General features: G+C 72.0%; 43 protein-coding genes, 1 other RNA gene and 2 pseudogenes (1 of these 46 running past the window's edge). 27 read left to right on the forward strand and 19 right to left on the reverse strand.

What is annotated here, in order from left to right; translation table 11 throughout:
* Positions 1-200 precede the first annotated feature (200 nt).
* Together AB0910_RS21525 and AB0910_RS21530 are read right to left on the reverse strand one after the other, a co-directional pair.
* Positions 201-531, reverse strand: a pseudogene (locus AB0910_RS21525) (DUF58 domain-containing protein); the annotation flags it as partial.
* A 187-nt stretch (positions 532-718) separates the two neighbouring features.
* Positions 719-1,972 carry a glycerophosphoryl diester phosphodiesterase membrane domain-containing protein gene (locus AB0910_RS21530; protein ID WP_366746220.1) on the reverse strand — a complete coding sequence of 418 codons (1,254 nt, stop codon included), beginning with the start codon at positions 1,970-1,972 and terminating at the stop codon, positions 719-721.
* A gap of 194 nt (positions 1,973-2,166) precedes the next feature.
* Here AB0910_RS21530 and mtnA point away from each other — a divergent pair, with 194 nt between their 5' ends.
* The 7 genes from mtnA (at position 2,167) to AB0910_RS21565 (ending at position 11,095) form a co-directional block, all read left to right on the forward strand.
* Complete coding sequence (gene mtnA / locus AB0910_RS21535; protein WP_366746221.1) at positions 2,167-3,309, forward strand: S-methyl-5-thioribose-1-phosphate isomerase; 1,143 nt, start codon at positions 2,167-2,169, stop codon at positions 3,307-3,309.
* Between the two features lie 15 nt (positions 3,310-3,324).
* Positions 3,325-4,002, forward strand: coding sequence for a two-component system response regulator MtrA (mtrA, locus tag AB0910_RS21540; RefSeq protein ID WP_366746222.1), 678 nt, complete (start codon positions 3,325-3,327; stop codon positions 4,000-4,002).
* Position 4,003: 1 nt separating this feature from the next.
* The gene (gene mtrB, locus AB0910_RS21545) at positions 4,004-6,433 is read left to right on the forward strand and encodes an MtrAB system histidine kinase MtrB (RefSeq protein ID WP_366746223.1); all 2,430 of its coding nucleotides are present in this window, start codon (positions 4,004-4,006) and stop codon (positions 6,431-6,433) included.
* Positions 6,434-6,446: 13 nt separating this feature from the next.
* Positions 6,447-8,258 (forward strand): LpqB family beta-propeller domain-containing protein, encoded by a 1,812-nt coding sequence (locus AB0910_RS21550; RefSeq protein WP_366746224.1) that lies wholly within the window; start codon positions 6,447-6,449, stop codon positions 8,256-8,258.
* A gap of 154 nt (positions 8,259-8,412) precedes the next feature.
* Positions 8,413-9,129, forward strand: coding sequence for a ComF family protein (locus tag AB0910_RS21555; protein ID WP_366746225.1), 717 nt, complete (start codon positions 8,413-8,415; stop codon positions 9,127-9,129).
* Between the two features lie 313 nt (positions 9,130-9,442).
* Positions 9,443-10,135, forward strand: coding sequence for a ribosome-associated translation inhibitor RaiA (gene raiA, locus AB0910_RS21560; RefSeq protein ID WP_366746226.1), 693 nt, complete (start codon positions 9,443-9,445; stop codon positions 10,133-10,135).
* Between the two features lie 198 nt (positions 10,136-10,333).
* The gene (locus tag AB0910_RS21565) at positions 10,334-11,095 is read left to right on the forward strand and encodes a response regulator transcription factor (RefSeq protein WP_366746227.1); all 762 of its coding nucleotides are present in this window, start codon (positions 10,334-10,336) and stop codon (positions 11,093-11,095) included.
* Between the two features lie 63 nt (positions 11,096-11,158).
* Here AB0910_RS21565 and AB0910_RS21570 read toward each other — a convergent pair whose 3' ends face one another.
* Complete coding sequence (locus AB0910_RS21570; protein WP_366746228.1) at positions 11,159-12,361, reverse strand: crosslink repair DNA glycosylase YcaQ family protein; 1,203 nt, start codon at positions 12,359-12,361, stop codon at positions 11,159-11,161.
* An 83-nt stretch (positions 12,362-12,444) separates the two neighbouring features.
* Positions 12,445-13,020, reverse strand: a complete 576-nt coding sequence (locus AB0910_RS21575; RefSeq protein ID WP_366746229.1) for a GNAT family protein — start codon at positions 13,018-13,020, stop codon at positions 12,445-12,447.
* A 237-nt stretch (positions 13,021-13,257) separates the two neighbouring features.
* Between AB0910_RS21575 and secA the strand changes: the two genes are divergently transcribed.
* A complete protein-coding gene (gene secA, locus AB0910_RS21580) occupies positions 13,258-16,101 on the forward strand; it encodes a preprotein translocase subunit SecA (RefSeq protein WP_366746230.1) in 2,844 nt (947 codons plus the stop codon).
* A 114-nt stretch (positions 16,102-16,215) separates the two neighbouring features.
* On the opposite strand, the gene AB0910_RS21585 is transcribed toward secA, so the two are convergent.
* Positions 16,216-16,731, reverse strand: coding sequence for an Rv3235 family protein (locus AB0910_RS21585; RefSeq protein WP_366746231.1), 516 nt, complete (start codon positions 16,729-16,731; stop codon positions 16,216-16,218).
* Between the two features lie 311 nt (positions 16,732-17,042).
* On the opposite strand from AB0910_RS21585, the gene AB0910_RS21590 reads away from it, so the two are divergent.
* From AB0910_RS21590 to AB0910_RS21600, 3 genes are all read left to right on the forward strand, one after another.
* Positions 17,043-17,549, forward strand: a complete 507-nt coding sequence (locus tag AB0910_RS21590) for a hypothetical protein (protein WP_366746232.1) — start codon at positions 17,043-17,045, stop codon at positions 17,547-17,549.
* A 114-nt stretch (positions 17,550-17,663) separates the two neighbouring features.
* Positions 17,664-18,335, forward strand: a complete 672-nt coding sequence (locus AB0910_RS21595; RefSeq protein ID WP_366746233.1) for an HAD hydrolase-like protein — start codon at positions 17,664-17,666, stop codon at positions 18,333-18,335.
* A 417-nt stretch (positions 18,336-18,752) separates the two neighbouring features.
* Complete coding sequence (locus tag AB0910_RS21600; RefSeq protein WP_366746234.1) at positions 18,753-23,729, forward strand: NAD-glutamate dehydrogenase; 4,977 nt, start codon at positions 18,753-18,755, stop codon at positions 23,727-23,729.
* 90 nt (positions 23,730-23,819) lie between these two features.
* Here AB0910_RS21600 and AB0910_RS21605 read toward each other — a convergent pair whose 3' ends face one another.
* On the reverse strand, positions 23,820-24,623 hold the full coding sequence (locus tag AB0910_RS21605; RefSeq protein WP_366746235.1) for an ABC transporter ATP-binding protein: 804 nt from the start codon (positions 24,621-24,623) through the stop codon (positions 23,820-23,822).
* The gene (locus AB0910_RS21610) at positions 24,616-25,539 is read right to left on the reverse strand and encodes an ABC transporter permease (RefSeq protein ID WP_366746236.1); all 924 of its coding nucleotides are present in this window, start codon (positions 25,537-25,539) and stop codon (positions 24,616-24,618) included. Before AB0910_RS21610 ends, AB0910_RS21605 begins: the two co-directional genes overlap by 8 nt.
* Before the next feature lie 142 nt (positions 25,540-25,681).
* Here AB0910_RS21610 and AB0910_RS21615 point away from each other — a divergent pair, with 142 nt between their 5' ends.
* On the forward strand, positions 25,682-26,290 hold the full coding sequence (locus tag AB0910_RS21615) for a TetR/AcrR family transcriptional regulator (protein ID WP_366746237.1): 609 nt from the start codon (positions 25,682-25,684) through the stop codon (positions 26,288-26,290).
* 50 nt (positions 26,291-26,340) lie between these two features.
* Here the strand turns inward: AB0910_RS21615 and AB0910_RS21620 are convergent, their stop codons facing one another.
* The 4 genes from AB0910_RS21620 to AB0910_RS21635 form a co-directional block, all read right to left on the reverse strand.
* A complete protein-coding gene (locus AB0910_RS21620) occupies positions 26,341-27,291 on the reverse strand; it encodes a carbohydrate ABC transporter permease (protein WP_366746238.1) in 951 nt (316 codons plus the stop codon).
* A complete protein-coding gene (locus tag AB0910_RS21625; protein WP_366746239.1) occupies positions 27,288-28,637 on the reverse strand; it encodes a sugar ABC transporter permease in 1,350 nt (449 codons plus the stop codon). The genes AB0910_RS21620 and AB0910_RS21625 overlap by 4 nt, the downstream gene beginning before the upstream one ends.
* A 4-nt stretch (positions 28,638-28,641) precedes the next feature.
* Positions 28,642-30,036: a carbohydrate ABC transporter substrate-binding protein gene (locus AB0910_RS21630; RefSeq protein WP_366746240.1), complete on the reverse strand. Its 1,395-nt coding sequence runs from the start codon at positions 30,034-30,036 to the stop codon at positions 28,642-28,644.
* 206 nt (positions 30,037-30,242) lie between these two features.
* Positions 30,243-33,362, reverse strand: coding sequence for an FtsK/SpoIIIE domain-containing protein (locus tag AB0910_RS21635; RefSeq protein ID WP_366746300.1), 3,120 nt, complete (start codon positions 33,360-33,362; stop codon positions 30,243-30,245).
* Between the two features lie 484 nt (positions 33,363-33,846).
* Here AB0910_RS21635 and AB0910_RS21640 point away from each other — a divergent pair, with 484 nt between their 5' ends.
* The 4 genes from AB0910_RS21640 to AB0910_RS21655 all read left to right on the forward strand — a co-directional run bounded on the left by AB0910_RS21640 (position 33,847) and on the right by AB0910_RS21655 (position 39,352).
* On the forward strand, positions 33,847-35,514 hold the full coding sequence (locus tag AB0910_RS21640) for a protein kinase (RefSeq protein WP_366746241.1): 1,668 nt from the start codon (positions 33,847-33,849) through the stop codon (positions 35,512-35,514).
* A gap of 203 nt (positions 35,515-35,717) precedes the next feature.
* On the forward strand, positions 35,718-36,965 hold the full coding sequence (locus AB0910_RS21645) for a serine/threonine-protein kinase (protein WP_366746242.1): 1,248 nt from the start codon (positions 35,718-35,720) through the stop codon (positions 36,963-36,965).
* 72 nt (positions 36,966-37,037) lie between these two features.
* A complete protein-coding gene (gene prfB / locus AB0910_RS21650) occupies positions 37,038-38,144 on the forward strand; it encodes a peptide chain release factor 2 (RefSeq protein WP_366746243.1) in 1,107 nt (368 codons plus the stop codon).
* A gap of 275 nt (positions 38,145-38,419) precedes the next feature.
* Positions 38,420-39,352 carry a hypothetical protein gene (locus AB0910_RS21655; RefSeq protein WP_366746244.1) on the forward strand — a complete coding sequence of 311 codons (933 nt, stop codon included), beginning with the start codon at positions 38,420-38,422 and terminating at the stop codon, positions 39,350-39,352.
* Positions 39,353-39,482: 130 nt separating this feature from the next.
* Here the strand turns inward: AB0910_RS21655 and AB0910_RS21660 are convergent, their stop codons facing one another.
* Positions 39,483-39,677 carry a hypothetical protein gene (locus tag AB0910_RS21660; RefSeq protein ID WP_345654688.1) on the reverse strand — a complete coding sequence of 65 codons (195 nt, stop codon included), beginning with the start codon at positions 39,675-39,677 and terminating at the stop codon, positions 39,483-39,485.
* A gap of 271 nt (positions 39,678-39,948) precedes the next feature.
* Here AB0910_RS21660 and ftsE point away from each other — a divergent pair, with 271 nt between their 5' ends.
* The 5 genes from ftsE (at position 39,949) to ssrA (ending at position 43,966) form a co-directional block, all read left to right on the forward strand.
* Complete coding sequence (gene ftsE / locus AB0910_RS21665) at positions 39,949-40,638, forward strand: cell division ATP-binding protein FtsE (RefSeq protein ID WP_345654685.1); 690 nt, start codon at positions 39,949-39,951, stop codon at positions 40,636-40,638.
* 73 nt (positions 40,639-40,711) lie between these two features.
* On the forward strand, positions 40,712-41,629 hold the full coding sequence (gene ftsX, locus AB0910_RS21670; RefSeq protein ID WP_366746245.1) for a permease-like cell division protein FtsX: 918 nt from the start codon (positions 40,712-40,714) through the stop codon (positions 41,627-41,629).
* Positions 41,630-41,698: 69 nt separating this feature from the next.
* Positions 41,699-42,895, forward strand: coding sequence for a S41 family peptidase (locus AB0910_RS21675; protein ID WP_366746246.1), 1,197 nt, complete (start codon positions 41,699-41,701; stop codon positions 42,893-42,895).
* 82 nt (positions 42,896-42,977) lie between these two features.
* On the forward strand, positions 42,978-43,457 hold the full coding sequence (smpB, locus tag AB0910_RS21680) for an SsrA-binding protein SmpB (RefSeq protein ID WP_366746247.1): 480 nt from the start codon (positions 42,978-42,980) through the stop codon (positions 43,455-43,457).
* Positions 43,458-43,578: 121 nt separating this feature from the next.
* Positions 43,579-43,966: a transfer-messenger RNA gene (ssrA, locus tag AB0910_RS21685) on the forward strand.
* Positions 43,967-44,311: 345 nt separating this feature from the next.
* Here the strand turns inward: ssrA and AB0910_RS21690 are convergent.
* The 4 genes from AB0910_RS21690 to AB0910_RS21705 form a co-directional block, all read right to left on the reverse strand.
* A protein-coding gene (locus AB0910_RS21690) for an IS5 family transposase (RefSeq protein WP_366746301.1) occupies positions 44,312-45,083 on the reverse strand; the annotation gives its coding sequence in 2 pieces (ribosomal slippage) (positions 44,312-44,801 and positions 44,800-45,083; 774 coding nt in all).
* 39 nt (positions 45,084-45,122) lie between these two features.
* Complete coding sequence (locus tag AB0910_RS21695) at positions 45,123-45,386, reverse strand: helix-turn-helix transcriptional regulator (protein WP_366746248.1); 264 nt, start codon at positions 45,384-45,386, stop codon at positions 45,123-45,125.
* The gene (locus AB0910_RS21700; protein ID WP_366746249.1) at positions 45,386-45,793 is read right to left on the reverse strand and encodes an ATP-binding protein; all 408 of its coding nucleotides are present in this window, start codon (positions 45,791-45,793) and stop codon (positions 45,386-45,388) included. Before AB0910_RS21700 ends, AB0910_RS21695 begins: the two co-directional genes overlap by 1 nt.
* Complete coding sequence (locus AB0910_RS21705) at positions 45,783-46,187, reverse strand: hypothetical protein (protein ID WP_366746250.1); 405 nt, start codon at positions 46,185-46,187, stop codon at positions 45,783-45,785. The genes AB0910_RS21700 and AB0910_RS21705 overlap by 11 nt, the downstream gene beginning before the upstream one ends.
* 181 nt (positions 46,188-46,368) lie before the next feature.
* Here AB0910_RS21705 and AB0910_RS21710 point away from each other — a divergent pair, with 181 nt between their 5' ends.
* The gene (locus AB0910_RS21710; protein WP_366746251.1) at positions 46,369-47,988 is read left to right on the forward strand and encodes a helix-turn-helix domain-containing protein; all 1,620 of its coding nucleotides are present in this window, start codon (positions 46,369-46,371) and stop codon (positions 47,986-47,988) included.
* Here AB0910_RS21710 and AB0910_RS21715 read toward each other — a convergent pair.
* Positions 47,985-48,797: an alpha/beta fold hydrolase gene (locus tag AB0910_RS21715; RefSeq protein ID WP_366746252.1), complete on the reverse strand. Its 813-nt coding sequence runs from the start codon at positions 48,795-48,797 to the stop codon at positions 47,985-47,987. The two genes, AB0910_RS21710 and AB0910_RS21715, sit on opposite strands and share 4 nt — an antisense overlap.
* Positions 48,798-49,411: 614 nt before the next feature.
* Between AB0910_RS21715 and AB0910_RS21720 the strand changes: the two genes are divergently transcribed.
* Positions 49,412-50,608: a hypothetical protein gene (locus AB0910_RS21720; RefSeq protein WP_366746253.1), complete on the forward strand. Its 1,197-nt coding sequence runs from the start codon at positions 49,412-49,414 to the stop codon at positions 50,606-50,608.
* A 57-nt stretch (positions 50,609-50,665) separates the two neighbouring features.
* Here AB0910_RS21720 and AB0910_RS21725 read toward each other — a convergent pair whose 3' ends face one another.
* Positions 50,666-51,550, reverse strand: a complete 885-nt coding sequence (locus tag AB0910_RS21725) for a hypothetical protein (protein WP_366746254.1) — start codon at positions 51,548-51,550, stop codon at positions 50,666-50,668.
* A gap of 71 nt (positions 51,551-51,621) precedes the next feature.
* Positions 51,622-51,897 (reverse strand): hypothetical protein, encoded by a 276-nt coding sequence (locus AB0910_RS21730; RefSeq protein WP_366746255.1) that lies wholly within the window; start codon positions 51,895-51,897, stop codon positions 51,622-51,624.
* Between the two features lie 855 nt (positions 51,898-52,752).
* Here AB0910_RS21730 and AB0910_RS21735 point away from each other — a divergent pair.
* The 4 genes and pseudogenes from AB0910_RS21735 to AB0910_RS21750 all read left to right on the forward strand — a co-directional run.
* The gene (locus AB0910_RS21735) at positions 52,753-53,550 is read left to right on the forward strand and encodes a hypothetical protein (protein ID WP_366746256.1); all 798 of its coding nucleotides are present in this window, start codon (positions 52,753-52,755) and stop codon (positions 53,548-53,550) included.
* Between the two features lie 3 nt (positions 53,551-53,553).
* Positions 53,554-55,755, forward strand: a complete 2,202-nt coding sequence (locus tag AB0910_RS21740; protein WP_366746257.1) for a bifunctional polysaccharide deacetylase/glycosyltransferase family 2 protein — start codon at positions 53,554-53,556, stop codon at positions 55,753-55,755.
* A complete protein-coding gene (locus AB0910_RS21745) occupies positions 55,752-56,987 on the forward strand; it encodes an acyltransferase (RefSeq protein ID WP_366746258.1) in 1,236 nt (411 codons plus the stop codon). Before AB0910_RS21740 ends, AB0910_RS21745 begins: the two co-directional genes overlap by 4 nt.
* A gap of 116 nt (positions 56,988-57,103) precedes the next feature.
* Positions 57,104-57,671 (forward strand): annotated as a pseudogene (locus AB0910_RS21750) (uroporphyrinogen-III synthase) (its annotated part continues 251 nt past the right edge of the window); the annotation flags it as partial.

Raw genomic sequence — 57,671 nt, forward strand, 5'->3', positions numbered from 1 at the left:
AGCTAAGCCTTATTGCGCCGATGGTACTGCAAGGGGGACCTTGTGGGAGAGTAGGTCGCCGCCGAACAATCATTGAATAAAGAGGGAGGGCCCGCACCGGGTGGTGCGGGCCCTTTCTGCGTTTATGGCGTCTTCTGCGTTCAGCCAGGTCCATTTCTGCCCGTCCCGCCCCCCGGCCCCGTCAGAGCCGGCCCGTCGACTTCCACCGGCGCGCTGTCGAGGCTCGTGAGCAGGACGACCAGTGCCCCGGGTGCGGCCTGATGGAGCACCTCAGCTGTTGGGCCCCTCGCGTCCGTCTCGACCAGTTACGGGGGGCGGCGGGGCGGGCCGCGTCCATGGCGGCGTCCAGGCGCGGGATGTCCCCGACCCGTCCTGCCGACGTACGGCCGGTGTCGAGGACCACGAGGATCTGGCGGTCGGTTCGGGGCGCCAGGTGCGGACCGTCATCTCCGTCTGGCGCGCGGTGGCCCGTCAGTCGATGGAGCGTGTGTCGTCGCCCGGCACGTACGCGCGGAGGCTGTCGAACTCCGTTCGTCGAAGAGTGCTCCGCCGGTCTTTCCGGCGGCCGCGCAGCGCGGCAGGCCGAGCCGCCACCAGAGCGCGTCGAGCAGCACGATCACGAGGACGGCGGTCACGACGACCCCGGTGCGGCCGCCGGGGCCATGCCGGAGGCCGAATCGAAGTGGTCGCCGGCACTCACCCCGCGGCGGTCACCCTCTCAGCTGCCGGGGTGGCCGCCGCCGGGCGGCTGGGCTCCGTAGCCGGTGATGCCGGCGGCGCGGGTGAGCTTCAGGTCGAGGGCCTCGCGCCGGATGCGCCGGTCCACGTAGAGCAGGACGGTGACGCCCGCCGAGATCGGCAGGGTGACGGCGGACGCGATGACCGAGCCGATGGCGGTGATGACGACGTATGCCCAGCCGAAGTGCGGGGTGCCGCCCGCGAGCACGCTGTCGATCCCGGAACCGCCGTCGGCGACGGTCGCGACGAGGCTGAACGGCACGGCGACGATCAGGGAGACCAGGAGGGTGAGCACCCCGGTGAGGAGCAGGACGCCGAAGGTCCGCCACCAGGCGCCGCGCACCAGCTTCGCGGAGCGCCGCATGGACGCGGTCACGCCCTGGCGCTCCAGCATCAGCGCGGGGGAGGCCAGGCTGAAGCGGATCATCAGCCAGACGGCGACGGGGAGTGCGGCGAAACAGAGGAGCGTGGTCGTCGCGAGGCCCGCGTCGGTGTGGCTGGCGAGGCCGGGTACGAGGGCGACCGCCACGATCGCCGCGCCGATCAGCGGCAGCAGCAGCGTGAGCCCCAGCAGCTGGGGCAGGCGGGGCCGTGCCTCGCGCCAGGCGTCCTGGAAGGCCACGGGGCGGCCGAGGACGGAGCGGCTGACCACGACGGTGAGGACGGCCGTGGTGAAGAGGGTGCCGATCAGGGTGATGGCGATCGAGATCAGCGAGGTGACGAGCGTCGACTGGATGGCGTCGCCGAGCTGGTCGAGGGCCTCGGTGGGGGAGGCGGAGGGGTCGATCTCGGCCGGTGCGGAGGCCAGGAGGCGTTCGAGGAGGATGTCGCAGGTCCTGGTGACCACGGCGACCCCGACGGTCAGGCCGAGGACCGTGCGCCAGTGGCGGCGCAGGACGGACACGGAGCCGTCGAGGATCTCGCCGAGGCCGAGGGGGCGCAGCGGGATCACCCCGGGCTGCGCCGCCGGCGGCGGGCCGCCCCAGCCCGCGCCGCCGCCCCAGCCGGGGCCGCCGGCCGGACCGGGGCCGCCCCGGGCCTGGGCGCGCGGGGGCCCTGCCTGGGCGGGCACGGACGGCGGGGCGCCGGGCGGCGACCACTGGCCAGGCGGCGGCTGCTCGGCGGACCACTTGCCGGAGGATGCGCCCGGCTGGTCCGCGGGGGGTGGCGTGCCGTTCTCCTGGCCGTCGGACGGGGCAGATCCGGGCGAGGTCCAGCCCGGAGTGTCGTTCACGGTCGTCCACCTCGTGGCAGTGTCGTCGGTTGGGCACGGCGGTCCGGTGCTCTGGTGCGGCCCGTTGCTGCCGGTGACCGTCGGGTTGGTGGCCATCGTGCCACGCGGTACCCGGGGCCGGGCCAGAGGGCGGGCGCCCCGATGCGATCTCTTCGCGGCTTCATTGTCCCCGCCCGACCAGGCAGACTGGGCGAATGGCTGATCCGTACGCACCTGTCGCCGCCGACGCACCGTCCTCGCAGGTTCCGGCGCTCCGCTGGGACGAGCCGCCCGAGGGGCCGGTGCTCGTGCTGCTCGACCAGACGAGACTCCCCGCCGAGGAGGTCGAGCTCGTCTGCACCGACGTGCCGGCGCTGGTGGGGGCGATCCGCACGCTCGCCGTGCGGGGTGCGCCGCTGCTCGGCATCGCGGGGGCGTACGGGGTGGCGCTCGCGGCGGCCCGGGGCTTCGACGTGGAGGACGCGGCGCAGGCGCTGGCGCACGCGCGCCCCACCGCGGTCAATCTCGCCTACGGGGTGCGCCGGGCGCTCGCGGTGTACCGGAGCGCGCTGGCCGGCGGCGGGGACCTCGGCGCCGCGGCCGGAGCGGCGCTCGCCGAGGCGGAGCTGCTGCACCGGCAGGACGCGCAGAGCAGCGCGCGGATGGCCTCCGCGGGCCTCGCCCTGCTCGACGAGTTGCTTCCCGGCGGAAACCACCGGATCCTGACCCACTGCAACACCGGGGCGCTCGTCTCCGGTGGCGAGGGCACCGCGTTCGCGGTGGCGCTTGCGGCGCACCGGGCCGGGCGGCTCCAGCGGCTGTGGGTGGACGAGACCCGTCCGCTGCTCCAGGGGGCCAGGCTCACCGCCTACGAGGCGGCCCGCAGCGGGATGGCGTACACGCTGCTGACGGACAACGCGGCCGGGTCGCTGTTCGCGGCGGGCGAGGTGGACGCGGTGCTGATCGGCGCGGACCGGATCGCGGCGGACGGCTCCGTGGCGAACAAGGTGGGCAGCTATCCGCTCGCCGTGCTCGCCAGGTACCACCATGTGCCGTTCGTGGTGGTCGCGCCGACGACGACGATCGACCCTGACACCGCGGAGGGGGCGTCGATCGAGGTGGAGCAGCGTGCGGGGCAGGAGGTGACCGAGTTCGCGGTGCCTCCGGCCGCGGGCTCGGAGCCGGGGGCCGGGGTGCCGGTGGCCCCGCTCGGGACGCAGGCGTACAACCCGGCGTTCGACGTCACTCCGCCCGAGCTGGTGACGGCGCTCGTCACGGAGGACGGGGCGCTCTCCCCGGTGACCGGCAGTGGAATCGCTGACCTGTGTGCCAGGTCACGACAGGCAACGATGGGCTGATGGGATGATGTCGATATGAAGGGACGCGTCCTTGTCGTCGACGACGACACCGCACTCGCCGAGATGCTGGGCATTGTGCTGCGTGGTGAAGGGTTCGAACCGTCGTTCGTGGCGGACGGGGACAAGGCGCTTGCCGCGTTCCGCGAGACCAAGCCCGACCTGGTGCTGCTCGACCTGATGCTGCCCGGCAGGGACGGCATCGAGGTGTGCCGCCAGATCCGGGCGGAGTCCGGGGTCCCGGTGGTCATGCTCACGGCGAAGAGTGACACGGTCGACGTGGTCGTCGGCCTGGAGTCGGGGGCGGACGACTACATCGTCAAGCCCTTCAAGCCCAAGGAGCTCGTGGCCCGGATAAGGGCCCGCCTGCGCAGGTCGGAGGAGCCGGCGCCGGAGCAGCTGACCATCGGCGACCTGGTGATCGACGTGGCGGGCCACTCGGTGAAGCGCGAGGGCCAGTCCATCGCGCTCACCCCGCTGGAGTTCGACCTGCTGGTGGCGCTCGCCCGCAAGCCGTGGCAGGTCTTCACCCGCGAGGTGCTGCTCGAACAGGTCTGGGGCTACCGCCACGCCGCCGACACCCGCCTGGTGAACGTGCACGTCCAGCGGCTGCGCTCGAAGGTCGAGAAGGACCCGGAGCGGCCGGAGATCGTCGTGACCGTCCGCGGGGTCGGGTACAAGGCAGGACCGAACTGACATGACCGGCGGCAGCACCGCGCCGAAGGCCGGGCGTCCTGGGCGCGGCCGCCGCTTCCAGGGCGGCCGGCTCCTTCAGGACGCACCGGCGGGCGGCCCGGTGCTGCGGCTGGTCGTCCGGCTGCTGCGGCGCCCGCTGCTGCCGGTGATGCGGCTGTGGCGGCGCAACATCCAGCTCAGGGTCGTCGCCGCCACGCTGCTGATGTCGCTCGGCGTGGTGCTGCTGCTCGGCTTCGTGGTCATCGGGCAGGTGCGCAACGGCCTGGTGGAGGCGAAGGAGAAGGCCGCGCAGAGCCAGGCGGACGGCGGGTTCTCCGTCGCCCAGGAGAAGGCGGACGCCCCCTCGCCCGGCGGCAGGAGCGACGACGGCACGGGCTCCACGGTCGCGGGCACGAACTCCTGGCGCACGGACCTCGTGGAGCAGCTGGCGAGCGGCGGCCCCGGGGCGTTCAATGTGGTGGCGCTCAGCGCCGACCCGCTGCCCAAGCGGGCGCCGCGCACCTCCGGCGGCGTCGACCTGTCGTCCATCCCCGACGACCTGCGGCGGGCGGTCGCCGGGGGCACCGGCGAGTTCAAGACGTACGCGCAGATCAAGTACACGGACGCGTCGGCCGACCGGCAGCCGGAGCCGGCGCTGATCATCGGCAAGCGGCTCAACGACGTGGACCGCCACCCGTACGAGCTGTACTACCTGTTCCCGCTGACGCAGGAGGAGCAGTCGCTCAACCTCGTGAAGCGGACGCTGGCCACGGCGGGCCTCTTCGTGGTGGCGCTGCTCGGCGCGATCGCGTGGCTCGTGGTGCGGCAGGTGGTCACGCCGGTGCGGATGGCGGCGGGGATCGCCGAACGGCTGTCGACGGGGCTGCTGCACGAGCGGATGAAGGTCACAGGCGAGGACGACATCGCCCGGCTCGGCGAGGCGTTCAACAAGATGGCGCAGAACCTCCAGCTGAAGATCCAGCAGCTGGAGGAGTTGTCGAGGATGCAGCGGCGCTTCGTCTCGGACGTGTCGCACGAGCTGCGTACCCCGTTGACGACGGTGCGGATGGCCGCCGACATCATCCACGAGTCGCGCGGCGACTTCGACCCGGCGACGTCGCGCTCGGCGGAGCTGCTGGTGGGGCAGATCGACCGGTTCGAGTCGCTGCTCGCGGACCTGCTGGAGATCAGCAGGTTCGACGCGGGGGCGGCGGCGCTGGAGGCCGAGCCGATAGACCTGCGGGAAGTGGTGCGGCGGGTGATCGACGCGGCGGCGCCGCTGGCGGAGCGCAAGGGCTCCACGGTGCGGGTCCTCGGCGACGGGCAGCCCGTGGTCGCCGAGGCGGACGCCAGGCGGGTCGAGCGGGTGCTGCGCAACCTCGTGGTCAACGCCGTCGAGCACGGCGACGGCCGGGACGTCGTCGTACGGCTCGGCGCGGCGGGCGGGGCCGTCGCGGTCGCGGTGCGCGACTACGGCGTGGGGCTCAAGCCGGGCGAGGCGACGCGGGTCTTCAACCGGTTCTGGCGGGCCGACCCGGCGCGGGCCCGTACGACGGGCGGTACGGGCCTCGGCCTGTCGATCGCGGTGGAGGATGCGCGCCTGCACGGCGGCTGGCTCCAGGCGTGGGGCGAGCCCGGCGGCGGCTCGCAGTTCCGGCTCACGCTGCCGCGCACGGCGGACGAGCCGCTGCGGGGCTCCCCAATACCGCTGGAGCCCGAGGACTCCCGGGGCAACCGCGAGCGGGCCGCGGCCGTGGCGGACAAGAGCGTGCGGCGGGTCGCGAACACGGCGTTCCCGGTGCCGGGCGGCGGTGGCGCGCTGCCCGCACCGCCGGGCCAGGGCCGGCGCCCGACCGCCGTGGTGGACCCGGCGGCCCTGCCGGGCAGCGGCTCCCGCGTGGTCCCGAGGGCCACCGCGGACCGCCCCAGGGACGGCGGGGACGCCACAGACGCCGGGTCGCCGCCCCGCCGCCCCGACGGCGGCGCGGCCGGCCCCCCGGCGAGCAGCGGCACGACCGGCGCCGGCCGCTCGGCGCAGGACCCCTCTGTGCAGGGGGCTCCGGACGGCGAGGGCACGGACGGCGGCGGTCCTGCCGCGGAGGCTTCGGACGGCGGCGGCCCGGTCGTGCCCCCGTCGGGTGGCGGTGCTTCGGCGCAAGGACTTCCGGGGCCCGGGGACGCGGGCGCCGGTGATGCGGACGGTGACGACGGCGGGCCCGCCGTGACCGGGGGCGGCGGAGCCGGGGACCGGCACGGTGCCGTTGCCGGGGGGAGCGGGGAGCCGCGTGAGCGGGGTCCGGACGGGGCCGCGGGGGACGGCGGTCAGGACCGCAGGGCGGCGGCCGAGGGCGGGCGCGGCTCGGGCGCGGGGGGCGTGGACGGCGGCGGTTCCGTCGCGGGCGGTCGGACGGGTGGCGTGTCGGGTCGGGAAGGGGCGGGGCGTGGGCGGTGATCGCGTGCGACGCGTGCGGGTGCCGGCAGTGCTCGTGGTGCTGGTGATGGCGCTCGCGGGGTGCGCGTCCATCCCCGACAAGGGGGACGTGGAGCCGGTGAAGGCGTCCCCGCAGGACGAGTCCCAGGTGCGGGTGTACGCGGTGCCGCCCCCGCCGAACGCGTCGGCGGGGGACATCGTCGACGGGTTCCTCGAGGCGATGACCAGTGATGACCCCGGGTTCGCCATGGCCAGGAGGTATCTCGCCAAGGACGAGGCGCACGACTGGCAGCCGCAGAAGGTCACGACGGTGCTCGGCGAGGCGCCCGACCTGGAGGGGCCGGCCAAGCCGCCGTCCGCGGACCAGCCGGGACTGACGTACCAGATGCACGGGGAGCAGATCGCGACGGTCGACGAGGGGCACGTGTACCGGCCGTTGAAGCCCGCCGCGTACCAGCAGGCCCTGCACCTCATCCAGGAGAAGGTGGGCGACCACAAGGAGTGGCGCATCGACGCCCTGCCGCAGGGCCTCGTCCTCGGGGCGTCCGACTTCCAGCGCAACTACCGCCCCGTGGACACGTACTTCTTCGCGCGGGGGGACGGCTGGCTGGTGGCCGACCCCGTCTTCATCAGGCAGCGGATAGACCCGCTGACCCGGATGGATCCGATCACCCAGGCCGTGAACACGCTGCTGTCCGGGCCGACGGGCTGGCTGGAGCCGTCCGTCACGTCGTCATTCCCCGCGGGGACGCGGCTGGCCAAGGGCACCAGGACGCTCCAGTTCGACGACAGCAACGCGCTGACCGTGCCGCTGAGCGCCGCCGCGAAGAAGGCGTCGCCCGACGTGTGCAAGAAGATGGCCGCGCAGCTGTACTTCACGCTGCGGGACCTCACCTCGACCCGGGTCGGCCAGATCGCCCTGCGGGCCGGCGGCAGCGCGCTGTGCTCCGTGACCGGTGACGAGGCGCTGGCGTACGCGCCGGGGAACGCCTCTGGCCGGTCCGACGACGCGTTCTACGTCGACTCGGACGGCCGGCTCGCCCGCCTGCGGCCCGACGACAGGCACGGCAGCGACAAGGACAACCTCGTCCAAGGGCCGTTCGGCGACGGGGCGGTGAAGCTGGACGCGGTCGCCGTCGCCCGCGACGAGCGGACCGCGGCGGGCGTCGCGCAGGACGGCAAGTCGCTGTACGTCGCGTCGATCACGGGCAGTGGGGACGCCGGCGACCCGCTGGCCACCAGCGCGGGCAAGAAGGCGTCCGACCGGCTGTCGGCGCCGAGCTGGGACAGCCGCGGGGACCTGTGGGTCGCGGACAGGGACCCGGACCACGCGCGGCTGCTGCAGTTCGAGAACGGCGCGTCCTCGCCGGTCGAGGTGCGCGTGGACGGTCTCGGCGGGCGCAGGATCGAGGCCGTACGGCTCTCCTCGGACGGGGTGCGCATCGCGCTGCTGTTGACGCGGGGCGACCGGACGAGCCTGGAGATCGGGCGGGTCGACCGGACGGGCACCGGCGCCGACAGGACCCTGGCGGTGGAGGACCTGAAGTCGTTGACGCCGCAGATGGAGACCGTCACCGCGGTCTCCTGGGCGGGGCCGAGCCGCCTGGTGATCGTCGGCAAGGAGGCGGGCGGTGTGCAGCAGGTGCGGTTCGTCCAGGCCGACGGGTCGACCTCGGACGCGAGTGTGCTGCCAGGGCTGAACCAGGTGACGGCGATCGCCGCGGGCGACACCGACGCGAAGGCGCTGGTCGCCGACTCCGAGGACGCGGGCATCGTGCAGCTGCCCTCGGGCGGCAACTGGCAGGCCGTCGTGGACCACGGGGCGTCGCCGGTCTATCCGGGCTGACGCGCGGGCGTCCGCGGCGGGCCGCGGCCGACACCCGCGGTCACCGGCGCTGTCGCGTGTGTCGCGTGCGGCGCGGGTGCCCACGGCCCGGTTGTCCACAGGCGGTTGTCCACAGGGGTGGCCGGGGCGGCGCGGCAGCGGCACAGTGGTTGCCATGCGGGGCTGGTGGCGGGAAATCGGCGGCCTGGTGCTGCCGGTCGCGTGTGCGGGGTGCGGCAGTCCGAGGACGTCGCTGTGCGGGGAGTGCCGCCGGGAGCTGTACGGGGCGTGGCCGTGCCGGGTGCGGCCGTCGCCCGAGCCGCCGGGGCTGCCCCCGGTCTGCGCGGCGGCGCCGTACGAGGACGCCGTGCGTGCCGTGCTGCTCGCGCACAAGGAGCGGGGGGCGCTGGGGCTCGCCCAGCGGCTCGGACGGGCGCTGGCGGGCGCGGTGGACGCCGTGGCGCCCCCGGGGACGGGCACGGGGCCGCTGCTGCTCGTGCCCGTGCCGTCGACCTCGCGCGCGGTGGCGGCGCGCGGGCACGACGGCGTGCGCAGGGTCGCGGCCGCCGCCGCGGGCGAGCTGCGGCGCGCCGGGCGGGCCGCGCGGGTGCTGCCCGTGCTGCGGCAGCGGCGCGCGGTGGCCGACCAGGCGGGCCTCGCCGCGCACCAGCGGCTGGCGAATCTGGCGGGCGCGCTGGAGGTCGCGGGCGGCGGGGCACGGCTGCTGGGGGCGGGCCGGGTCGTGGTCGTCGACGACCTGGTGACGACGGGCGCCTCGCTCGCCGAGGCCGCCCGCGCGGTGCGTGCCGCGCGGGACGCGGAGGCCGGGGCGCCGCTGGCCGCCGCAGTGGTGGCCGCCTCTTCGGTCTCTTTCGAAATAAACCGGAACTGACCGGTTACTTACGCGATCGAAGGTAATGCCGGGGGAAAGTTGCCTGAAGGGGGGTACCTGCCGGTACCAGGTGCCGCGACCCCGTCCGGAGAGCTATGTTCGGTTGTGAGGAATGGCGCAAGCCGTGACTCGATGAATGCGCTGTTGCGCTCCGGCGTTTTCGGGGATCCTCCGGCGGGCACGGGTGGAAAACACACCGCCGGGGAGGAGGAGGTGGAAGTCGCCAAGTCCGAGGCTCCGGCGGCTGCCGGGGTCTGGTGCAACAAGGGGCGCCGCCGCAGCGAGGCGAGGCGCTCCGGGAACGGAGTTCTGCGTGGACATCGTCGTCAAGGGCCGCAAGACAGAGGTGCCGGAGCGGTTCCGGAAGCACGTGGCCGAGAAGCTGAAGCCGGAGAAGATCCAGAAGCTCGACGGCAAGGTCATCAGCCTCGACGTCGAGGTGTCCAAGGAGCACAACCCGCGCCAGGCGGACCGTTGCGACCGGGTGGAGATCACGCTCCGCTCGAAGGGGCCGGTGATCCGCGCCGAGGCGTGCGCGGGCGATCCGTACGCGGCGCTCGACCTCGCCACGGGCAAGCTGGAGGCGCGGCTGCGCAAGCAGCACGAGAAGCGCTACAACCGCCGCGGCACGGGCAGGCTCTCCGCCGCCGAGGTCGCGGACCGGGTCCCGGGTGTCGCGGAGTACAGCATGAACGGTGCCGCGTCGGCGGAGCCGGACGGCGGAGCGGCCGTGCAGACCAAGCGCATCGGCTCGCTCGAGGTGCAGGGCGACGGCCCGCTCGTCGTCCGGGAGAAGTACCACGCCGCAGCGCCGATGACGCTCGACCAGGCGCTTGAGGAGATGGAACTGGTCGGCCACGACTTCTACCTGTTCGTGGACTTCGACACGAAGGAGCCCAGCGTCGTCTACCGGCGCCACGCCTACGACTACGGCGTGATCCACCTCAGTACCGATCCCCTCGCGGCCCCCGAGACCGGTGGCGCCGGGGGCGCGCTCGGCGGCTGAGTCCGCAGTGACAGGAGCGGTGACAGGAGTGGTGCCCCCGAGGACCCGACGGGTCCTCGGGGGCACGCCCGTGCCGGACGGTGGCCCCGCCGCGAGGCCCGGGCATGGAATCATGGGTACGCAGGCCAACGGGCGGTCAGTGCAGTGAGGTTGGCCGCGTCAGCAAACTTGGGGCCACGGCCTTCAGGGGGAGGAACGATGGCGGACGGCTTCGGACCGGTGCTCGGGGCGCAGGGCCACGGGACGCCGGTCGACGGTGCCGAGCCCGACGAGCGCGACGCGTACGGCGCGTCCGGGAAGGAGCCCATCCGGGTCCTCGTCGTGGACGACCACGCCCTCTTCCGCCGCGGCCTCGAGATCGTCCTCGCGCAGGAGGAGGACATCCAGGTCGTGGGCGAGGCCGGGGACGGCGCAGAGGCCGTCGAGAAGGCGGCGGACCTGCTGCCCGACATCGTGCTGATGGATGTGCGCATGCCCAGGCGCGGCGGGATCGAGGCGTGCACCTCCATCAAGGAGGTCGCGCCGAGCGCGAAGATCATCATGCTGACGATCAGCGACGAGGAGGCCGACCTCTACGACGCCATCAAGGCGGGCGCCACCGGCTACCTCCTCAAGGAGATCTCCACCGACGAGGTCTCCACCGCGATCCGCGCCGTGGCCGACGGGCAGTCCCAGATCAGCCCCTCCATGGCGGCGAAGCTGCTCACCGAGTTCAAGTCGATGATCCAGCGCACCGACGAGCGCAGGCTGGTGCCGGCACCGCGCCTGACGGACCGCGAGCTCGAAGTGCTCAAGCTCGTCGCCACCGGGATGAACAACAGGGACATCGCGAAAGAGCTGTTCATCTCCGAGAACACCGTGAAGAACCACGTGCGCAACATCCTGGAGAAGCTGCAGCTGCACTCCCGGATGGAGGCCGTCGTCTACGCGATGCGCGAGAAGATCCTCGAAATCCGCTAGGGCGTGTCTGACAATTCCCGTCGTCGCGCGGCAGACGGGAATTGTCAGACAGGCCCCAGAGGCTCAGGCGACCGCGCGGGTCAGGTCGGCGGCGAGGCCGGGGGCGTCGACGCGCTCGATCCGCACCGCGTCGCAGCCGACCCACTCGGCGGCCTCCCGCAGGGCCTGCGCCATCGGCGCGACCGCCTTCGGACCGGCCAGCGAGACCTGCCGGGCGACGAGCGTGGTGCCGGAACGCGCCGGATCCACCCTGCCGACCAGCCTGCCGCCCGAGAGCAGGGGCATCGCGAAGTAGCCGTGGACGCGCTTGGGCTTGGGCACGTACGCCTCAAGGCGGTGGGCGAAGCCGAAGATCCGCTCCGTACGGGCGCGCTCCCACACGAGGGAGTCGAAGGGGGAGAGCAGCGTCGTCCTGTGCCGCCCGCGCGGGGGCGCGGCGAGCGCCTCGGGGTCGGCCCACGCCTGCCTGCCCCATCCCTGGACCGTCACCGGGACCAGGCCGGAGTCCGCGATCACCGCGTCGACCTGCTCGCCCTTGAGCCGGTGGTAGTCGGCGATGTCCGCGCGGGTGCCGACGCCGAGCGCCCTGCCCGCGAGGCGGACCAGCGGGCGCAGGCACTCCGCGTCGCTCAGGCCGTCGTGCAGCAGGGCCGCGGGGACCGCGCGCTCCGCGAGGTCGTAGACCCGCTTCCAGCCGCGCCTGCCCGTGCAGACCACCTCGCCGTACATCAGGGCGCGCTCGACGGCGATCTTCGCGTCCGACCAGTCCCACCACGGGCCGCCGTTCTTCGCGCCGCCCAGCTCCGTGGCGGTCAGCGGGCCCGCGTCGCGCAGCTGCTTGACCACCGTGTCGTACGCGCCGTCCGACAGATCGTGGTTCCAGTGCGGGCGGGCGCGGTACGCGCGGCGGCGGAACGCGAACAGCGGCCACTCCTCGATGGGCAGCACGCACGCCGCGTGCGACCAGTACTCGAAGGCGTGCGGCTCGGGGGAGGGGCCGCCGGGCGGCGCAGGCGTCCAGTACGCCCGCTCGACGGCCTCGCGGCCGACGGCGCCGAGGCGCGCGTAGGGCACCAGCTCGTGCGAGCGGGCGAGCACCGAGATCGTGTCCAGCTGGACGGCGCCGAGGGCGCGCAGCACGCCGCGCACGCCGCCGCGGCGGTCGGGCGCGCCGAGGAACCCCTGCGCGCGCAGGGCGATCCTGCGGGCCTCGTCGGCGGACAGCTCCACGGCGGACGGCCCGGTGGCGGGCGAGGCGGTCGTCATGCTCGGCAGCCTAGGGCGCCCCACTGACAATCGGGCCTGACCTGCGCGGCAGCCGGTCCGCGGGGTGCCGCCCGCGCCCGGCCTCAGGCGTGGGCGCGCTGCGCGGGCAGATAGGCGTGCGCCCCGGCCAGCCCCAGGTCGGAGGGGAGCAGTGAGCCGATCCACACGTCCCGCAGCACGCCGCGGCAAAGGAGCGCGGCCCGCAGGGTGCCCTCCACCACGAAGCCCGCCCGCTCGGCGACCGCGCGTGACGCGGTGTTGCCGGTCTCCGCACGCCATTCGAGGCGCTCGACGCCCTGCCCGAAGGCCCAGCGGGTCAGGGCGCCGACCGCCTCCGCCGTGTATCCGCTGCCCCGGTGCTCCGGCACGGCCCAGTACCCGACCTCCCAGGTGCCGCCCTGCCGGTGCAGGTCGACCGCGCCCAGGAGCGGGCCGCCGCCGCGCGGGAAGAAGCCGAAGGTGTAGGCCGTGTCCGTGCGCCAACCCTCCGTGGCGAGCTGCTCCACGAAGTACTCCGCGTGCTGCCGCTCGTAGGGGGAGGGCACGGCGACCCACCGCTGGATCTCCGGGTCCTGGCAGGCCGCGTGGACGGCGTCGACGTCGGCGCCGCTCAGGGCGCGCAGGATGAGGCGGTCCGAGCGGAGGCAGAGCGGGTCCATGAACGGATTATCGCCACGGCCCCGGCGGGCCGGGGAAGTCTTTTCCCGGTGGACCGGCACCTTGGGCAGCCCCCGGGCGTTCTTGTTGACGGGTGACGGTGGTCCCGCATCGCAGCGGCCCTCCCGGCGCGGGCCGGTCCTCGCTTACGATGGCCGATGCGGTGGGGCACGCCTGCCGTGCCCGCGCCCGTACACGACCCCCAGTGCCAGGCCCGACCGGCAAGGAGACCAGCCTCAGTGTCCGTCTTCAACAAGCTCATGCGTGCAGGCGAAGGCAAGATCCTGCGCAAACTGCACCGCATCGCGGACCAGGTCAACTCCATCGAAGAGGACTTCGTCAACCTCTCCGACGCCGAGTTGCGCGCGCTCACGGACGAGTACAAGGAGCGCATCGCCGAGGGGGAGAGCCTCGACGACATCCTGCCCGAGGCGTTCGCCACCGTGCGCGAGGCCGCCAAGCGGGTGCTCGGGCAGCGCCACTACGACGTGCAGCTGATGGGCGGTGCCGCCCTGCACCTCGGGTTCGTGTCCGAGATGAAGACCGGTGAGGGCAAGACGCTGGTCGGTACGCTCCCCGCGTATCTGAACGCGCTGTCCGGCAAGGGCGTGCACCTGATCACGGTCAACGACTACCTGGCCGAGCGCGACTCCGAGATGATGGGCCGCGTCCACAAGTTCCTCGGCCTGAGCGTCGGCTGCATCCTGGCGAACATGACGCCGGCGCAGCGCCGCGAGCAGTACGCCTGCGACATCACGTACGGCACGAACAACGAGTTCGGCTTCGACTACCTCCGCGACAACATGGCGTGGTCGCAGGACGAGCTGGTGCAGCGCGGCCACAACTACGCGATCGTCGACGAGGTCGACTCGATCCTGGTGGACGAGGCCCGTACGCCGCTGATCATCTCCGGCCCCGCCGACCAGGCCACGAAGTGGTACGGCGACTTCGCGAAGCTCGTGCTCAGGCTCACCAGGGGCGAGGCGGGCAACCAGCTCAAGGGCATCGAGGAGACCGGCGACTACGAGGTCGACGAGAAGAAGCGCACGGTCGCGATCCACGAGTCCGGGGTCACCAAGGTCGAGGACTGGCTGGGCATCGACAATCTCTACGAGTCGGTGAACACGCCCCTGGTCGGCTACCTGAACAACGCGATCAAGGCCAAGGAACTCTTCAAGAAGGACAAGGACTACGTCGTCATCGACGGCGAGGTCATGATCGTCGACGAGCACACCGGCCGCATCCTGGCCGGCCGCCGCTACAACGAGGGCATGCACCAGGCGATCGAGGCGAAGGAAGGGGTGGACATCAAGGACGAGAACCAGACACTCGCCACGATCACCCTCCAGAACTTCTTCCGCCTGTACGACAAGTTGTCCGGCATGACCGGTACGGCCATGACCGAGGCGGCCGAGTTCCACCAGATCTACAAGCTCGGCGTCGTGCCCATCCCGACGAACAAGCCGATGGTCCGCGCCGACCAGTCCGACCTGATCTACCGCACCGAGGTCGCGAAGTTCGCCGCCGTCGTCGACGACATCGAGGAGAAGCACGAGAAGGGGCAGCCGATCCTCGTCGGCACCACCTCGGTCGAGAAGTCCGAGTACCTCTCGCAGCAGCTCAACAAGCGCGGCATCCAGCACGAGGTGCTCAACGCGAAGCAGCACGACCGCGAGGCCACGATCGTCGCGCAGGCCGGCCGCAAGGGCGCCGTCACGGTCGCCACGAACATGGCGGGCCGCGGTACGGACATCAAGCTCGGCGGCAACCCCGACGACCTCGCGGAGGCCGAGCTGCGCCAGCGCGGCCTCGACCCCGTCGAGCACGTCGAGGAGTGGGCCGCGGCCCTCCCCGCGGCACTGGAGAAGGCCGAGCAGGCCGTGCGCGCGGAGTTCGAGGAGGTCAAGAGCCTCGGCGGGCTCTACGTGCTGGGCACGGAGCGCCACGAGTCGCGCCGCATCGACAACCAGCTGCGCGGCCGCTCGGGCCGTCAGGGCGACCCCGGCGAGTCCCGCTTCTACCTGTCGCTCGGCGACGACCTGATGCGGCTGTTCAAGGCGCAGATGGTCGAGCGCGTGATGTCCATGGCGAACGTCCCTGACGACGTCCCCATCGAGAACAAGATGGTGACGCGGGCCATCGCGTCCGCCCAGTCGCAGGTCGAGCAGCAGAACTTCGAGACCCGCAAGAACGTCCTCAAGTACGACGAGGTCCTCAACCGCCAGCGCGAGGTCATCTACGGCGAGCGCCGCCGCGTCCTGGAGGGCGAGGACCTCCAGGACCAGGTCAAGCACTTCATGGACGACACCATCGACGCCTACATCCAGGCGGAGACGGTGGAGGGCTTCGCAGAGGAGTGGGACCTCGACCGGCTGTGGGGCGCGTTCCGGCAGCTCTACCCGGTCAAGGTCACCGTGGAGGAGCTGGAGGACGAGATCGGGGACCGCGCGGGCCTCACCGCCGAGTTCATCGCCGAGTCGATCAAGGACGACATCCACGAGCAGTACGAGCAGCGCGAGGGACAGCTCGGCTCGGACATCATGCGGGAGCTGGAGCGCCGCGTGGTGCTCTCGGTCCTCGACCGCAAGTGGCGCGAGCACCTCTACGAGATGGACTACCTCCAGGAGGGCATCGGCCTGCGGGCCATGGCGCAGAAGGACCCGCTGGTCGAGTACCAGCGCGAGGGCTTCGACATGTTCAACGCCATGATGGAGGGCATCAAGGAGGAGTCCGTCGGCTACCTGTTCAACCTGGAGGTCCAGGTCGAGCAGCAGGTCGAGGAGGTCGAGCTGCCCGCGCAGGACGCCGCCCCCGCGGACGCCGAGCCGACGTCGCTGGTCAAGGAGGACGCGGTGCCCGCCGGCGCCCGCCCGGAGATCCGCGCCAAGGGCCTCGACAGCCCGCAGCGCCCCGACCGGCTGCACTTCTCCGCGCCGTCCGTGGACGGCGAGGGCGGTGTGGTCGAGGGCGAGTTCGAGCACGAGCCCGTGGGCGGTCCCACGCGCTCGACGGCGGACGGCATGACCCGCGCGGAGCGCCGCAAGGCGCAGCGCGGTGGCGGCGGCCGCCGCCGCAAGAAGTAGTCGGCGGGCCGCGCGAGCGGCTCCACGCCTCGGGCCGGACCGCGCCGCCACAGCGCGCGTCCGGCCCGGGGCGTGTGCGGCCCCCCGCGCCGTCCGGGCCCGCCGCCGCGCCCCTCAGGTCTCCGTGCGCGGCGGGCGCGGGCCGTCGATCTCGACCGCCGCGCAGCGCCAGCGCCGGTCGGGGGCGCGTTCCAGGCGGAAGGCCATCGCGCGCACACGGTCGCCCGAGGCGAGGGTCGCGAACGCCTCCACCGCGTCGGGTCCTGGGCGGAAGGCGCGGCAGCGGCGCACCACAGGCGTCGGCTGCCCGGGGCGCGGCCGCAGCGGGGTGGCAGGGGCGAGCCGTACGAGCTGTTCGTACGCCTCGCCCACGGTCCAGCCGAGCATCCAGTGCACAGGCCGCTCGCCGCTGAGCACCGCGAGCAGGCGCTCGGCGAACAGGCTGTGTGGCGGACGGAGCGGTGCCCTGCGCCCGGCGGGCCCCGCCCCGGGGCCGCGCGGGTCGCGCCGGGACGGCGGGCGCCGTGCGCTGATGACGCGCGCGGCGGACGCGTCGGACGTGCGCGCGATGTGCGTACGCCCCGGCACCGGCGTACGCCCCGGCATCGGCACGGTCTTCGTGGTGGTCATGCGAACGCCCCCGTTCTGCCACCGACCGGTCTACCGGTCGGTAACTTTGTGTTGCGCATCTTCTACGGGCAGTGACGAGGGGTGCGCAAGGTCCCCGGCACCGCGCGGCGGCGGCGCGCCGCGTCACCCGGGTGAGTGAACGCGGGGAGCGCGGGCACCGGAACCGCACGGTGCGCCGCGTCCCCGGCGCGACGCGCGATGGACGCGGGCGCCGCGCAGGCGTCACTCCGAGGGAGGACACCCGCACGTATCCTGGACACCGCCTCGACCAGCACAGAACCCCGCCGGCCCACACGAAAGCGGTCCCGCCCATGCGCGTCTACGTCCCCCTGACCCTCCCCGGGCTCGCCGAGGCGCACCGGACGGGCGAACTGGGCCCCGGCCCCCTCACGGCGTACGCGGTGACGCCGGGGCTGCGCGAGTGGTACGTCTCCGACGACATCGAGGAGCTGGAGTACGCGGCGCTCAACCGGGCGGCGGCGGCCTCGCTGCGCGCGCTCGCCACGGACCCGTCCGTGCAGCGGCGCCGGGTGGTGGTCGCCGCCGACGTGCCCGACAAGGACGCCCTCGCGGACCCGGACCGCGGCTTCGACGGCGGCTCGGTCGGCGAGGTGCGGATCGCCGCCGCCGTGCCGCTGGCCAAGGCGGCGGCCGTCCATGTCGACGCGGACGACGCGCACGACGACGTGTCGGCGGCGGCCGCCGCGCTCGGGGCCGCCGACCAGGGCGACGACGACGCGCAGTTCGTCGTGGACGGCGCCGAGGACCACGAGCTGCTCTGGTACGGCGTGCAGGAGATCCCCGGCCTCGTCGGCTGACTCGGCTGACCGTGCGGGAGGCCGTGGCCGGGCCCGGCCTCGGCCCGGCCGGAAGAGGCCGTGGCGCGGGGCCGCCGCGGCCCGTTGTCGTACCCCGTGGGTACGGTTTCGGGCATGGGGAATCACAGCGCGCATCTCGTCTGGGACTGGAACGGCACGCTTTTCGACGACATCGAGGCGGTCCTCGCCGCCACGAACGCGTCGTTCGCGGAGATCGGCATCGAGCCGCTCACCCTGGAGCGGTACCGCGAGCTGTACTGCGTACCGGTGCCGGTCTTCTACGAGCGGCTGGTCGGCAGGCGGCCGACCGAGGCCGAGTGGCTCGTGATGGACGCCGCCTTCCACCGCCACTACACGGCCCGCAGGTCCGCGTGCGGCCTCGCCGACGGCGCGGCCGAGCTGCTGGCCGCATGGTCGCTCGCGGGCCGCTCCCAGTCGCTGTGCAGCCTGTTCGCGCACGAGGAGCTGCTTTTGGTGGTCGGCGGCTTCGGCATCGACCGGCACTTCGTGCGGGTGGACGGCCGTACGGGCCCCTCGGGTGGCGGCAAGGCCGAGCAGATGGCCCGGCACGTGGCCGCGCTCGCCGCCTCCGGCGCGGTCTCCGTCGAGCACACGGTCGTGATCGGGGACGCCCTGGACGACGCCGTCGCGGCCCGGCACGTCGGGGCGCGCGCCGTGCTGTACACCGGCGGCTCCCACAGCAGGGCCGGCCTCGCGGCGGCCGGGGTGCCCGTCGTGGACACCCTCAAGGAGGCGGTCGAGACGGCGTACACGCTGGTGGGGTGAGGTGCGGCGAGGCGGGGGAAGCGCGCGGGGGCGGGCGGGGTGCCGGTGCGGGGGAGAGGGGCGCGGGGCCGTGCCGCTGTCCAGACCGGCAAAGTCCGCGCCCGCTTTTGTACACCTGTGGCGCGTGACGGCGTACCCGTTGCGGGAGATAGGGTCGGCCTGTGATCAGCGCGATATGCGGAGCGGGCACGGCCCCCTGCACGCGCCCGGAGCGCCGCGGCGGCCGGGCGGTCGCTGACATATCCGAGGCGGTCGGTGTACCCCCGGAGCCGGACGCGCGGCCCGATGTGGCCGAATTCGTCGCGGACATCTCTCATCGCGGCATAACGTCGACCCCGACCGGAAACACCGCGTCGTGGCGTTGTGTCGGTTCGTTCACCTACGTCACGCAACGGCGCGCGACAGGAGCCAGAGGACATGCAGACCAACCTGGACGAAGCCAAGACCGAGCTGCTCGCTCGGGCGGCACGGGTCGCTGACGGCCCGATGGGGCAGACCGCGGGCCCGGGCGGCCGGCGGCCGGACCGCGACCCCGTCGAGCCCGGCAGCGGCGGCAGGCAGGACCAGGACACGCTCCTCGGCTACCTCAGGCGCTACTACCTGCACACGGCCCCCGAGGATCTGGCGGGACGGGATCCGGTCGACGTCTACGGGGCGGCCGTCTCCCACTACCGGCTGGCCGAGAACCGGCCGCAGGGCACGGCGAACGTGCGGGTGCACACGCCGACCGTCGAGGAGAACGGCTGGACCTCGACGCACTCGGTGGTCGAGGTCGTCACGGACGACATGCCCTTCCTCGTCGACTCCGTCACCAACGAGCTGACCAGGGGCGGGCGGGGCATCCACCTTGTCATCCACCCGCAGATCGCCGTGCGCCGCGACGTGGCGGGCAGGCTGATCGAGATCCTGCCCGAGGGCACGGCGGCGCCCGAGGGCGCCCACGACACGCACAACGAGTCGTGGATCCACGTCGAGTTCGACCGGGAGACCGACCGCGAGGACCTCAACCAGATCACGGCGGGCCTGCTGCGCGTCCTGTCCGACGTGCGCGAGTCCGTCGAGGACTGGGAGAAGATGCGGGGCGCCGCGCTCCGCATCGCCGACGAACTGCCGGGCGAGCCCACCCCCGCCGACCTCGCGGAGGGCGAGGTCGAGGAGGCCAGGGAGCTGCTGCGCTGGCTCGCGGCCGACCACTTCACGTTCCTCGGCTACCGCGAGTACCGCCTCACCGACCCCGACGCGCTGGTCGCGGAGCCCGGCACCGGCCTCGGCGTCCTGCGCTCCGACCCGCGCCACCACGACGCGGAGGACCACCCGGCGAGCCCGTCGTTCAGCAGGCTGCCCGCGGGCGCCCGCGCCAAGGCGCGCGAGCACCGGCTGCTCATCCTCACCAAGGCCAACAGCCGCGCCACGGTGCACCGGCCCAGCTACCTCGACTACGTCGGCGTGAAGAAGTTCGACGCCGAGGGCAACGTGGTCGGCGAGCGCCGCTTCCTCGGCCTGTTCTCGTCCGCCGCGTACACCGAGTCGGTGCGCCGGGTGCCGGTGGTGCGGCGCAAGGTCGCCGAGGTCCTTCGGGGCGCGGGCTTCACGCCCAACAGCCACGACGGCCGCGACCTCATGCAGATCATGGAGACCTACCCGCGCGACGAGCTGTTCCAGACGCCCGTCGACGAGCTGCGCTCCATCACCACGAGCGTGCTGTACCTCCAGGAGCGCCGCAGGCTCCGGCTCTTCCTGCGCAAGGACGAGTACGGCCGCTACTACTCCGCGCTCGTCTACCTGCCGCGCGACCGCTACACGACAGGCGTGCGGCTGCGGCTGATCGACATCCTCAAGGAGGAACTCGGCGGCAGCAGCGTCGACTTCACCGCCTGGAACACCGAGTCCGTCCTCTCCAGGCTGCACTTCGTGGTCCGGGTCGAGCCGGGCACCGAGCTGAGCGAGCTGACGGACGCCGACGCCGAGCGGATCGAGACGCGCCTCGTGGAGGCCGCGCGCTCCTGGGCCGACGCCTTCGGCGAGGCGCTCAACGCCGAGTGCGGCGAGGAGCGCGCGGCCGAGCTGCTGCGCCGCTGGGGCGCGTCCTTCCCCGAGGGCTACAAGGCGGACCACACGCCGCGCGCCGCCGTCGCCGACCTGGTCCACCTGGAGGCGCTCGACACGGGCGAGCGCGACTTCGCGCTGTCGCTGTACGAACCGGTCGGCGCGGGGCCCGACGAGCGCCGCTTCAAGATCTACAGGACCGGCGACCAGGTCTCGCTGACCGCGGTCCTGCCGGTGCTCCAGCACCTCGGCGTCGAGGTCGTCGACGAGCGCCCCTACGAGCTGCGCTGCGCCGACCGCACCCGCGCGTGGATCTACGACTTCGGCCTCAGGATGCCCGTCGCGCCGGCCGGCGGCGGCTACCCGGCCGACGACGTGCGCACCCGCTTCCAGGAGGCGTTCGCCGCGGTCTGGACGGGCGCCGCGGAGAACGACGGGTTCAACTCGCTGGTGCTCGCCGCGGGGCTCACCTGGCGCCAGGCGATGGTGCTGCGCGCGTACGCCAAGTACCTGCGGCAGTCCGCCGCCACCTTCAGCCAGGACTACATGGAGGACACGCTCCGCCACAACGTCCACACCGCACGGCTGTTGGTCTCCCTCTTCGAGGCGCGCATGAAGCCGGAGCGGCAGAGCGCGGGCATCGAGCTGACCGAGGCGCTGACCGAGGAGCTCGACGCGGCGCTCGACCAGGTCGCGAGCCTCGACGAGGACCGCATCCTGCGCTCCTTCCTCAGCCTGGTCGACGCCACGCTGCGGACGAACTTCTTCCAGCGCACGGCCGACGGCACCCACCACGACTACGTGTCGATGAAGTTCGACCCGCAGGCCATCCCCGACCTGCCGGCGCCGCGGCCCGCCTTCGAGATCTGGGTGTACTCGCCGCGCGTCGAGGGCGTCCACCTGCGGTTCGGCAAGGTCGCCCGCGGCGGCCTGCGCTGGTCCGACCGGCGTGAGGACTTCCGCACGGAGATCCTCGGCCTGGTCAAGGCGCAGATGGTGAAGAACACCGTCATCGTGCCCGTCGGCGCGAAGGGCGGCTTCGTCGCCAAGCAGCTGCCCGATCCGGCGGCGGACCGCGACGCGTGGCTCGCCGAGGGCATCGCCTCGTACAAGGTCTTCATCTCGGCGCTGCTCGACATCACCGACAACCTGGTCGGCGGGGCCGTGGTGCCGCCGAAGGACGTGGTGCGGCACGACGGCGACGACACCTATCTGGTGGTCGCGGCCGACAAGGGCACGGCCAGCTTCTCCGACATCGCCAACGAGGTCGCCGTCTCGTACGACTTCTGGCTCGGCGACGCGTTCGCCTCGGGCGGCAGCGCGGGCTACGACCACAAGGGCATGGGCATCACGGCGCGCGGCGCCTGGGAGTCCGTGAAGCGGCACTTCCGCGAGCTCGGCCACGACGTGCAGAGCGAGGACTTCACGGTCGTCGGCGTCGGCGACATGTCGGGCGACGTCTTCGGCAACGGCATGCTGCTCTCCGAGCACATCAGGCTGGTCGCCGCCTTCGACCACCGGCACATCTTCCTCGACCCGACGCCGGACGCCGCCGCGTCCTTCGCCGAGCGCCGCCGCCTGTTCGAGCTGCCGCGCTCCTCGTGGGCCGACTACGACACGAGCCTGCTCTCGGCGGGCGGCGGCATCCACCCGCGCACGGCGAAGTCCATCCCGGTCAACGCGCGGGTGCGCGAGGCGCTCGGCATCGAGGGCGGCGTCACCAAGCTGACGCCGGCCGACCTGATGCAGGCGATCCTCAAGGCCCCCGTCGACCTGCTGTGGAACGGCGGCATCGGCACGTACGTCAAGGCGGCGACGGAGACCCACGCGGACGTCGGCGACAAGGCCAACGACGCGATCCGCGTCAACGGCGAGGACGTACGCGCCAAGGTCGTGGGCGAGGGCGGCAACCTGGGCCTGACCCAGCTCGGCCGGATCGAGTTCGCCCGGCGCGGCGCCGGCGGCAAGGGCGGCAAGGTGAACACCGACGCCATCGACAACAGCGCGGGCGTGGACACCTCCGACCACGAGGTGAACATCAAGATCCTGCTCAACGGCCTCGTCACGGACGGGGACATGACCGTCAAGCAGCGCAACAGGCTGCTGGCCGGGATGACCGACGAGGTCGGCGCGCTGGTCCTGCGCAACAACTACGCGCAGAACACCGCGCTCGCCGCGGCCGTCACGCAGTCCTCCGACATGCTGCACGCGCACATGCGCTTCATGCGCCGCCTGGAGCGCGAGGGGCACCTCGACCGGGACATCGAGTTCCTGCCGAGGGACCGGCAGATCCGCGAGCTGCTCAACGCCGGTGGCGGGCTCACCCAGCCCGAGCTGGCCGTACTCATCGCGTACACCAAGATCACCACGGCGGACGAGCTGATCGGGACGAGCCTGCCGGACGACGCGTACCTGCTGAAGCTGCTGCACGCGTACTTCCCCACGCAGCTGCGCGGCGAGTTCGCCGGGCGGATCGACGCCCACCCGCTGCACCGGGAGATCATCACCACGGTCCTCGTCAACGACACCGTCAACACGGGCGGTTCGACCTTCCTGCACCGGCTGCGGGAGGAGACGGGCGCTTCCATCGAGGAGATCGTGCGGGCGCACACCGCCGCGCGGGAGATCTTCGGCCTGGGCGCGGTGTGGGACGCGGTCGAGGAGCTGGACAACAGCGTCGCGGCCGACGTGCAGACCCGGATCAGGCTGCACTCGCGCCGCCTGGTGGAGCGCGGCACCCGCTGGCTGCTCGGGAACAGGCCGCAGCCGCTCCAGATCGCGGACACCATCGCCTTCTTCGCCGACGGCGTGGAGCGGGTCTGGTCGCAGCTGCCCTCGCTGCTGCTCGGCACGGAGCACGAGTGGTTCGACTCGATCCTGGAGCAGATGAGCGGCGCCGGCGTGCCGAAGGAGTTCGCGACCCGGGTCGCCGGCTTCTCCTCGGCGTTCTCCGCGCTCGACGTCGTGGCGATCGCCGACCGCACGGGCAAGGACGCGCTGACCGTCGCCGAGGTCTACTACGACCTGGGCGACCGGCTGCGGATCACCGAGCTGATGGACCGCATCCTGGAGCTGCCGCGCACGGACCGCTGGAAGTCGATGGCGCGCGTGTCGATCCGCGAGGACCTGTACGCGGCGCACGCCTCGCTCACGGCGGACGTGCTCGCCTTCGGCGGCGACGGCGCGACCCCGCAGGAGCGGTTCACCGAGTGGGAGGAGAAGAACGCGGCGATCCTCGCGCGCTCCCGCAACACCCTGGAGGAGATCCAGGGCTCCGACTCCTTCGACCTGGCGAACCTCTCGGTGGCCATGCGCACCATGCGCACGCTGCTGCGCACCCACAGCTGACCCGGCACACCGCAGCCGGCCCCGCACACGCGAGCGCCCCCGGTCCGGATCACTCCGGCCCGGGGGCGCCGCGGTGCGCTGCCGGCCAGGTCAGGAGCGCGCGGCCGCCGCCTTGGCCTTCGGCTTCGCCGCCGTGAACTCCTCGTAGGCGGCGACGACCTCCTCGGCGGGGCCGTCCATGCGCAGCACGCCCGCCTCCAGCCACAGCGCGCGGTCGCAGGTCTCGACGATCGCCTTGTTGCTGTGGCTGACCAGGAAGACCGTGCCCGCCTGCTCCCGCAACTCGGCGATGCGGTCCTTGCTGCGGGCCTGGAACTTCGCGTCGCCCGTCGACAGCGCCTCGTCGATCAGCAGCACGTCGTGCTTCTTCGCCGCCGCGATCGAGAAGCGCAGCCGCGCGCCCATGCCGGAGGAGTACGTCCGCATCGGGAGCGAGATGAAGTCGCCCTTCTCGTTGATGCCGGAGAACTCCACGATCTCCTCGTAGACGTCCCGCACCTCGCGCCGGGACATCCCCATGGCGAGCCCGCCGAGCACCACGTTGCGCTCGCCCGTCAGGTCGGCCATCAGCGCCGCGTTGACGCCGAGCAGCGACGGCTGGCCCGCGGTGTGGATCCGTCCCGCCGAGGGCACCTGGAGGCCCGCGACGGCCCGCAGCAGCGTGGACTTGCCCGAGCCGTTCGAGCCGATCAGGCCGATCGCCTCGCCGCGGTACGAGGCGAAGCTGACGCCCTTGACCGCGTGGACCTCCCTGACCCCGACGGCGGGCCGCCTGGAGATCATCCGGCTCAGCGCCGAGGTGGCGCTGCCCTTGCCGCCCTTGGTCCCGTGGACCTTGTAGGTGATGTGCACGCCGTCCGCGACGACGGTCGGAATCCGCTGCTGCTCAGCCACGGCCGTAGCTCTCCTCGGCACGCCAGAAGTAGATGAAGCCGCCGCAGAAGAACAGCAGGCCCCAGCCCAGGCAGAGCGCCCAGACGTGCGGCGGGAGCTGGCTGCCGTGGAAGCTGTCGATCAGCGCGTAGCGCATGATGTCGATGTAGACGGCACCGGGCTGGCAGCGCAGCGCCATCACGACCCAGTGGGGGATGTCCTGGTGGCCGCTGGTGAGCTTCTGCACGCTCCACATGACGCCCGACGTGTACATCCACACCCGGGTGATGAACGGCATCAGCTGCGCGACGTCCGGGGTCTTGGCGCCGAGCCGCGCCATGATCAGGGAGATCCCGGCGCAGAACAGCGACTGGCAGAACAGCGCGGGAATCGCGAGCACCCAGTGGAACCGCGGGTACTGGCCGAAGCCCACCAGGATCAGCACCAGCGCGCACATCGAGAAGAACAGCTGCTGGAGCTGCTGGAGCACCAGCGAGAGGGGCAGCGAGGCGCGCGGGAAGTGCAGCGCGCGCACGAGGCCCTGGTTGCCGGAGATGGCGCGGGTGCCGACGGTGACCGAGCTCGACGTGTACGTCCAGATGAAGACGCCCGTGACCAGGAACGGGATGTAGTCGGGCACGCCCCGCTTGGTGTCGAGCAGCACACCGAAGATGAAGAAGTAGACGATCGCGTTGAGCAGCGGCGTCATGATCTGCCAGATCTGACCCAGCTTGGCCTGGCTGTACTGGGAGGTCAGCTTGGCCGTGGCGAACGTCGTGATGAAGTGCCGCCGCGACCACAGCTGCCCCACGTACTGGGGCAGCGTGGGGCGCGCCCCGCTGACCGTGAGTCCGTGGCGCGCGGCGAGCGCTGCGAGGTCCTCCTCCGGTTCCGGCGCCGGGGGAGTGGCATGAGTCGGTGCGATCGTCTGGCTCACAGGAGTCGCTTTCGGCGTGGTCGACGTGGTTCCACAGGGGCGGTACACCGACGACGGAACGGTTCCGTATCGTCGCATCGGAGAGCGTACGGGCCCCTCACGTCGCAACGCAACCGTAGCGTCGTGACGCTATGCTCAAGAGATGACCAAGGGATCGGGCACCGCACGCCGCGTCCCCGCGGGGGCCGCAGTACTCCGGGAGGACGTCACCGACGCCATCCGCGCCGCCGTCTTCGAGGAGCTCGCCGCGGTCGGCTTCGCCCGCATGTCCATCGAGGGCATCGCGCGGCGCGCCGGGGTCGGCAAGACCGCGGTCTACCGGCGCTGGAAGTCCAAGCTCGCCCTCGTACTCGACCTGGTCTCCGTCTTCGCCGCGCAGGGCCTGCCGGCGCCCGCCACCGGCTCGCTCCACGGCGATGTGCGCGCCCTGCTCCAGGTCGCCTCCGCCGCGCTGCGCCACCCGGTGGCCTCCCAGGTCATCCCCGACCTGCTGGTCGAGTCGGCCCGCAATCCGGAGATCGCCGAGACCATCAGGGCGACCCTGCTCGACGGCCAGCGCGGCATCGCCGCGGTGGTCGTGCGGGAGGCGGTGGCCAGGGGCGAGCTGCCCGAGGGCACCAACCCCGACACCGCGCTCGACCTGATCGTGGGCCCGCTCTACTGGCGCCTCGCCGTGGTCCGCGCGCCGCTGCCCAAGGGCTATCTGGACGACCTGGCCACCGCCGCGGTCGCCGCGCTCGGGCGGGGGTGAGCGGCGGCCCGTGCACACGGGCCGCCGCCTGTCCTTACCTGTGCCCACCGCTACTTGACGGCCCCCGCCAGCACGCCGGAGACGAACTGCCGCTGGAACGCGAAGAAGACGGCCAGCGGGACGACCATCGAAAGGAACGCGCCGGGCGCGAGCACGTCCACGTTGTTGCCGAACTGCCGCACCTGCTGCTGGAGCGCGACGGTGATCGGCGGGTTCTTGGAATCCGCGAACACCAGCGCCACGAGCATGTCGTTCCACACCCACAGGAACTGGAAGATGCCGAGCGAGGCGATCGCGGGCCCGCCGAGCGGCAGCACGACCCGGGTGAAGAGCCGGATCTCGCCCGCCCCGTCGAGCCGCGCGGCCTCCAGCAGCTCGCGCGGGATCTCTGCGAAGAAGTTCCGCAGCAGGAAGACCGCGAACGGCAGGCCGAACGCGACATGGAAGAGGATCACGCCGAGCGTCGTCTCGAAGATCCCGATCGCCCCGAACAGCCGGGACACCGGGATCAGCGCCACCTGCGCGGGCACCACGAGCAGCGCGACCACCCCGATGAACCACCAGTCCCTGCCGGGGAAGTCGAGCCAGGCGAAGGCGTACGCGGCGAACGACCCGATCACCACGACGAGCAGCGTCGCGGGGACGGTGATCAGGACCGTGGACAGCAGCGAGTGCGTGATGGCGTCGTTGTCCAGGAGGTTGGCGTAGTTCTCCAGGGTCAGCTGGGACGGCTTGGTGAACACCTGCCACCAGCCGCTCGCCGCGATGTCGTCGGGGCCGCGCAGCGAGGAGAGCAGCAGGCCGATCGTCGGCATCAGCCAGAACAGGCCGACCAGCACCAGCACCGCGCGCACCGCGCCGCCGCCGACGCGGCCCGCGATCCGCGCGGGCAGCGAGCGTCCCGCGCCCGCGGGGGCGCGGCCGGGTGCCGTACGGGCGCGGCCCGCGCGGCCCGCCGCAGGGCGGAGCGCGCCGCCCGCCACCGGTTCCTCCGGAGTCATCGGCGCTTCTCCCTGCGCATGCGGCGGATGTTGACGAGCACCACCGGGACCACCAGGAGCAGCAGCAGGATCGCGATCGCGCTGCCGACCCCCAGGTCCGCGTCCGTGCCGAACGACGACCGGTAGAGCTGGAGCGCCAGCACGTTGGCGTCGTCCTGCGACGAGCCCGGCGCGATGATGTAGACGAGGTCGAAGATCTTCAGCACGTTGATCATCAGCGTGACCAGCACCACGCCGAGGACCGGCGCGAGCAGCGGGACCGTGATCCGCCGGAACACCTGCCACTCGCCTGCGCCGTCGACCCGCGCCGCCTCGAGCAGCTCGCGCGGCATGCCCGCGAGCCCGGCGGCGATGAGCACCATCGCGAACCCGGCCCACATCCACAGGTAGCTGCCGATGATGGCCGGGGTCACCAGCCGCGGGCCGAGCCACTCGACGCCGTTGTACGGCTCCCTGAAGTTCGCCGCGGGCAGCGAGAGCACGGCGCCGTCCGCCGCGCGCGGCAGGGTGAACGTGCCGTCGGCCGCGGCCTTCGCGGTCGCGACGACCCTCCCGCCCTTGACGGCCTGGACGGTGAGGCCCCTGAGCCCGCGCTCCCCGGGGTCGATCACATCGGGCTTCCCGCCGCCGCCGAGGGTGAAGTCCAGCCAGGCGGTCCCGGTGACCTCGCCCGGCTCCGGCGCCGCCGCACGCGCAGGCGTCGCGTCCGACGGCATGGTGCGCGGCGGCACGCCGACGAGCGGCAGCCGTACGGGAGTTCCCGCGTGCACCGGCGCCTTGGTGACGAACGAGCCGCCGCCGCCCGCCTTCAGCGGATGGACCGGCAGCGGGTGCGCGCCCGGGTAGCCCGAGGACTCGGCGAACGTGTCGTGCACGCCCACCCAGACCGCGTTGGCGACGCCGCGCGCCGGGTCCTGCTCGTAGACGAGGCGGAAGATGATCCCGGCTGCCAGCATCGAGATCGCCATCGGCATGAAGACGACCAGCTTGAACGCCGTGCCCCAGCGCACCCGTTCGGTCAGGACCGCGAAGACCAGGCCGAGGGCGGTGGCGGCGACGGGCGCCACGACCACCCAGATCACGTTGTTCTCGACGGCCTTGAGGATCGAGCTGTCGGTGAAGACCGTGACGTAGTTGTCCAGGCCGGCGAAGCGGTGGCCCGACGCGTCGAGGAGTGAGCGGTAGAGCGAGTACCCGATCGGGTAGACCACGAGCGCGCCGAGCAGCACGAGGGCCGGCAGCAGGAAGCCCGCAGCCACCACCGTGCGCGTGCCCGTCACGCTGCCGCGCGTGTCGCGCGCGGGGGACGCAGGAGCGCCCGCGCCCCCCGCTGCCGTGGAGGCCACGGCCTCAGCCCTTGAACGCCTTGGCCGCGTCGGCCTCCAGCTTCCGCTGGGCCCCCGCGACGTCCTTCGGGTTCTTCAGGAAGTCCTGGAGGTCCTTCCACTCGCCCTTGCCCGGCGTGCCGCCGAACGACTGGGGCATCGAGTCCGACATGTCGAAGCGGAAGTCGTCGCCCGCCGCGATCAGCGCCTTCGCTATGGAGCGCTGCACGGCGTCCGGGTACGCGGCGAGGTCGAGGTTCTTGTCGGGCGAGACGAAGCCGCCCTGGGCGGCCCAGATCCTGGCCGCGTCGGGCGAGGCGAGATAGGTGAGCAGCGCCTGCGCGCCCGGCGTGTCCTTCAGGGCCACGGCCGCGTCGCCGCCGGTCACCACCGGGGAGGCGGCGCCCACCGCGGGGAACGGGAAGATCTTGGCGTCGGTGCCGATCTTCGCCTTGGTCTGCTGGACGTTGACGCCCGCGAAGTCGGCCGCGCCGACCATGCCGGCCTTCGGCGCGTCCCCGCCGGTGAAGGTCTGGGTGACGGACGCGGGGAACTCCGTCTGGAGCGCGCCGTCCGGGCCGCCCGCCAGCGTGTCGGGGCGGCCGAACAGCTGGGCGAGCGTGGAGAGCGCCTTCGCCACGGACGGGTCGGTCCACTTGATGGCGTGCTTGCCGAGCTGGTCGTACTTCTCCGGGCCCGCCTGCGAGAGGTACACGTTCTCGAACCAGTCGGTGAGCGTCCAGCCGTCCGCGGCGCCCACCGAAAGCGGGGTGACGCCGGAGGCGGAGAGGGTGTCCGCGGTCTTCAGGAACTGCGCCCACGTCCTGGGCACGGTGGCGCCCGCGTTCGCGAACGCCTTGGCGTTGTACCAGACCAGGGACTTGTTGGCGGCCTTGAAGTAGACCGCGTACGGGGTGCCGCCGACCGTGCCGAGGTCCCGCCAGCCCTCGCTGTAGTTCTTCGCGAGCTCCGCCTTGGCGGCCGCGCCGAGCGGCTTGGCCCACTTCTGCGCCACGGCCTGGTCGATCGCGCCGACCTGGGGGAGCATCGCCACGTCCGGCGGGCTGCCGCCGGCGATCTTCGTACCGAGGAAGTTGACGATCGGGTCCTGCGCGGGCACGAACGTCACCGTGGCGCCCGTGCGCTTCTCGAACGCGTCCAGGACCTTGGTGAAGTTGGCCTGCTCCGGCCCCGTCCACACGGCGGCCACCTCGATCTTCTGCCCCGTCAGCTTCGGCAGGGCGACCCCGCCGCCCGTGCTCTGCCCTGCCGAGGGGGACGCGCCGCCCTTCCCGTCCCCCGCGTCGGAGCCGCCGCATCCGGCCAGGGCCGTCGCGCCGAGCGCGACCAGCACCGCCGCCGCCCGGATGCCCCGGGGTCTCCTGGTCAGAACCCTGCCTGCCGTACGAGTTGTGCGCATCGCGACTTCCCCGTCTCTCCCGTGCGTGCGGATCGATCCACGCTCGAAGACAGGCCGCGCAGCCGGACGCGGCGGCGTCGTCCCGTCCCGTGCGGACCAGTCCTACGCCCGGTGTTCATGACAGGCAAGACCGCGGAGCGCCCGTACGAGCCCATCGTGATGCCCTCGTGACGCCCCGTCGGACGCGCCCCGGGGCCGCGCCCGGCTCAGGGGCGGGCCGGGGTCAGGGGCGCCACGGGGGCGGCGGCCACGGAGCGGGCCGCGCGGTCCATGGCGCTGGCGAGCAGCGCCAGATCCGTGGGGCCGTTGCCCAGCTCCCTGACCGGGCGGCGGGTCGGCGGATCGCCCATCCGCTCCCACTCCAGCGGCGCCACCGTGGGCCGCAGCGTCGCCGTGCGCGGAATGCGGCCCGTCACCCGGCCCGCCTGGAAGGCCGTGCCGTCCCCGTCCCGGCGGATGAGGCGGCCCCTGCCGGGCGCCGGGTCGTCGGGCGACGGCGTCGCGGGCGGCGCGTCGAGCACCGCGCGCAGCCGCGCCGCGCGCGCCAGCTCGGCGCCCGCCGCGCGCCCGTCCGCCGCGGACGCCGCCACCAGGTGCACCCCGAGCCGCTCGCCGTCCCGCGCGACCGCGTCGAGCGCCCGCACCACGGACCCGGCGGCGGGCCGCCCCGGGCTGCCGAGCGCGGGCGCCACCAGCGCGTCCACGTCGTCGACGAGCACCACGAGGCGCGGCAGCGGGTCGGGCACGGGCGCCGCCTGCTCCTGCGCACGCGCGGCGCCGGGTCTCAGCCGCAGCGTCCGCGTCGTCGTGCCCACGTCGCCCGCCCGCCCCTCCGGCACCGGGAGCCCCGCCGGGTGCGCCTGGCGCCACTGCGCGTACGACAGCGGTCCGAGCAGCTCGGCCCGCCGCTTCAGCTCCGCCCCGAGCGCCTGCGCGAACTCCCGCATCCGCACCGGGTCCGACGCCACCAGATGCTCCGTGACATGCGGCAGCTCGGTGAGGGCCGCAAGGCCGTCGCCGCGCATCCCGCCCGCACCCTCGACCAGCAGCAGGCCGAGCCGGTCGGGCCGTGCGCCTGCGGCGAGCGACGCCGCGACCGCCCGCAGCAGCTCCGTACGCCCGCTGCCCTGCGGGCCCTCGATCAGCAGATGCGCGCCCTCGCGGCCCAGGTCGGCCGCGACCGGGCCGCGGGGTCCCGCGCCGAGCACCGCGACGCACGCCTCTTCGGGCGCGTCCGCCGCCTGCGCCCACCTGGCCAGCAGCGAGGCGGGGGTGGCCCGCGCGAGGCCCAGCTCGTCGAGCAGCCGCGCGGCGCGCGGCAGCGCGGCCGCCGGGCGCGGGCCCGCCGCGGCTCCCGCCGTCCGCAGCGGCGCGAGCGCCCGCCCGAACCGCTCGGCCCACGCGGCGGACACCGCGTCCACCACCGCGACCGCGCCGCGGTCCTCGCCGACCGGACGGCCCGGCGCCGTGCGCAGCAGCCGCAGCGCGCCCGCCACGTCGCCGCTGAGCAGCGCGACCGCCCCGCACTCGCGAAACGGCAGCGACGCCAGGCACGCCGTGTCGTACGTCGCCGTGACGGACGACACCGCGGATGCGGCCGGCGCCTCCGCGAGGCACAGCACGTGCACGCCCGCGGCGGGGCCCGACGCGGCGAGCCGCGCCGTCGTCTCCCGCAGCGCGGCCGAGCCCGGATCGCCGTCCACGACGAGCAGCGTGCGCGGCCCCGTGTGCCGCCGGGCCGCCTCGGCCACCGCCGCGGCGTCCGCCGACGCCCAGCCCGCGCCGAGCGGGCCCTCGTCGAGCCTGCGGGTCAGCTCGGCGGCGCGGGCCGCCGCCTGGTCCCGGTCGAACGCCAGCAGCAGCCGGCAGTCCTGGCCGCGCCCCGGGCGGGTGTGCGGCAGCCAGCCGAGCCACCCCCAGTCCCTGCGGCGCTCGTCGAGGGGGAGCGCCCGGTCCGTGGTGATCAGCACGATCTCCAGCTCCGACGGCGCGTGCAGCGCGGCCAGCTGCGCCGCCACCGCGCGGCCGAGGCCCACCAGCCGGGCCCGCGGCCCCGCGAGGCCGAGCGACCCCGCGTCCCGCAGGTCGGCGGTGACCGGCACCGGGCCCTGTGGCCGGTCCGCCGTGCCGAGCCTGACCACCAGCTCCTGCGGATGGCCGGGCCCGCGCTCCCACAGGCGCTGCCCGGGGCCGAGCGCCGCCAGCAGCAGCTCAGCAGGGTCGGGCCAGGTGCCGTCCGCGGGCGTGCGCCCCGTGGGCGGCTCGCCCGCGCGCTGCACCGGCACCCCGATGTGCGTCTCGCCGCGCGCGCCGCCGAGCCGCCGCGCCCAGGCGCCGATGCCGCGGCGCCTGCCCGGGTGGGCCTGCGCCTCCTCGTCGCCGTCCGCCGCCCTGCCGTGCGCGACCGGCTCCGCCTCCCCGTACGGCGTGGGGCCGTGCGGCAGGCCGCCGGCGCGCGGCCCCGGCACCTGCGGGACGCTGCCCGGGGCGCCCGCGCCAGGAGGGGCGCCCGCGCCGGTGGGTGCGCCCGCGCCGGCGGGGGTGCCTGTGCTGCCGCCCTGCCGCGCCCGCGGCACGGAGGGTTCGGCGGGCCCGCGGCCGTAAGGACCGGGGGCCTGCGCCGCCGCGCCCGCCTCGGCGCCCGCGGGGGCCGCGCCGGGCCCTGGGCCCGCGGGGACCAGGCGCAGCTGCCCCTCGCCGTCCGGCGCCGTGGCCACGGCGGGCTCGCGGGTGCCGGGCGCGAGCGTCAGCGTGGACTCGCCGAGCCGCAGCCACGCGCCCCCTGCCATGGGGACCTGCGCGGGGCCGACCGCGGCGCCGTCGAGCGACGTGCCGTTCGTCGAGCCGAGGTCCGCCACCGTCACCGTGCCGCCCGGCGCGACCGTCACCGCGCAGTGCAGCCGCGACACGTCCGGGTCGTCGAGCGGCACGTCCGCATCGGCGGACCTGCCGATCACCACCCGGCCGCCGTGCAGCAGGTGCACCCCGCCCGCGTCGGGCCCGCCGACCACCCGCAGCTGCGCGGCCGCCTCCTGCACCGGCGCCTCGTCGTCGCCCGGCGCGCCGAGCGTCAGCACGGCCCCGTCGACCAGCGGCGGCGCGCCGAGCAGCGCGCGCTGCGCGTCCAGCCGCGCCCGGCCCGCGTAGAACACAGGGGAGGCCGGTGCGTCGGGGCCGAGCACGGCCGTGGCAAGACCGGACGCCACCGCCGCGAGCGCCGTGCCCGCCGGTGCCGTCACCTGGAGATCGCAGCCATCAGAGCCATCACGGCCAGCACGGGCGTCGCACGCGCGCCCCGGCGCGAGGACGGTCAGCCGGATCTGCATCGCCGTCAGCGGTCCCTTCTGCGCGGGGAGTCCGGCGGGCCGCGGGGCTCCACCGGTGGGTGAGGGCATCCTCGCACCTGCCGCCGACAACGTGCCCGCGACCCGGTCCTGAGTGATCTTGATTGGTCGGCTGTGCGCACATAAATGCCTGCTTGGGACCGGCTCCCGCGCGCACAGGACCGCCCGGCGGGCAACCGCACGCGCCACGCCCGCGTCCTTCCCCCGAGGGCCGCCCTCCGCGCCGCCGCCCTCCGGGACGCGGCCGGTCACCCCCGGTGACCCTTTCGGCGGCACGGGGCCTTTCGTTCGGGTCGGGCCGGATCAGGGAGCGGGGTCCGGTGCCTGGGGGTCCCCCCGGCCGGAGGCCGGAGGAGGTGCCGGGGCACGCGAGCCCGGCCGGATCCTAACGAGAGGCTCTAAAGTGGGCCGGGGTCCCCGGGGGACGGGACGATGCAGTGACCGCTATCAGCAGGGAGCACATGACGTGCGGCCGGTAGGCAGCAAGTACCTGCTCGTGGAGCCGCTCGGACGCGGTGCGACGGGCACCGTGTGGCGGGCTTCGCAGCGGGAGACCGCCGGAGCCGAGGCGGCCGTGCCCGGCCAGCCGGGCGAGACGGTCGCGATCAAGGTCCTCAAGGAGGAGCTCGCCAACGACGCCGACGTCGTGATGCGGTTCCTGCGCGAGCGCTCCGTCCTGCTCCGCCTCACCCACCCGAACATCGTGCGCACCCGTGACCTCGTCGTCGAGGGCGACCTGCTCGCGCTCGTCATGGACCTCGTCGAGGGCCCCGACCTCCACCGCCACCTGCGCGAGAACGGCCCGTTCTCGCCGGTGGGCGCGGCCCTGCTCACCGCGCAGATCGCCGACGCGCTCGCCGCGAGCCACGCGCAGGGCGTCGTGCACCGCGACCTGAAGCCCGCCAACGTCCTGCTGAAGGACGACGGCGGGCAGCTCCACCCGATGCTCACCGACTTCGGCATCGCGCGCCTCGCCGACTCGCCCGGCCTCACCAGGACCGCCGAGTTCGTCGGCACCCCCGCGTACGTCGCGCCCGAGTCCGCGGAGGGCCGCCCGCAGACCTCGGCCGTCGACGTGTACGGCGCGGGCATCCTGCTCTACGAGCTGCTCACCGGCCGCCCGCCGTTCTCCGGCGCCACCTCGCTCGAAGTGCTCCAGAAGCACCTCACAGAGGAGCCCCGCAGGCCCACCACCGTGCCCGAGCCGCTGTGGGCCGTCATGGAGCGCTGCCTGCGCAAGGACCCCGACGAGCGGCCGAGCGCCGTGAACCTCGCCACCGCGCTGCGCACCGTCGCGCCCGGCATCGGAGTCCACGCGACACCCGCGCAGGTCGACGCGGCCCTCGGCGCCGTCGCGCTGCTCGCGCCCGACCCCGCGCCCACCGCGGTCCCCGAGACGCCGGGCGCGGCCGACCCGACCCAGGTGCTGCCCACCGGCGGCTCGTCCGCCGACCCCACGCAGGTGCTGCCCACCAGCGGCGCCGCCGACCCGACGAGCGTCCTGCCGCAGACCGGGCCGGGCGGCCGGGGCGGGTACGACCCGGCCGCCGCAACCAACGTCATGCCGCCGGTGGGCCCCGAGGGCCCAGGAGGCGGCGAGGGGCAGCAGGGCCCGCACCCCTGGGAGAGCCAGCTGCGGGCCGCGCGCGACCGCAACGAGCAGACGCAGGTCCAGCCCGTCGACCCGGGCCAGGACCCGCTGCGCCACCGGCCGCACCGGCAGCCGCAGCAGGGGGGCCGCCCGCCGTACGGCGCCGCGCCCGCGCCCTACCCGCAGCAGCAGTACCGCCCGCAGGCCCGCAGGCAGCAGCCCCCGCAGCAGCAGTACCGGCCGCAGCCGCAGCCGTACGCCGCCCCGCCGCAGCAGTACGCGCGGCCCGAGCCCCGCCCGGCGCGCGAGCCGAGGCGGCGCAGCGCCAACCCGGTCCGCATCCCGGGCCTCGGCTGCCTCAAGGGCTGCCTCGTGGTCCTCGTGGTGCTGTTCGTGGCGGGCTGGCTGGTCTGGGACCTCACCCCGCTCCAGAGCTGGATCGCCGAGGGCAAGAGCTACTGGAGCGCGATCGGCGACGGCATCTCCAAGGTGACGGGCTGGATCTCGGACCTGGGCGGTGGAGGCTCCGGCTCCGGCGGGTGAGCCGCGCGCGGGGGCACGTACCGGCCCCGTGACCGGTCCCGTACGGCCCAGGCCGGGCGGCCATGTCGTAGCTATATCGACTTTCGGGGGTGAATTCCTCCCCGGAAGTGAAGGTTGACGCCGTCCTGGGCACGGAACACCCCGGAAGCCGCGTACTTTGAGGGTCGACCGAGGGGCAACGCCAGCCGCCTGAGGGAGCAGTCTTGGCACGGAATATCGGCAGCCGGTACACCGCCACCCAGATCCTGGGACGCGGCAGCGCCGGCACGGTGTGGCTCGGCGAAGGGCCCGAGGGCCCCGTCGCCGTCAAACTGCTGCGCGACGATCTCGCGGCAGACCAGGAGCTCGTCGGACGCTTCGTGCAGGAGCGCACCGCCCTGCTCGGGCTCGACCACCCGCACGTCGTCGCCGTGCGCGACCTCGTCGTGGACGGCAACGACCTGGCGCTCGTGATGCGCCTCGTCCGCGGCACCGACCTGCGCACCCGGCTCGACCGCGAGCGCCGCCTCGCGCCCGAGGCCGCCGTCGCGATCGTCGCCGACGTCGCCGAGGGCCTCGCGGCCGCGCACGCCAAGGGCGTCGTCCACCGCGACGTCAAGCCGGAGAACATCCTGCTCGACATGGAGGGCCCGGCCGGCCCCGGCGGCGCCCACCCCGCGCTGATCACGGACTTCGGCGTCGCCAAGCTCATCGACACCCCGAGCCGCACCAAGTCCACCCGCATCATCGGCACGCCCGACTACCTGGCGCCCGAGATCGTCGAGGGCCTGCCGCCGCGCGCCGCCGTCGACATCTACGCGCTCGCCACCGTCCTGTACGAGCTGCTCGCCGGCTTCACGCCCTTCGGCGGCGGCCACCCGGGCGCCGTCCTGCGCCGCCATGTCACGGAGACCGTCGTACCGCTGCCCGGCATCCCCGAGGAGCTGTGGCAGCTGCTCGTCCAGTGCCTGGCCAAGGCGCCCGCCTCCCGGCTGCGCGCCTCCGAGCTGGCCGCCCGGCTGCACGAGGTGCTGCCGCTGCTCGCCGGGATCCCGCCGCTCGACGTGGACGAGCCCGGCGCAGAGCACGCGGAGGAGCCCGTGGGGCGCGCCGCCGCGGCGGGCGCCGTGCCCGCGGGCGAGGAGGAGGGGCAGCGCCGCCGCGGCGCCGTGCCCCTGGTGCAGGGCTCCGCGCCCGACTCCAACCGGGACACCCACACCAGCATGCGGGTGCCCGCCCCCGACGAGCTGGCGGGCGGCGCACGCGGCACCGCCCGCGTCCCGCGCGCGCCGGGCGCCCCGCGCCCCGGATCCGCCAAGAGTCACAAGGCGGCGGCCGTGCGCAAGCGCCGCCTCACCCTCGGTGTGGGCGCCGGTGTCCTCGTGGTCGCCCTCGGCGTCGGCGGATGGCTCGCCACCAGCGGCGACGACACCCCGCAGGACACGAAGCAGAGCAGCCGGCCCGCGCCCTGAGGCCGCCGCCCCGCCCGGCCGCCGCCGCACGGCCTGGCGGGAGCGCGGCGGCCAGCGGTTACGCTTGGGCGCGTGGCAGTCGTCGATGTATCCGAAGAGTTGAAGTCCCTCTCCTCGACCATGGAGTCGATCGAGGCCGTCCTGGACCTCGACAAGATGAGGGCAGACATCGCTGTTCTCGAGGAGCAGGCCGCGGCGCCGTCCCTGTGGGACGACCCGGAAGCGGCCCAGAAGATCACCAGCAGGCTCTCCCACCTGCAGGCCGAGGTCCGCAGGACCGAGGCGCTGCGCGGCCGCATCGACGACCTGGAAGTCCTGTTCGAGCTCGCGGAGGACGAGGGCGACGCCGACGCCCGCGCCGAGGCCGAGACCGAGCTCCAGTCCGTGCGCAAGGCGCTGGACGAGATGGAGGTCCGCACGCTGCTCTCCGGCGAGTACGACGAGCGCGAGGCGCTCGTCAACGTGCGCGCGGAGGCGGGCGGCGTCGACGCCGCCGACTTCGCCGAGCAGCTCCAGCGCATGTACCTGCGCTGGGCCGAGCGGCACGGCTACAGCACCGAGATCTACGAGACCTCGTACGCGGAGGAGGCGGGCATCAAGTCGTCCACCTTCGTCGTGAAGGCGCCCTACGCGTACGGCACGCTCTCCGTGGAGCAGGGTACCCACCGCCTGGTGCGCATCTCGCCCTTCGACAACCAGGGCCGCCGCCAGACGTCGTTCGCCGGCGTCGAGGTGCTGCCGGTCGTCGAGCAGAGCGACCACGTCGAGATCGACGAGACCGAGCTGCGCGTCGACGTCTACCGCGCATCGGGCCCCGGCGGCCAGGGCGTCAACACCACGGACTCCGCGGTCCGCATCACCCACATCCCGACCGGGATCGTCGTCTCCTGCCAGAACGAGCGCTCGCAGATCCAGAACAAGGCGAGCGCGATGAACGTCCTCCAGGCGAAGCTGCTCGAACGGCGCCGCCAGGAGGAGCAGGCCAAGATGGACGCGCTCAAGGGCGACGGCGGCAACTCCTGGGGCAACCAGATGCGTTCGTACGTCCTCCACCCGTACCAGATGGTCAAGGACCTGCGGACCAACCACGAAGTGGGCAACCCCCAGGCCGTGCTCGACGGCGAGATCGACGGTTTCCTCGAAGCCGGAATTCGCTGGCGCAAGCAGCAGGAGAAATAAGCGCGACGCTTTGTCGACAAGGGAACTGCCGCTTTGGAGGCGGCAGTTCCCTTTTATGTCACAGTTGGGGGCGGACGTGTCGGACAACTCGCGCCCTAACGGTCATCGCGCCCGCAACGGCCTTGACGCGTATATGGAAAATCGCCAGGCTGACGCCTGGCATGCGTAATTCTGGGGCGCGTGTGACCGGGGGACGAACCAAGGCACCCGCTCCCCGTGGCCGCCGCTCCGGGCGCTGCTCCCATGACGACTGACTTACTGGGGGTACCAGGCAGATGACCAAGAAGACGCGTGTCCGCGTGGCGCGCATCGCCGCCGGCGCGGTGATCGTCGCCGGTGCGTCGCTGACGGCCGCGGGGGCCGCGCAGGCGGCGGGTGACGGCGGTACCGGAGACCCGGGCACTTCCGCGGGCTCCACGAGCGGCGGCGACACCAGCACCACCGGCGGTATCGGTGGCGTCGACGCAGGCAGTGACAACGGCGGCGCCTCCTCAGACGGCGGCAGCAGCTCCGGCGGCTCCTCGTCCGAGGGCGCGAGTGGCGAGTCGTCCTCCGGCGTGAGCGGCTCCGCCAGTGTCGGCGGCCTGCTCGGCGGCCTCATCGGCGGCGACGACGGCGGGTCCGACAACGGCGGCTCCACCAGCGACGGCGGCTCCGGTGACAACGGCGGCTCGGGCGACAACGGCGGCACCACCGACGGCGGCTCCGGTGACAACGGCGGCAGCACCACCGACGGCGGTTCGGGCGACAACGGCGGCACGTCCACCGACGGCGGCTCCGGCGACACCGGCGGGTCCTCCACGGACGGCGGCTCCGGCGACGACGGCGGCAGCACCGGCGGCGGCTCCTCGGCCACCGGCGGCTCCGGCAGCACCGGCGGCGGCTCCTCCGCGACCGGCGGCTCCGGCAGCACGGGCGGCAGCAGCACCGGCGGCGGTTCGAGCGCGACCGGCGGCTCCGCCTCCGGCGGCGGCTCGGGCGACGTCAACACCTGCACCGTCGACGTGGACAGCGTGAACTGCGCCGACAACACCGACACCGACAGTGTCGGCAACCAGCCCGTCGAGCAGAGCGCGGGGAAGTCGCAGCTCGCGGAGACCGGGTCGGGGGACACCACGTTCCTCATCCTGGGCGCCGCGACCATGATCGCCGGCGGCGTCGGCTTCCGCTTCCTGCCGCGTCTGGCGACCCGGAACACGGCCGCCTGACCCGGCGCACCCGGTCCATCCGGCCGGTACGCGGGAGGGCCCGGACGCCTCGGCGTCCGGGCCCTCTTCCGTGCGGTCTGTGCGGTCCCTGCGGTCTGTGCGGTTCCTGCACCGTGTGGCGCCGTGCCCGTCAGGCGGGCTGGTTCACCGCCACCAGGGCCACCGCCGCCATCAGCAGCACCAGCACCGTCAGGACGGCGGCCAGGCTCAGCCCGCCGAAGGGCCCGCTCTGCTGGAGGCGCTCCCTGTTGGCCCGGCACACGGGGCACCTGCCCTCGCTCACCGGCCCCGCGCAGTTGGCGCACACCAGTCTGTCGTAGGTCATGCGCTCTCCTCCTCACCGCGCGGCGGAGCCGCTCGTGGTGTTCCTCTCCGCGCAACGCCCGGGGAAACGCGACCGTTCCCCCTACCACTGTGCCAGTTCCCGGCCGCCTCGGCGCGCGCGGGCGGATTCCCGTACGCTTTCCGGCCGCGCGCCGAGTCGCGGCCGGCCGCTTCCCGCGCGACAATTCGCCCATCCCAGGACGCCGACTGCGCGGGCCCAGCCGGTTCGCGTAAGGTCACGCACACCTACTCCCGGCCGACCGTGGTGCATCGTGATCCGATTCGACAACGTCTCCAAGACCTATCCGAAACAGAGCCGTCCCGCCCTGCGCGACGTCTCCCTGGAGATCGAGAAGGGGGAGTTCGTCTTCCTGGTCGGCTCCTCCGGCTCCGGCAAGTCGACCTTCCTCCGGCTCGTCCTGCGCGAGGAGCGGGCCAGCCACGGCATGGTGCACGTCCTCGGCAAGGACCTGGCGCGCCTGTCCAACTGGAAGGTGCCGCAGATGCGCCGCCAGCTCGGCACGGTCTTCCAGGACTTCCGCCTGCTGCCCAACAAGACCGTCGCGGAGAACGTGGCGTTCGCGCAGGAGGTCATCGGGCGCTCGCGCGGCGAGACCCGCAAGTCGGTGCCGCAGGTGCTCGACCTGGTGGGCCTCGGCGGCAAGGAGGACCGCATGCCGGGCGAGTTGTCCGGTGGTGAGCAGCAGCGCGTCGCCATCGCGCGGGCGTTCGTCAACCGCCCCATGCTGCTGATCGCGGACGAGCCGACCGGCAACCTCGACCCGCAGACCTCCGTCGGCATCATGAAGCTGCTCGACCGGATCAACCGCACCGGTACGACCGTGGTGATGGCCACCCACGACCAGAACATCGTCGACCAGATGCGCAAGCGCGTCATCGAACTGGAGAAGGGCCGGCTGGTCCGCGACCAGGTCCGCGGCGTCTACGGCTACCAGCACTGACCCTCGCGCACCGATGTCGCGCGGTCCTCGCGGGCCGCGCGAACCACCCAGGCATCACAGCTGAAAGGACGCCATGCGCGCCCAGTTCGTCCTGTCGGAGATCGGCGTCGGTCTCCGCCGAAACCTCACGATGACCTTCGCGGTCGTCGTCTCCGTCGCCCTGTCGCTGGCCCTCTTCGGCGGTGCGCTGCTCATGCGCGAGCAGGTCAGCACGATGAAGGACTACTGGTACGACAAGGTCAACGTCTCCATCTTCCTCTGCAACAAGGCGGACGCGACCAGCGATCCCGCGTGCACGAAGGGCGCCGTCACCGACCAGGAGAAGGCGTCGATCAAGGCCGACCTGGACAAGATGGGCATCATCCAGCACGTCTACCACGAGACGGCCGACCAGGCGTACAAGCACTACCAGCAGCAGTACGGCGACACGGCGTTCGCGTCCTCCATCACCCCGGACCAGATGGAGGAGTCCTACCGCGTCAAGCTCAAGGACCCGCAGAAGTACAAGGTGATCGCCACCGCCTTCTCCGGCAGGGACGGCGTGCAGTCGGTGCAGGACCAGCGCTCCATCCTGGAGAACCTGTTCTCGCTGATGAACGGCATGAACATCGCCGCGCTCTGCGTGATGGCACTGATGCTGGTGATCGCCCTGATGCTGATCGTCAACACCGTGCGCGTCTCCGCGTTCAGCAGACGGCGGGAGACGGGCATCATGCGGCTCGTCGGCGCGTCCAGCTTCTACATCCAGCTGCCGTTCATCATGGAGGCCGCGTTCGCCGGGCTGATCGGCGGCGTGGTGGCGTGCGGCATGCTGATGCTCGGCCGCTACTTCCTGATCGACGGCGGCCTCGACCTTCAGCAGAAGATGCAGCTGGTGAAGTTCATCGGCTGGGACGCGGTGCTCTCCAAGCTGCCGCTGGTCCTCGCGATCGGGCTGCTGATGCCCGCCGTCGCCGCCTTCATCGCGTTGCGCAAGTACCTGAGAGTGTGACAAGCGCCCCCTGGGGTTTACGGGTCAAGGCCCGGTCGGGCGCGGGGCGTTGTCCTAGACTGATGCGCCATGCCGGGTCACGTCACGCTCCGTCTCCGGCCCCGCCGCTTCGGCCGCGGGGCCGCTCTGACGTTGGTGTTCGCGGGCGTGCTCGCCACGGCCGCCGCCACCGACTCGCTGCCGCACCAGGGCGGTTCCGCGCCGCACGACGCCCCGGCCGCCGAGGCGCGGCCCGCGCCCTCGCTCGACGCGGGCGCGGTCACCGACGCCGCGCGCCGCGCCGTCGCCCGCGGCCAGTCGGGCACCGACGCCGCCCAACAGGTCGTCAGCCGCAGCGGTGACCGCTGGAGCGCGGTCTACGACAAGAGCGAGTACGAGGAGTTCACGCAGGCCCTCGACGGCGCGTACACCGGCGTCGGGGTCGGCGCCCGCCGCACCGCCGACGGTCTCGTGCAGATCACCCGCACCGAGCGCGGCGGCCCCGCCGCGCGGGCCGGCGTCCGCCCGGGCGACGTGCTGCGTGCCGTGGACGGCAGGTCGGTCGCCGGGCTGCCCGTCACCCGGGTCATGGGGCTGCTGCGCGGCGATCCGCAGCAGGGTGCGGGGCCCGCGGCCCCGCCCGGCAGCACCGTCGTGCTCGGCCTCGACCGGGCGGGGCACCGCGTCTCCCGCACCGTGCGCAGGGCGCGGCTCGCGGTGGCCTCGGTCTCCGTGGCACCGCTGCCGGGCGGCGCGCGGCGCGTCGCCGTCGACTCGTTCACCCGGGGGACCGGCGCACAGGTGCGGCAGGCGGTGCGCGACGCACCCCCGGGCGCCGGCATCGTCCTCGACCTGCGGGGCAACGGCGGCGGCCTGGTCTCGGAGGCCGTCACGGCTGCCTCCGCGTTCCTCCACGGCGGCCTCGTCGCGACGTACGGCATGGACGGGCACCAGCACGCGTTGTACGCGAAGGGGCGCGGGGACACCGAGCGGCCCCTGGTGGTGCTCGTGGACGGCGGCACGATGAGCGCGGCCGAACTGCTCACCGGCGCCCTCCAGGACCGTGGCAGGGCCGTCGTGGTGGGGTCGCGTACCTTCGGCAAGGGGTCCATCCAGATGCCGACGACGCTGCCCGACGGCTCGGTCGCCGAGCTCACCGTGGGCCACTACAGGACCCCCGCGGGCCGGGCCGTGGACGGCCGGGGCATCACCCCCGACGTGGCGGCGGGCGGCGACGCGGAGCGCCGCGCCCTGACGGTGCTCGGCGGGCTCGGCGACGGCGCCTGAACGCGGGGGCCGCGTCCCGCGCGCGGGACGCGGGACGCGGGACGTAAAAGAGGTTGCACCGAGGTGCGAAAATAGCGGGACTATGGCTAAGGAAAAAGGGCGCAAGCTGATCGCGCAGAACAAGAAGGCGCGGCACGACTACCTGATCCTCGACACCTACGAGTCGGGACTGGTCCTGACCGGGACCGAGGTGAAGTCGCTGCGTCTCGGGCGGGCGTCGCTCGTCGACGGATTCGTGCAGATCGACGGCCACGAGGCGTGGCTGCACAACGTGCACGTGCCCGAGTACAGCCAGGGCACGTGGACGAACCACTCGGCGCGGCGCAAGCGCAAGCTGCTGATGCACCGCGCCGAGATCGACAAACTGGAGTCCAAGGCGCAGGAGACGGGCCACACGATCGTGCCGCTCGCCCTGTACTTCAAGGACGGCAGGGCCAAGGTCGAGATCGCGCTGGCGCGCGGCAAGCGGGAGTACGACAAGCGGCAGACGCTGCGGGAGAAGCAGGACCGCAGGGAGACGGAGCGCGCCATCTCGGCCGTGCGCCGCCGCCAGCGGGGCTGACCGGCAGGGCCCGGGCCCGCCCGGCCGCCCGGCGCGGGGAATGCGCTGGCACGTGCGGGCGTTGATCCCGTACGATGGGCATCGCGCCTCACAGCGGGTGCACGTCTTGAAAAATCAACATGGGGATGATCGGTTTCGACAGCGGCTGTCGAAGCAGGGGAAGCGAGCCGAGGAAGCGGCAATGATCTCGTAAACCATATGTCGCAAAAAATAATCGCCAATTCCAAGCGCGATTCCTCCGCCTTCGCCCTCGCTGCCTGATAAGCAGCTAGGCGAAGACTCCGCGGAGTGTCAGCCCGGGGCTGTTCCCGACCCGGATCCTGGCATCAGCTAGGGAACTAAACCTGTAGACCCGGTCACGGGGTGTACAGGGAAATCACACAGTGACTGAGCCCGTCGGAGACTTGTCCACGTGATCTCCGGGGCCGAGAAAATCGTAGTGGACTGTGCTCGGAGAAGCCCTGATTCCGCACCGTTGGACGCGGGTTCGATTCCCGCCATCTCCACCATTTCGGACATTCTCGAACCCCATCCGTGAGGGCCACAACGAGAAGGTCTGCACTGGTCAACCCCAGTGAAACGGCATCCTCCCTCGAGAGGGTGCCGTTTCGTCGTTCTAGGACCTTGTCAGCCTGCTCCGCCAGACTGACCCCTCCTTCTGCCTCGATGAGGGCTGCGAAGGGTTCGGTCATGTTGTGCCGGACGACGGTCGGCGCATCGTCCACAGCATCGAGGTAGAGGCGCGTGAACATAGCTCGATCGAGCACCTTGCGCCCGTTGGGACTGGACTCGCGATAGAACCTGGCCGGGTTGCTGAGGAGCCGCAGAATGGTCTCTAGATCGTGTCCGCAATGTCAGGGGAGCCAGAGGCGTAGGCAGGCGAGGGTGACCGTGGCCTGGTAGTGGCGGGCGCGTTTGTCGTAGCGGGTGGCCGGGGCCTTGTTGTGTTTGAGTTTGTTGAAGCAGCGCTCGACGACGTTGCGCCGCCGGTAGGCGGACCGGTTGAGCCGGCACAGGCTCTCGCGCCGGTGGATACGGCCGGTGATCTGGTCGATCCGCTCCGGGATCGCCGCCTTGATGCCCCGCCGAGGCAGGTAGGTATGGATCTTGGTGGACGAATAGCCCTTGTCCGCGACGACCTGCTCGGGCCGGGTCCGGGAACGGCCGGGCCCGCACCGCTCGACGCGGATGAGGGCCATGACCTGCTTGAACTGGGTGCAGTCGTTGACGTTGCCCGCAGTGATGGTGAAGGCGAGCGGCTGGCCCCGTGCGTCGCAGGCCAGGTGGATCTTCGTGGTGAGCCCGCCGCGGGACCGGCCGATCGCCTCACCTGGCCAGGGCTGCCTTTTTTCGGGCTCCGGCCGCGTGCTGGTGGGCCCGCACGGTCGTGGAATCGACATACACGACGGTCCAGTCGACGGCGCCAACCGCGTCCGAGTGCTGCTGGACGTGGGCCAGCAGCCGGTCCCAGGTACCGTTGGCCGACCAGCGGCGGAAGCGTTCGTACACCGTCTTCCACGGCCCGTACCGTTCCGGCAGGTCCCGCACCGGACGCCCCATCCGCGGCGGAGCCAGCAACGGCTCGATCACCGCCCACGACTCATCAGTCAGCTCATGACGACGCACCACGAACAGACCAATGACCCAACCACTTTGCGGCACGACCTAGCACCTTGGCCTGGGGTGCCACCCCTGCTTCCGCTCCAAGAACACCACAGGGCAGTTCAGTACGTCGGCGATCTTCATGAGGTTGGCCGGCGTCGCGCTTCGCCACCCCGATTCGATCTCGTTCAGCAACTGCTCGGAGATTCCTACCGCCTGCGCGAGCGCCCGCTTGGTAAGTCCTGACTTGGTCCGTGCCCAGGTAACGGTGCGAGGTTCATGGTGGAGGGTGCGCGGACGCTTCCGCTTCGAGATCGTCACGGTCATCACGCCAACCCGATGATGCACCAGACGACTTTGCCGCCGGTCGGTAGGAGGTAGTAGCCCCACTCCTTGGAAATCTCACTAACGATGAACAGACCCCTTCCGCCCTCCGCGTCGCCGGACATGGCAGGGTTGGCAACCGGCGGGCGGTTGCTCGGGTCGGCTACTTCCGCGATGAGCTGCGAATCGTCGTGGCGAAGCGTCAGCGTGACGTGCGCGTGAGGCGTCTCGGGCGCGACATGCTGCACGGCGTTGGATACCAGCTCGCAGACGGCCAGCTCGGTCGTGTCGATTTTCTCGTCGGCCACCTGCCAGGCACGCAGTACGTCACGTACGTGCCGCCTTGCCCACGGGGTCGCCTCGGCCTTGGCGTCGAGTTCAAGGGTGCTGATGTAGCGCTCAACGGTCATGGCCGTCTGCCTCAATGGCCGGTGCCGTCTGGTTCGTCGTGGTGGTCTCAGTGACGAGCCACACCGTGCCCTGGATCTTCTCCGCCAGTTCCTCGCGCATGTAGGCCGCCACGGTGGCGTCGTGGTGGAAGTGGTCGGCACTCAGCACCAGGACGTTGGAGACAGCCTCGGAACGGCAGCTCGTGATCAGCTCCATCCAGGTGTCCAGCCGCTCATTCGGACGCTCTTCGTAGTGGATGCCGGCCAAGCTGAGGCCCTGGCGGATAGAGAAGGCCGTCAAGGCGGTGACCGCTTCCCGCACGGCTGTGTCGTCCATGCTGGGGAGACGGCGGAGGTAGGCGAACGCGCTCGTGAGACCGCCTTGGGTATGCGGTTGCACTGCGGCTGTGGTCATGCTGTCGCTCCTGCACCTGGGAGAAAGGGCTGTATGAAGCGTGGACAGCAGGATGAGCCGGGCGTCATGGTGGCGCAGCATGCGAAGGTATGCGTCAGCTGCATAGACAGCCGGACACTGCCCGCCTACGGTCCGTAGGCTTGGCTTACAGCACGGGTGCGTCAGGGCCTTGGGGTACGAGATGGCACAGCAACAGGTTCGGTTCTGCTCTTGCGGCACACGACTGGCCCGCGACAACCGCGGCACGCTATGCGCCGCCTGCCTCCGTCGGCAGCAGATCACGGCCATCACGCGACCGCCTGACGTGCCCGCGACGTTCTGGCAGGACGTGCAACTCCGTGAGGCGCTGGCCTCGTGGCACATGGGCCGCGTCTTCTACGCCTACCGCGTCCACCCCTGGCACACCCGGGTCGTATCGCAGGAAACGCTCGCCGGGTGGTTGGGGCTTACTCAGGCACAGCTCAGCCGGATCGAGAGCGCCAGCAGTGCACCGCAGGATCTCGGCAAGCTTATGAGCTGGGCGCATAGCCTGGCTGTACCGGCAGACCTACTGTGGTTCAAGTTGCCAGGCGACAAGCCGGCGGGGATGGCTGTCACCAGTAATACGAAGCCGGTACCGGAAGAGGTACCCGAATCCCGAGGCAGCACGCTGCTGCCCGTCGCGGTAGACGGTCACTCGGTGCTCGTGCCCGTGGATGCTCAAGCGCTGGCCGCCAGTGGGCTTGGCCGCTTGCTTGATCTGTCGGCGGTGACTGCCGGCAAGACAAGCGACACCGCGCACACCACGGAGCCTGAAGCCATGAGCCCACTCAATCGCCGGTCACTGCTGAAAGGTGGCGTTGCCGCCGCAGCGCTATCGGGCCTCGGCCTGGATGAACTTCAGCACGTTGCCGCCGCTTTCGAAGATGCGCACCGCTACCTTGACGCGCCCGTAGTGGACTACTTCCGCAGCCAGCTCGACACCGCCAAGCAGGATGACGGCGCACGCGGGCCACGGAAGACCCTCCCTGTCGTGCTCGGCCTGCTTGGAGCGATCGACCAGCACGCCCGTGACGTGAAACCAAGCGTGCGACGAGAGCTGCTGTCAGTCGGGGCAGATGGCGCGGAGTTCGCTGGTTGGCTGTACCGCGACCTGCACCAACCGAGCACCGCGACGTTTTGGTATGACCGCGCGATGGAGTGGGCGCAGGAAGCGGATGACCCTGCTCTGCAAGGCTACGTGCTGCTCAAGAAGTCGCAGATGGCGTACGACGACCGCGACGCCATCCGAGTACTGACCCTTGCTCAAGCAGCCGGTCACGGCCGCTGGCGGTTGCCGCTTCGCGTACAGGCCGAAGTGACCCAACAGGAAGCGCTTGGTGCGGCGATGGTCGGTGATCCGCTCACGGCCGTCCAGGACAAGCTCGGGGTTGCTCAAGACTTGCTCGTGCGTGCAGGTGACGACAGCCAGCAAGGTTTGGGCGAGTACTTCACCGAGCACACGCTTCTACTACGCAACGCCGTCAGCCTCACCGAGGCCGGCAAGCCCGGAATGGCTGTCGAGCTGTTCGACGAGTCGATGCGAGCTGGAACGCTGTCTGTCCGAGATGGCGGCTTCTTCAACGCTCGGCGTGCGGCTGCTCTGGCGCTCAGCGGTGAGCCTGACGAAGCGGCGCGAGTGGGCGCCGCTTCCGCCAAGGTCGCTCGTGCCATGAAGTCCGAACGTACGGTGCGCGTGCTTGGCGAGACGTTGCAAACCCTCGCCCGCTGGGACAGCCGGCCAGCGGTACGCGAGTTCCGCGAGGTACTGCGGGCCGCCTAGGTTGTCAGCCACTCCGCCACCGTGCGGATGACGAACGCCTGGTACTCCTGGCTCTTGGGGTCGAGGTACTGCGGGTCATCATGGACGGCGAAGCCATGCTGCGAACCGTTCACGGGCACGAGTTGTACGGGGGCGTTGAAGCGTTGTACGGCGCTCTGCGACGACTCGAACGGCACGAGCGTGTCAGCGGTGCCGTGCACGATGAGAGTTGGTGCCTGGACGAGGCTGAGCGCTTCTTGCGTCGGGAACCAGAACGCTTCGTTGAGCATGGCGCGCCCATGTACAAGAGTCGGCGTGAACTGGATGAAACCGCGTTCGGCGAGCCCGTGGGCCGCTTCCTCGGTGATGGAGTCGTTGACCCAGTACGGCCGTGAGTCGATGGTGCGCCACTTGTAGTCGAGCTGCGGATTGAACAGCAGCAGGTGCGAGACCTCGTGCGGTCGGTGTGCGGCGTAGTAGGCGGCAACGCCACCAGTGAAGCTCGTACCGTTCAAGGTGATCTGCTCGGCGCCGGTTGCCTCGCGCGTGTAGGCCAGCGCTGCCTGGATGTCATTGAGGATGGTGGCGAGCGTCAGTTCTTCTTGCCGGCCCTCGCTCTCACCGTGGCCGCGCAGATCGAATCGGAGCGACGCCACGCCGGCCGCCGCCAGGCCGTCAGCAAGGCGACCGAAGAAGCCACCCTCCTCCCGCGTGACGCCTCCGCCGTGCACGAGCACCGCGGCTCGGGCCGTTGTCTCCGAGGGCGTTACGAGCGTGGCCGCCAGGTGCAGGCCGTCGAGCGTACGAACCGTCACGGTGTCAGAAGGCATGTCCGCAAGCGTAGAGGGATTGCCAGATGACCCAACAGACCGCCCATTGTTGGACACCGTGATGGGAAAACAGAAAGCGCCCGTGCTCTTCTACGAGTCAGGGCGCCTTCTGCCATGCTTCTCTATACGTTGTTCTTGGCCGTTTGCTCAGCTTCAGCCACATCCAGACCACTATGCATCGTCAGTATCAGCGCTACGCCCGTTAGTGCCTTACTCATGTAATTGCCTCTTTTCTTTGCCTTGCGGTGCGTTCCCTTCCTGCGTCGTAGAGGTAGCCGTGGCTCCTCGTTGGCGTTCTTGTTTCCTTCCTGCTTCTCGTGGCGGAGACGTACAATGTTGTCAGTCAGGGAGGCCGCTTCCAATGCCGCTATGGTAACTGATTGGACGATGCCTGGAATCGAACCAGGGGATGTGGATACCGCTGAGCAAACGGATGCTTCCAGCTTAGCAGGTTTATGGTCAGTTCGCATCTACCCTCGGAGGCGCCGTAAGCGCCCGTCCGCGCCCGCCAGGTTCGCGCTCATAGCACCCTCCGAAATTCACTTGCCCGCCTCGCGCGGCGCTGCTAGAAAAGGATTCTAGTGTGTGAGCTTTGTGCGACACGGGAGGCCAATGTGCCCAATGGGATCGACGCTGAGATCGACAGGGCGAACAGCCTGACGCGAGCGATGCTTGTTTCCTATGGGGCATGGGGAGCCAAGATCGCCGTGGGGGAGGTCCAGTTCGGCGCATACGACGAGATGCTGGACTTCGTCAACATGCGCATGGAGACGGTGGATAGCTGTCTCCTGCTCATCGAGAATCAGAAGGTCGCAGATTCCTTGGGGCTCGGGCGCTCACTGCTTGAGTACTACCTGCTCTTCATGCTGATGTGCCGCGGTAGGAAGCTATTCACACTCCGCGACATGACGAAGCTAACGGAGGCCGAGTTCAAGGTCTTCTTGCGGGAAGAGCGGGAGAAGTGCGCGACGCTCCGTGCGGCCGGCGAGACTGCTGTTATCGACGTTAAGAAGGCGCCGCGGATCGCTCGGCACCTGGCGTATGTGACCGAAGGATACAAGAGCGAAGACGATCCCGACTTCATCATCCCGGCTCACTATTTTCATTTTCAGCAGTTTCATCCTGAGACCATGCGGCTCAAGGATGAGGACTACTTCCAGTACTACGAGCCGGAGCCGGAACTTATTAAGGCACTCAAGGGGCGCCGCGCCGAGAGTGCGCTGAGCTACAAGTTCTATCTTTCATATGATGCGCTGCTGGAGTTCTTGGAGCTCAACGAACTCATTGATGCTCCCGTGGCCGCACGGATCGAAGCCCACTACACGTTCCTCGGGAAATTTCTGCATCCCACGCACGACGCCGCTCGTGATCTGCACGACAACAGCAACGTGCACTATGGGGGCGCGCGCATCGGCATGCGACAAAACTACTCCAAGGTCGCCGTCCTGCTGGCCTCGCTCTACCTGTGCTACCTGACGGCCGGCCTGATTGACGAGGCGGCCGGTCTGATCGAAGGTGCACCCGAGAAGTACATCAGTCGGGCTGGCACCGACGAACTACGCGATCTCTCGCAGCGCGTGCCAGTCACGTTCCCCTACTTCTGGTTCTTGTTCAACGAACCGCCGCTCTACGATCGGTTTAACTACTGCGTTCATCATGCGACCGACGATGAACTACAGGAGTGGGGTGGCTATCCGGGAGTTCCAAAGGATCGAGTCACCTTCGACCAGCACATCTACTCACACCTCCAACACGTGCTCGGAGGTCGGTCGAACGTGCGCTGCGGAGAATATCGGTCCCCAGTTATGTAGGCCCTCCTCTCGCACCAGAAAGCAAGGCCCAAACCAGCAGTGCTCTACAGTGTCCTGTTACCGCCAGGCTTGTAGGAGACCCCCGACCATAATGAGCGCTGCGGCGGCGTCCGGCTTGTGAGTATCGACAACTTCCGGGTGCGCTCCGAGGTCGCACATGAACTTGAGGGCTCGGCGCACTTGCTCGGCGCGTTGGCGGTAGCCGACCGCTGCGATTTTCGTTGCCTTCCGCAAGTCGCTTGCGGCGGCTTTGGCATCGGCTTCGGTGTCTTCTTCGTCGGCTGGCCTACCAACGAGAGCGTTACAGCACTGACGAAGACTCTCTGTCGTGTTTCGCCACTCACGTTGCAGGTAATGCTTCTCAGCCGCACGGTAGAAGGTCAACGCCTGTGCTAGCTCCGGTGTACGCGCGATGTCAGGCGTCTCCAACTCCAAGAGAAGTGTGCGACGGTACTGCATCTGTTCGAGCACCTTGATCCAGTCGCTCTGGCTGACCTCATGTTCAAAGCTACCTACGCCGATACGCTCTAGCTCGCCTTCCAGCATGGTGGTGCCGTCCATGTAAAAGCGGAAGTGCAGGCCGGCCGTGCGATGCTCCTCGATGACTTCAAGCTGCTGCTGATTGAGGTCAACCACCAGCGTGAACGTCTGCGTGGACCCGACGCTGAACAACGAGATCGGCGACTGCTCAACGAACAAGCGGCCGATGTAGCCGCTTGAGGTTCCAAGACTGTCTGCACTAAGGGTGCCACCGAACCAAAGAGCGCGACGAGCCGCCTCCTCGTCGCAACAGATGGCCTCGATGTGGAAGCGGAGCTGCCTCACGCCAACACCGCTCGCTCCGTCCACCCGCGTCACGCTGAGCCGCGCCGCGTTGTTGACAGACCCGATACTGACCCACGCTTCACCCATGACCGGTCCTCGTGCTCGGTAGTAGAACATGCCAGAATCGGGCACAGGTGACAGGTCGTCAACTGTGTTTGAGCCGACTACTGTAGGGCATGCCCAAGGTCTCAAGACCGTTCACGGTGTCGCTTGATGATCCGCTCTACGGTGGCCAGCGCGATGTCAAAGCGCTTGGCTAGCTCTTTCTGCTTGATGCCACGTCCGCCGTCCCACTCAGCGACGAGCTTGCGCGCTTCCACGGCCGTGAGCTGCTTCCGCTTCTTCTTGGGCTTGGGCTGTGCCGGGCGAGCGGGAGTCTGCCTGTTGAGCTTGCTGGCGTCGGTGCCGTCGTGACGACCGCGAGGCCATGATGACCTCCTCCGTACGGCGGAGATCGTTGACAAGCTCGGAGTTTGAGTATCTGGTGAGCACGTCCACAGAAGTACCGGCAGGACACAGAGGCGCCACGGCCCGCAGCAGCGGACCGTGGCGCCTCTGTCGTGTTGCCGCGTGCCGGGCCGCCGGCGGGGCCCGGGTAAGGGACGGTGCGGGGCGGCAGGGCGTACGCGGAGCCCGACTGTCCGCGATACGGGACGGTACGGAGGCCCGATCGGTGCCACCGAGCCATGAATTTTCGCTCGATGTCGGACACCGGGCGGACGCCCGGCGTTCAACCCCAGTGGCTCTCTGTGACCGTCCGGGGTCGGCCCTGATCGTCAAAGCGCCAGGCCAGTGCGGTAGTTGGAGGAAATCAAGGAAGCGAGAAAAGGTCTGAACCAATTCTCGCGCGCATGATGATCAATGGAGCGCCTCTACACGGCCGCCCGTGCATTCCGCAAGCGGAAGTACGACTGCCGGAATCGTGCGCTACATTCATGGCCCGGGTGCAGAGGTGAGGGGGCGCTCGGCCGGGTGGGGGCCTGGCCGACGGCATTCCGGAGGTCCGTTCGCGCGCCCTGAAACATTTATGTGGGGGGTTGTGCGCAGCAGTGGATAACTGTCGAGAAGACGTCCTTCAGGGGCGCGCTCACGAGCCGAAGAGAACCGTCACAGGACCCGCGACATTCGCATCCGCGGAACCCGCGAGACGCGTATCCGCGCGACCCGGGAATCCCGCGGAACCGCCGGAAGAAACCCTGGAAACCTGGGAAACCCTGGAAACCGCAGAACTCGACGGACTCGGCGGCCGGGCCCTGCGAGGCAGCGGCGGCGGGGGCCGCGGGGAGGACGGCAAGGACCCGGGCGGCGCGCCCGTCTTCGTGGATGCGAGCGGCCGCAGGAGCCGGAAGATCCGCAGGATCGGCTGGGGCGTCGCCGTGCTCTGCGCGGCCTACGCGGTCACGCTGATCGCCGCGCTCGTCGGCGGCGGCTCCACAGCGCCTCTGCTGAACATACCCGGGGTGCCGGAGCTCGCCGACAAGGGCAAGCCCGCCCGCACCGTGCGCCCCGGCCCCGCGCCGAGCGCCTCGGCCTCCGCCACCCTGGCCGGGCCCGGGGCCGCCCCGACCGCGGCGGACACCGACGGGGACGGCGTACCCGGCGCGGCCCTGCCCGCCGCGGCGGGCGGAGCGCGCGGCCCGTCGGCCCCGGCCTCCGCCGCCGCGCACGGCCCTGCGACCCGGGGCGGCCGGGCCGCGGCGGGGACCGCGGGCACCACCGCAGGCACCACAGGCACCGGCGCCACCACGGCACCGCGCTCCGGCGGCTCGGCGGGCGGCGGGACCGGCGCCACCACATCGGGTGCCTCGGGCGGCGCCTCCGGAGCCACCGGCACCTCGGGAAGCTCGGGGACCGCCGGGTCCGGCGGGTCCACCGGCGCCGCGGACGGCGCGTCCGGCACCACGACCGGCTCCACCGGCGCCACGGCGGGCAGCGGCGGCGACACCGCGGGCACCTCGGGCGACCCGGCGGGCGGCGCCACCACCGGCACCTCGGGCACCACCGGCACTCCGGGCACCACCGGCACCACGGGAGACCAGGGCGCACCGGATTCCGGCACCCGGGCCGCCGACCTGCCAGGCGCCGTGGACACCGCGCCCCCGGAAGGCACGGCCTGACCCATGCCGAGAACCGACCACCGCGCCCGCGGGAAGAACGCCGCGGGCGCCGCCAGGCAGCGCCGCGTGCCCCTGCGCCACCTGCTGCCCGTCGCCCTGCTCGCCGTACTCTCCGGCATGCTGGTCGTCCGGGGCTATGTGCACAGCTCGTTCGTGCCCGACCACCGGGTGCGGCCGCCCGCCGCCACCGACCGCGTACCCGGGCACGTCCTCGACGGTGGGCCCGTCGTCGACGCCCGCGACCCGTCGGGGCCCGCCAAGTCCCTTGACATCCCGGACCGCACCATCGTGCTGAGCTTCGACGACGGGCCCGACCCGGTGTGGACGCCGAAGATCCTCGACATCCTCAGGGCACACCGCGCACCGGCGACGTTCTTCGTCACCGGCACCAACACCGCCCGCCACCCCGCGCTGGTCAGGCGCATGGTCGCCGAGGGGAACGAGGTCGGCGTCCACACCTTCGACCACCCCGACCTCTCCTATGTCGACGCGGCCACCACCCGCAGGGAGATCTCCCAGACGCAGCTCGCGGTCGAGGGCGCCGCCGGCATCCGCACCGCCCTGTTCCGGCCGCCGTACTCCTCGTTCGCCGACGCCCTCGACAACGCGTCCTGGCCGGTCACCCGGTACGTCGGCAGCCTCGGCTACCTCGCCGTCTTCGACAGCGTAGACAGCGAGGACTGGCAGCGCCCCGGGGTCGGCCGGATCATCGCCAACGCCACCCCGACGTATCCGAAGGGCGCCGTCGTCCTGATGCACGACTTCGGCGGCGACCGCGCGCAGACCGTCGCCGCGCTGCCCCGCTACATCGAGGCGATGCGCGCCGAGGGGTACCGCTTCGAGACCGTCACGCAGGCGCTGGGCGCGCCGAGCGCCCACACCGCGGCGCACGGCAGGGACCTGGTCGAGGGCAGGGCGTTCGTCGCGGCCGTCACCGTCTCGGACGCCGTCACGGAGGGCCTGATCGGGTGTGTCGCCCTCGTCGGCGTGCTCGTCGTCGGACGGTTCGCGCTGATGCTCGGCCTCGCCTTCGTGCACGCCCGCAGGGGCCGCCGCAGGGAGCGCGAGGGGCCGCGGGGGACGGTGGCGACCGGGCCGGTGACGGTGCTCGTGCCCGCGTACAACGAGAGCAAGTGCATCGCGAACACGGTGCGTTCGCTGATGCGCAGCGACCACCCCGTCGAGGTGATCGTCATCGACGACGGCTCGACCGACGGCACAGCCGACATCGTCGAGGCGCTCGCCCTGCCCGGGGTGCGCGTGCTCAGGCAGCCCAACGCGGGCAAGGCGGCCGCTCTCGACAACGGGATCCTGCACGCCCGGCACGACATCGTCGTGATGATGGACGGCGACACGGTCTTCGAGGAGGCGACCGTGCGCGAGCTGGTGCGGCCGTTCGCCGACCCGCGCGTCGGCGCGGTCTCCGGCAACGCCAAGGTGGGCAACAGGGATTCGCTGATCGGCGCCTGGCAGCACATCGAGTACGTGATGGGCTTCAACCTCGACCGCCGCATGTACGACCTGCTGCGCTGCATGCCCACGATCCCCGGCGCCTGCGGGGCGTTCCGCAAGGAGGCGCTGCGCCGGGCGGGCGGCATGAGCGACGACACCCTCGCCGAGGACACCGACATCACCATGGCCGTCCACCGCGGCGGCTGGCAGGTCGTGTACGCGGAGAATGCGCGGGCCTGGACCGAGGCGCCGGAGAGCGTGCGGCAGCTGTGGTCGCAGCGCTACCGCTGGTGCTACGGCACCATGCAGGCGATGTGGAAGCACCGCAGGGCGGTGATCGAACGTGGCCCTTCCGGCCGCTTCGGCCGGGTCGGACTGCCGTTCGTCGCCGCGTTCATGGTGGTCGCGCCGCTGCTCGCGCCGCTCGTCGACCTGTTCCTCCTCTACGGCCTGGTCTTCGGCCCCACCGGCAAGACCGTCGCCGGCTGGCTCGCCCTGCTCGGCGTCCAACTGGTCTGCGCCGTCTACGCCTTCCGCCTCGACCGCGAGCCCATGCGGCACCTGGTCTCGCTGCCGCTCCAGCAACTCCTGTACCGGGCGCTGATGTACGCCGTCCTCGTCCAGTCCTGGATCACCGCCCTGACCGGCGGCCGGCTGCGTTGGCAGAAGCTGCGCCGCACCGGCGCCGTGGAGGCCGCGCCGCCGGCCGCGCGGCAGCGGCCCCGCACGGACGACAGGAGGCCCGTCGCATGAGCACACCGCACGCCATGAGCCCCGGGCCCGCGCGCCACCGCGCGGCCGGCGGGCCCGCGGCGCCCGCCACCCCGCAGGAGACGGCGCGCGCAGGCGGCCGCGACCGCTACCTCGACCTGCTGCGGGCCTTCGCGCTCGTCCGCGTCGTCGTCTTCCACATCTTCGGCTGGAGCTGGCTGACGATCCTCTTCCCCTCCATGGGCGTGATGTTCGCGCTCGCGGGCTCGCTGATGGCCCGCTCCCTCGGGCAGCGCGGCGGGGCGCGGGTCGTCAGGGGCAGGCTCAGGCGCCTGCTGCCGCCGATGTGGCTGTTCGGGCTCCTCGTCGTACCCCTGCTGTTCGCCACCGGCTGGCACCCGGTGCGGGACGGCGGCACCGGCGGCCTGCTCTCGCTGCTCGACTGGCTGGTCCCGCTGGGCGCGCCGCCCTACCCGGACCCCGCGGGCCACCCGTGGGCCTGGCTCGACGCCTCCTGGGCCGACCAGGCCGCGGGACCGCTCTGGTACATCCGCGCCTACCTGTGGTTCGTGCTCGCCTCGCCGCTGCTGCTCAGGCTGTTCAGGCGCGCCCCCTGGGCCGGTCTCGCGCTGCCGCTCGCCCTGTGCGCCCTGTGCACCACCGGGCTCGTGACGATCCCGGGCGAGAGCGGCGAGGCCGTCACGGACTTCGCCACGTACGGTGCCTGCTGGGTGCTCGGCTTCGCGCACCACGACGGCCTGCTGCGCCGGGTGCCGCGGTACGTGACGGTCTCCCTCGCCTCCTTCGCGATGGCCGCGGGGATCTGGTGGGCCTCGGGCCACCTCACCTCAGAGGGCTGGAACCTCGACGAGATCCCGCTCGCCCAGGCGCTGTGGTCCCTCGGGTTCGTCGCGGTCCTGCTGCTGTACTCGCCCTCCTGGCACGCCCTGCCCGGCCGGCTGGCGCGGCTCGACCCGTGGGTCACCCTGGCCAACAGCCGCGCCGTGACGGTCTACCTCTGGCACAACCTGCTGATCATGCTCGCCGGCCCGCTCATCGACCAGGTGTGGCGCGTGCCCGGCACGGACCGCCTCGGCGGCGCACTCGGCGCCGCGTACCCGGTGCTCACGCTGGTCCTGGTGTGGCCGATGCTCGCCGTGGCGATCGTGGTGTGCGGCTGGGCCGAGGACCTGGCGGCGCGGCGCCGCCCGCGGCTGTGGCCCGCCGGGGGCCGCGGGGCGCGCGGGACGCCCGCGGTGCCCGGCCCGCCCTGACCGCCCGGCCCACCCTGACCTCCCGGCGCCGCCCCGAACCTCCCGGCGCCGCGTGCCGCGGCCCTCGTCACAATGGGGCGGGGGCCCACGACGACAGCAGAGGCAGGGACGGCAGCATGGCCGAGCAGAGCGCGCCCCTCACGGGGTTCACCGTCGGCGTCACCGCCGCGCGGCGGGCCGACGACCAGGCCGCGCTGATCAGGCGGCGCGGCGCCGAGGTGGTCCTCGCGCCCGCCCTGCGCACGGTGCCGCTCGCCGACGACACCCGGCTGCGCGCCGCCACCCGCGACCTGGTCGCGCTCCCGCCCGACACGGTCGTCGCCACCACGGCGGTCGGCTTCCGCGGCTGGCTCGATGCGGCAGCGGGCTGGGGCGAGGGCGAAGCGCTGCTGGCGCGGTTCGCCGGGGCCCGGCTGTACGCGCGGGGGCCCAAGGTCACCGGCGCCCTGCGCGCCGCCGGCCTGCGCGAGGAGTGGGCGCCGGCCTCCGAGTCCCTGGCCGAGGTGCTGGAGCGCCTGCTCCGCGAGGGCGTCGCGGGCCGGCGCGTCGCCGTCCAGCTGCACGGCGAGCCGCTCGACGCCTTCCGTGAGGCCCTCGCCGACGCCGGTGCCGACGTCGTCGCCGTACCCGTCTACCGGTGGCTGCCGCCGCTCGACCCCGCGCCGCTCGACGGCCTGATCGACC

The sequence above is a fragment of the Streptomyces sp. NPDC047002 genome (genome assembly GCF_040704505.1).
GTDB lineage: Bacteria > Actinomycetota > Actinomycetes > Streptomycetales > Streptomycetaceae > Streptomyces.

Excerpts from the sequence above, each read along its gene's own strand:
- mtnA (WP_366746221.1), top strand. The coding sequence starts at position 2,167 with ATGGCTGATCCGTACGCACCTGTCGCCGCCGACGCACCGTCCTCGCAG.
- mtrA (WP_366746222.1), top strand. The coding sequence starts at position 3,325 with ATGAAGGGACGCGTCCTTGTCGTCGACGACGACACCGCACTCGCCGAG.
- mtrB (WP_366746223.1), top strand. The coding sequence starts at position 4,004 with ATGACCGGCGGCAGCACCGCGCCGAAGGCCGGGCGTCCTGGGCGCGGC.
- AB0910_RS21555 (WP_366746225.1), top strand. The coding sequence starts at position 8,413 with ATGCGGGGCTGGTGGCGGGAAATCGGCGGCCTGGTGCTGCCGGTCGCG.
- AB0910_RS21565 (WP_366746227.1), top strand. The coding sequence starts at position 10,334 with ATGGCGGACGGCTTCGGACCGGTGCTCGGGGCGCAGGGCCACGGGACG.
- AB0910_RS21570 (WP_366746228.1), bottom strand. The coding sequence starts at position 12,361 with ATGACGACCGCCTCGCCCGCCACCGGGCCGTCCGCCGTGGAGCTGTCC.
- AB0910_RS21575 (WP_366746229.1), bottom strand. The coding sequence starts at position 13,020 with ATGGACCCGCTCTGCCTCCGCTCGGACCGCCTCATCCTGCGCGCCCTG.
- AB0910_RS21585 (WP_366746231.1), bottom strand. The coding sequence starts at position 16,731 with ATGACCACCACGAAGACCGTGCCGATGCCGGGGCGTACGCCGGTGCCG.
- AB0910_RS21590 (WP_366746232.1), top strand. The coding sequence starts at position 17,043 with ATGCGCGTCTACGTCCCCCTGACCCTCCCCGGGCTCGCCGAGGCGCAC.
- AB0910_RS21595 (WP_366746233.1), top strand. The coding sequence starts at position 17,664 with ATGGGGAATCACAGCGCGCATCTCGTCTGGGACTGGAACGGCACGCTT.
- AB0910_RS21600 (WP_366746234.1), top strand. The coding sequence starts at position 18,753 with ATGCAGACCAACCTGGACGAAGCCAAGACCGAGCTGCTCGCTCGGGCG.
- AB0910_RS21615 (WP_366746237.1), top strand. The coding sequence starts at position 25,682 with ATGACCAAGGGATCGGGCACCGCACGCCGCGTCCCCGCGGGGGCCGCA.
- AB0910_RS21620 (WP_366746238.1), bottom strand. The coding sequence starts at position 27,291 with ATGACTCCGGAGGAACCGGTGGCGGGCGGCGCGCTCCGCCCTGCGGCG.
- AB0910_RS21630 (WP_366746240.1), bottom strand. The coding sequence starts at position 30,036 with ATGCGCACAACTCGTACGGCAGGCAGGGTTCTGACCAGGAGACCCCGG.
- AB0910_RS21635 (WP_366746300.1), bottom strand. The coding sequence starts at position 33,362 with ATGCAGATCCGGCTGACCGTCCTCGCGCCGGGGCGCGCGTGCGACGCC.
- AB0910_RS21655 (WP_366746244.1), top strand. The coding sequence starts at position 38,420 with ATGACCAAGAAGACGCGTGTCCGCGTGGCGCGCATCGCCGCCGGCGCG.
- AB0910_RS21660 (WP_345654688.1), bottom strand. The coding sequence starts at position 39,677 with ATGACCTACGACAGACTGGTGTGCGCCAACTGCGCGGGGCCGGTGAGC.
- ftsX (WP_366746245.1), top strand. The coding sequence starts at position 40,712 with ATGCGCGCCCAGTTCGTCCTGTCGGAGATCGGCGTCGGTCTCCGCCGA.
- AB0910_RS21675 (WP_366746246.1), top strand. The coding sequence starts at position 41,699 with ATGCCGGGTCACGTCACGCTCCGTCTCCGGCCCCGCCGCTTCGGCCGC.
- smpB (WP_366746247.1), top strand. The coding sequence starts at position 42,978 with ATGGCTAAGGAAAAAGGGCGCAAGCTGATCGCGCAGAACAAGAAGGCG.
- AB0910_RS21695 (WP_366746248.1), bottom strand. The coding sequence starts at position 45,386 with ATGACCGTGACGATCTCGAAGCGGAAGCGTCCGCGCACCCTCCACCAT.
- AB0910_RS21700 (WP_366746249.1), bottom strand. The coding sequence starts at position 45,793 with ATGACCGTTGAGCGCTACATCAGCACCCTTGAACTCGACGCCAAGGCC.
- AB0910_RS21705 (WP_366746250.1), bottom strand. The coding sequence starts at position 46,187 with ATGACCACAGCCGCAGTGCAACCGCATACCCAAGGCGGTCTCACGAGC.
- AB0910_RS21710 (WP_366746251.1), top strand. The coding sequence starts at position 46,369 with ATGGCACAGCAACAGGTTCGGTTCTGCTCTTGCGGCACACGACTGGCC.
- AB0910_RS21715 (WP_366746252.1), bottom strand. The coding sequence starts at position 48,797 with ATGCCTTCTGACACCGTGACGGTTCGTACGCTCGACGGCCTGCACCTG.
- AB0910_RS21725 (WP_366746254.1), bottom strand. The coding sequence starts at position 51,550 with ATGTTCTACTACCGAGCACGAGGACCGGTCATGGGTGAAGCGTGGGTC.
- AB0910_RS21740 (WP_366746257.1), top strand. The coding sequence starts at position 53,554 with ATGCCGAGAACCGACCACCGCGCCCGCGGGAAGAACGCCGCGGGCGCC.
- AB0910_RS21745 (WP_366746258.1), top strand. The coding sequence starts at position 55,752 with ATGAGCACACCGCACGCCATGAGCCCCGGGCCCGCGCGCCACCGCGCG.